This window comes from Streptomyces sp. NBC_01515, assembly GCF_045040345.1.
GTDB lineage: Bacteria > Actinomycetota > Actinomycetes > Streptomycetales > Streptomycetaceae > Streptomyces.
On the sequence record NZ_CP109416.1, the window covers coordinates 8,269,508 to 8,327,178 of the forward strand.

Genomic DNA, 57,671 nt, shown 5'->3' on the forward strand with positions numbered 1-57,671 from the left:
ATGTCCTGCTGTGCCTGACGCTGGCCGCGCTGGAGCGGGGCGAGTCGCAGGTGGCACTCGGACGTCTCGCCGAACAGGTCGTCCTGGCCGCGGCCGATCCCGAACTCGTCGCCGCCGGGATCACGTTCACCCTGGAGCGGCGCGACGAGCGCCTCGACCTCGCGGCCGTCGTACGACTCCTGCTGCGGCTCGGGGTGCTGCGACGGGTGGCCGGCGACGAGGAGGCGTACGTCAGCGGATCGGGCGATGTGCTGTACGACGTGCGGCGGCGCGTGCTGGCCGGGATGCCGACGGCCCGGCGCGGCCCCTCCATGGTCGAGTCCCGGGGCTTCGAGGAACGCCTGGTGGAGATGACGGCGCAGACCGCCCTCGACAGCGACGATCTCAGGTTCCGCGCGATCCGCTGGAAGCTGACCCGCCGTCTCCTCGACGACCCGGTGCTCTACTACGACGACCTGACCGACGACGAACTGGTCTACCTCACCCGGCAACGCGGCTTCATCACCGCACGCATCGGTGAACTCACCGGACTGGTCGCCGAGGTGCGGGCCGAAGGCATCGCCATGGTCGACCCGTTGGACGACCTCACCGACGTACGCATGCCGGAACAGGGCACCCACGGTCACATCACCTTGCTGCTCGCGGGACACCTGGCGCGAGCCGCCCGGCCCGTCGAGTCGGCGGAGTTGGCATCCCGAGTGCGCGAACTGGCCGTAGAACACGGTGGTTTCTGGTCGAAGTCGGCGCGAGAGCCGGGAGCGGAGCCCGAACTCGTGGAGCAGGCGCTGGCCAAGCTGGTGGCGCTGGGGCTCGCCGTGCGCACGGAGCGTGGTGTCCTGCCGCGACCGGCTCTCGCGCGTTACGCGGTCGGTGAGCCCGTCGTCAGGGAACCGGGAGTCGCCCACCACCCGGCCGCGATCGTGACGGACGAAAGGTGAACCACGCCGTGACCGCGCTCCCCACCCCCGCCCCCGGCCGGTGGCGGCCCCTGCGGGTCGGGCTCGTCGACCTGTTCCACTACGACGTCGAGGAGTTCTGGTTCCGCGACGGCCGGTTGCTGCTGCGCGGCAACAACGGCACCGGCAAGTCGAAGGTGCTCGCGCTCACCCTGCCGTTCCTGCTGGACGGGGATCTCTCCGCCCGTCGCGTCGAGCCCGACGGTGACCCTGGCAAACGGATGGAGTGGAATCTGCTCCTGGGCGGTGAACACCCGCATCCGGAACGGCTCGGCTACACCTGGATCGAGTTCGGACGGCTCGACGGGGCCACGGGCGAGCAGCACTTCCGTACGCTGCTCTGCGGGCTGAAGGCGGTCGCCGGACGAGGCATCGCCCGCCACTGGTTCGCGCTGACGGACCAGCGGATCGGCGCCGGACTCGACCTGTTGGACGCCACCGGTACGGCGCTGTCCCGGGACCGTCTCGCGGAGGCGGTCGGTGGCCGCGGCATGGTCTACGACACCGCGAAGACGTATCGCAGAGCCGTTGACGAGGCGCTCTTCGGCCTTGGCGAGCGGCGGTACGCGGCACTCGTCGACCTCCTGATCCAACTGCGCCAGCCGCAGCTGTCCAAGCGCCCCAACGAGGCTGCCCTGTCCAGGGCGTTGACGGAGGCGCTGCCGCCGATGGACCAGGCGGTCATCGCCGACGCGGCGGAGGCGTTCAGGTCACTGGACGAGGAGAAGGAGGAACTGCGCGCGGCGCGCGAGGCCGAGCAGGCGTCATCGGGATTCCTCGACCACTACCGGCGCTACGCCCGCATCGCCTCCCGCCGCAGGGCCCGCCTGCCCCGCAGCGAACACGCCCGCTACGAACACCTCCAGCGTGAACTCCTCACCGCGCAGGGCGACCGGGAACAGGCTGTGGCGGACCGGAAGGAGGCCCAGGAGAGGGCGGTCGCGCTCGATGAGCGGGCCGCGCGACTGAGCGCCCAGGACGCCGCGCTGCGGACCGGGCCGGAGATGCGCGACGCCCGCGAACTCGACCGGGCGGCGGTCGAGGCCTCTCGCACGGCGGGGGAGGCGACGCGTGCCGAGGCGGACCGCCGGACGGCGTCGGAGGCACATACCCGAGCCCTGGGCCGGCTCGCCACCGCGGGCAATCGACTCACGGCCGCGCGGGAGGTGTTGGACATCGGCCGGGGCCGCGTGGCGGAGAGTGCCGCGGCAGCCCGGCTCGACCTTCCCCGGACGCAGGGAGCCCCCGACGCGGTCCTGCGCCGGGAGGCCGACGAGGCGACGGCCCGCAGGCGGCGCGCCGTGGGACATGTGGAGGAACTCGCCACGCGGGCCGAGCGGACGGAGGAGGTGCGCAGGGCCGCCCGGCTGCGCGCCGACGAGGCCGACGAGGAGGTCGTGCACAGCGGGGAGCGGCTGGCCGAGGCCGAGGAGGACGTCGCCGAGGCGGGACGTGCACTGGTCATGGCGGTGAAGGAACACCTGTCCGGCTGCGTGGAGTTGCTGGTGCCCGGGCTGCCGGGGATCCTCGACGCGGTGCAGGACTGGGTGAGCGGTCTCGACGGCCCTCACCCGGCACGGACGGCGGCGGCCGGAACCCATCGCACGCTCGCCTCCCAACTCGCCGACCGGGCAGCCGTTCTGACCCACCGTGAGGTGACGAGGGCGGAACGGCAGCGGCTGGCGGCGGGGGAGTTGACCGCTCTCGAAACGGGCGGGCAGCGAGGCCCGTCGGCTCCGTACACCCGCACCTCCGATGTCCGGGACCGAGGTCTCGGCGCGCCGCTCTGGCGGCTCGTCGACTTCCGCCCCCACGTCACCGAGCCTGAACGAGCCGGACTGGAAGCCGCGTTGGAGGCGTCCGGGCTCCTCGACGCCTGGGTGCGGCCGGACGGTTCCGCGGTGGCGGCGGACGGCCACGACGTGCTGCTCGACCCGGTGGGCCCGCCCGGAAGAGGCGGCCTCGACCGCGCACTGTGTGCGGCCGTCAATCACGCGGACGTAGGGGCCGCCGCCGTGGGGGAGCAGACGGTCGGGCGTCTGCTCGCCGCGATCGGGCTGGCGGGAAAGAACGGTGACACGCCCGAAGACGCTTCCTGGGCGGCCGAGCGCACCGACGACACCTGGGTGTCCACGGACGGGAGTTACCGCGTCGGCGCGCTGACCGGAAGCTGGGCCAAGGACAGCGCCCAGTACGTGGGCGAGGGCGCACGGGAAAAGGCACGCCGTGCCCGAATCAGTGAACTGCGCACCGAACTCGGCGCGTTGGAGGCGGAACGGGAGCAACTGGCCGATGCGTCGCGTGCGGTGGCCGAGCGGCGTGGCGTGCTCGACGCCGAACTCGCCGCGGTACCGGGCGACGACGACCTGCGCCGTGCCCACGCGCGCGTCACCGCCGCGGCCGACGCGGCGCACCGGGCCCGTACCCGGCAGAGCGATCGGATCGCGGAACTGGCCCGGGCAGCCGGGGACGCCGACCGTGCGGCAACCGAACTCGACGAGGCGGCGGCCGACATGAACCTCCCCGCCGACCGGCCCGGACTGGCATCCGTGCGCCAGGCGCTCGCCGACCACACCGCATTCCTCGCGGCGCTGTGGCCGGCCCTGCGTGAGCGCGCGGAGGCCGAGCACGCGGTCACCGGAGAAGAGGCGGAGACCGGCCGGGCCGAACTCCTCGTCGTCGAACTCGCGGAGCGCACGACAGAAGCCGTCCGCCTCGCCGCCGCCGCGGACGAACGCCTCACGACCCTCCGCTCCACCGTGGGAGCGGCCGTCGCCGAACTCCAGCGGCGGCTGGAGGAGACAGCGGCGGCCATAGGCGACTGCAAGGGCGAACAGCAGCACGCCCGAACGGACTTCGGCGACGCGGACCGGCGCGCGAGCCACGCCGAGGGGCGCATCGAGCGACTCGGCGAGGATGTCACCGACGCGACCGCCGCCCGCGAGCGAGCCGTCATGGCTCTCCAGCGGTTCGTCTCGACGGGACTGCTGGCCGTCGCTCTTCCCGATGCTGTCGTACCGGACAACGACGGCGGCACCTGGGCGGCGACCCCCGCCGTGAACCTCGCTCGCGCCATCGAGTCCCGGCTCTCCTCCACCGACGACTCGGACGCGGCCTGGGAACGGGTACAGAAGCGGCTGAGCGAGGAGTTCAGCAGACTCCAGGACGCGCTCTCCCGCCACGGCCACACCGCCACCGCCCGTCCGAGTGAGGACGGCATGCGGGTCGACATCGTCTACCAGGGCCGTGAACGGGCGGTCCCCGAACTCGCCGCGGCCCTCGCCACCGAGGTCGCCGAGCTGACCCGGATCCTGTCCGCACACGAGCGCGAGATCCTTCAGACCCACCTGATCACCGAAGTCGCCGGCACGCTCCAGGAGTTGATCGGAGCCGCCGAACGGCAGGTGCGTGCCATGAACAAGGAGCTGGAGGAGCGTCCGACCTCGACCGGCATGAAACTGCGGCTGGTGTGGCGCGCCTCCCGCCGGGCCCCGCAAGGACTGGCGCAGGCCCGTGACCGGCTGCGGCAGTCCGCCGATGCCTGGTCGCCCGAGGACAGGGCCGCTGTCGGCGCGTTCCTCCAGGAGCAGATCGCGCGCCGACAGGCCGACGACAGTGCCGGCAGCTGGCTGGAGGACCTCACCGCGGCCCTCGACTACCGGGCCTGGCACGAGTTCGGCGTCGAACGGCACCAGCACGGCAAGTGGGTGCCGGCCGCGGGGCCCGCCTCGGGCGGTGAACGGGTACTTGCCGCGTCCGTACCCCTCTTCGCCGCCGCGTCCTCCCACTACGCGAGCGCGGGTGGCGCCTACGCCCCACGCCTGGTCACCCTGGACGAGGCGTTCGCCGGAGTGGACGACGACTCCCGTGCCAAGTGTCTCGGTCTGCTACGGGCGTTCGACCTCGACGTCGTGATGACCAGCGAACGGGAATGGGCCTGCTACCCGCAGGTCCCCGGCATCGCCATCGCGCAGCTCTCCCGCGTCGACGACATCGCCGCCGTCCTGGTGACCCGGTGGGAGTGGGACGGCAGCGACCGACGGCGGGGCACAGAGCCGGGCGGACCCGTGGAAGCGATGACGGTGCCGGGCCGGGGCAACGGCCGTGACGATACGGCCGGTTGGGCCGAGCGTCCGTCCGCCGGGCCGGGGGCCGCTGCCGCCGCGGACGACATCGGCGAACAGGAGTCCCTGTGGACATGAATCCTCCGGTGACTCCGCCCGCGACACCGCGGGCCGGTCAACAGATCGACGCCGAACGCCTCGGCCGGTTGCTCGGTGATCCAGGCCTCGCCTGGCTCGTGGAGCGCGTTCGGCAGCGGATGTCACACGACCGGCTGCTCACCGGTCCGGTCACCCTGGCCACCCCCGACGAATCCCAACGCCGGGCAGCGGAAAGCCTGTTGGGCCGCGCACCGCGTGCGGGTCGCTCCCTCACCGTCCGCCTCGACACGGTGGACGCGATCCTGCGCCGCTCCGGTGTCAGCGGCGAGGGGCTGGCCGCCGCGGTGGTGGCACTCACCGGCCCCGTCACTCTGCGCGCCGAGGCGCGGGACAGCGAGGAGCGTGCGTGGGAGAAGGCGTACGCCCCGCTCGGCACCCTTGACGCCGCGCTGGCCGACTGGGCGGAGCGGATACGCAAGGACGGTCTCGTACGACGACTCGCCCGCACACCGGAAGTCGCCGGACCCATGGTGGACGCCGCCGTACGTGCGCTGCGCTCGCTGCCCGTCGTACCGCCCACGTCACGGGCGACCTTCGCCGCTCGGCAGCTTTCGAACGCCCACGCCCTGGACGAAGGGACACCGCTCGCCGCTCTCGTTCTGTCGGGACTGCGCTGCCTCACGGCGTTCCCCGACGGCGAGGGTGCCGAATGGCGGCGCGAGGCCTGGGCGTCGGCGGGTCTGCTCAAGGACGACGTGTCATCGACCGTCCTGTCCCTCAACCTCCGGGGCACCCCCTCCCTGGACTGGATGGCCGATTCCGGTGAGCCCGCGGTCCTGACGCTGCGCTTCCTCACCCGCCGCACACCGGTTCCCGTCAGCGCGACGAGGGGAACCGTCCACGTATGTGAGAACCCGGCGGTGCTGTCCGCCGCCGCCGACGCCTTCGGCCCGGCCTGTCCGCCCATGGTGTGCCTCCAGGGGCAGCCCTCGGCCGCCGCGCTCACCCTGCTGCGAGGTCTCTCCGGCCAGGGAGCCGACCTGCTCTATCACGGTGACTTCGACTGGGGTGGTGCGCGTATCGCCGTGACGCTGCGGCGAAGCGTCCCGTGGCGGCCGTGGCGCTACACGGCGGCCCACTATCGGGCGGCGGCGGCCGAGATGGCCGAGGCCCCGGAGCTGACGGGCTCGCCCGCCGCGACTCCGTGGGATCCGGACCTGGCCGTCGCTCTCGCCGAACGGGGTGTTCGCGTCGAGGAAGAGGCGGTGCTCGACGACCTGCTTTCGGACTTGGAGACGCAGGCTCGTTGAAGTGCGTCCTTACGTGCCGGGCACCGTTGCCGCTCGGTGCGTGCGGACGGGGTGTGGCGGACGTCCGCGCTTCGGCGGCATCGACGGGCCACTGCGCCGCACCCTCAGCCGCCCGCCCCCGGCTGCTCGCCCCCCGGCCTGGGCCAGCTCTCCAACAACTGCTCGTCCGTCAACGCCGACGTCCCGTCCGCCGTCGCCCCCTCCAGCCCGAACCCCACCATCAACACCTCCGCATACCGCCGCCAGGCATCCGGCGCCACGTCGTGCGTGCGGTCCGCGACCGCGCCGATCATGTTCAGGAAGGCGTACACGTCGGCGCTGGCGAAGTCCTTGCGGACGGCGCCGGCGGCCACCGCTCGTTCGGCGAGGCCGTCGACGAGGCGGCCGAGTTGGTCGCGGGTGCGGGCGACAGGGCCGGTGTCGACGCTCGCGTTGGCCAGGACGACCTCCAGGGCGCGGTCCTCGGAGCGCCACCGGGCCGCCGCCAGCAGGTAGTGCCGTAGGGCCCGGGCCGGGTCCGGGAGTTCCGCGGCCGTGGTCGCCAGGTTCAGGAACAACGTGAAGCGTTCCGTGAACAGGGCGTCCACCAGGGACTGGAGGTCCGGGAAGCGGCGGTAGACCGTGCCTACGCCGATCCCGGCCTCGCGGGCGATCTCGTTGAGGGGGACCGTCGTCCCCCGCCGGGCGAACAGGCGGTCGGCCGTCGTCATGATCAGGCGGCGGTTTCGTTCCGCGTCCGCTCGCAGCGGGCGTTGGTGCGGGGTTTCCGGGCTCACGCCGGGACATTCTCCGGCATCCTCGGCTCGGCGGCCCGGCGCGTCTGCCTGACGAGGATCGACACGCCGGTCACGACGCTCCACAGCAGCCATGAGTAGACACCGCCCCGCTCGAAGATGCCCGCCGTGCTCGTCGAGACGCCCACGCCGGCCTCGCTCAGGAGGCCCAGGGCGCCGACCGCGATGCTGAACACGCGGTACGCGCGCGGCAGTTGGAGGCTCTTCAGCGAGCCCGCCATGATCACGATCGTGTTCGCGCACAGGATGGCGACCGACGCGCCTCCGACGTGCAGGCCCAGGCCGTATCCCGGGCCGTCCGCGGAGCCGTGGAACACGCCGATCAGCAGGAAGCCCACCGCGTGCGCGCCCGCCAGGGCGATGACGACACGGCGCGCGCGGCCCGTGAGCAGGGGCACCGCCAGCAGGATCACCCCGGCGGCGAACAGGATGCCCTGGACGATGAACGACGTGTTCATCAGCGTGTGATCCGGTGAGCAGATGACGCGGTCCTGGAACTTCGTGCCGCAGTCCGTCACGCCCAGGTCGCTGATGTAGTTCGTGGCGTAGCTGTAGGCGGGGTTGGTCCAGGCGGCCGCGGCGACCGCCTCGGACACCACCCACTGCACCGCGTTCAGCACCAGGACGGCGGCTCCCAGCGACAGCCACTTCTTGCGGGACATCTCGGTTCCCATCACCACTCCCATCACCGGTCCTCTCGACAGGTCGTGCTCACCACCCTACATTAAGTGGATAGATTTATCCGGTTAGCGGTCCTGAGTGCTCGCCGGCCGTGTGATCGGCATCACATTGCAAGGTTCGAACTTCGAGGGCCGCCGTGCATCTAGTCGGCGTCCACTCCCATCCACCGAGGAAACAATCAATGTTGGCTTATCTGCCCGGATTCGCCCCCTGGATCGTCGCCGGCGTCCTGTCGTCCTTCGACTGGCGCTGGGGCGCGCTCGGCGGTCTCGTCACGGGGCTGCTGATGATGCTGAACGACCGTCGCCGCGGGGTCGGCTTCGACGCGCTCGTCCTGGAGATCAGCACCCTCGCGTACTTCGTCGTGATCGGCGCCGTCTCCGTCGTCAGGCCGGACTCGTCGCTGTCCGACCACACCGACGTCATCTCCTTCGTCTGGCTGGGTGGCACCGCCTGGGGGAGCCTGGTGGTCTGGAGCCCCTTCACGCTGGGGATCGCCAAGCGGCAGACGCCCCGCGAGTACTGGGACACGCCGGGGTTCCTCCAGGTCAACAACTACATCACCAGCGCCTGGGGAGCCGGCTTCACCTTCATCGCCGTCAGCCTGGCCGTCGCGGGCGCGGTGGACGCTCCGGCCTGGGTGGGCATCACCGCCCATGTCGTCGGGCTCGTCGGCCCCGCGATCTTCACCAAGGTCTACCCCGCCCGGGTCCAGGCCCGGCTCATGGCGCTGGCCCAGCCGCCGGTGACGGCCGTTCCGTAGTCCCGGAGACGGGCAACTCCCGTCCCTGTCGCACGACTTCGAGAACCTTCAGGACCTCTCGGCACCAGAACACTCACCCCACGAAGGAGTTGGCGCATCGTGAGCACCACACCGGAAGCAGGCGCGGCGAAGAACGTCGTCCTCGTACACGGCGGATTCGTCGACGGATCGGGCTGGCGGGGCGTCTACGACGGGCTCCGCGCCGACGGCTACCACGTGAGCGTCGTCCAGAACCCCACGCTGTCGCTCGAAGGTGACGCCGCCACCACCAAACGGGTCCTCGACGCCCAGGACGGCCCGACCGTACTCGTCGGACACTCCTACGGCGGCGCGGTGATCACCGAGGCCGGCACCCACGAGAACGTGTCGGCGCTCGTGTACATCACGGCGTTCGCGCCCGACAAGGGCGAGTCGGTGAACACCCTCATCGCCGACCCGCCACCCGGCGCTCCCGTTCCGCCGATCCTGCCGCCCGTCGACGGGTTCCTCTTCCTCGACCGGGAGAAGTTCGCCGCGTCCTTCGCCGGGGACCTGCCCGCCGACGACGCCGAGTTCCTCGCGGACTCCCAAGTCCCGTGGGGCGTAGAGGCGTTGGCGGGCGCGGTCACCGAGCCCGCCTGGCAGACCAAGGCGAGCTACTACCTCGTCGCCACCGACGACCGCATGATCCCGCCGCCCGCCCAGCGCCTCATGGCCGAGCGGGCCGGCGCGACCGTCGCCGAGACCGGCGGCAGTCACGCCGTGTACGTGTCCAAGCCCGACGAGGTCGCCGCGTTCATCAAGAAGGCGGCGTCGGGCACCACCGCCTGAGCCGCCCGAACCCTCTCCGCCGCCGCGCGGCCAACTCCGGCCCGGACCAAAGGTGTTCGGGGGCACGGAGCCACAGCACCTTTAAGGAAAGCAGCATGACGAACGAGACCGAAACGCCTGCTCCCCTCTACCTCCAGGGCCGCTTCGCGCCGGTCCCCGAGGAGTACACCGCCGCCGAACTGACCGTGCGGGGCACCCTCCCGCCCGACCTGGACGGCCGCTATCTGCGCAACGGCCCCAACCCGCTGCCCGGCGAGGACCGGGGCCACTGGTTCACCGGCCCCGGCATGCTGCACGGCATCCGGCTGCGCGGCGGCCGTGCCGAGTGGTACCGCAACAGGTGGGTCAAGACAAGGGAGTTGGAGGGTCACCCCTTCGTCCGCGAGGACTTCAGCGTCGACCTCGCCGCGGTACCCGCCAACACCCATGTGATCCGGCACGCCGACACCGTCCTCGCCCTGTGCGAGGTCGGCCTGCCCTACTGGGTCACCCCGGAGCTGGAGACCGTCGGCCCGTACGACTTCGGCGGCAAGCTGACCACCGCGATGACCGCGCATCCCAAGGAGGACCCGGTCACCGGTGAACTGCACCTGTTCGGGACCGGGTTCGCGCCGCCGTACCTCACCTACCACCGGGTCACCCCGGAGGGCGAGTTGCTCGACAGCCGGCCGATCGACGTGCCCGGGCCGACGATGATGCACGACTTCGCCATCACCGAGAACCACATCGTGTGGATGGACCTGCCCGTCGTCTTCGACCACACCCTGGCCGGGCGCGGCGGCATGCCCTACCGGTGGGCCGAGGCGTACGGCGCGCGGATCGGGATCATGTCCCGCGAGCACGGCTCCACCGACGTGCGCTGGTTCGACGTCGACCCCTGCTACGTCTTCCATGTGGGCAACGCCTACGAGGACGCCCAGGGCCGTGTGGTGCTGGACGCGGTGCGCTACGACGACGCCGGGTTCCGGAAGGTCTGGGGCGACATCGGCGGACCCGCCGGCCAGGGCACGCCGAGCGTCCCCGGTGCGCCGAACGGCCAGGTCGGGGTGCGGGAACCGGGTCACACCCAGGCCCCCTCCGTCCTGTACCGGTGGACCCTGGACCTGGTGGCCGGCCGGGTCACCGAGACCCAACTGGACGACCGCGAGGCCGAGTTCCCCACCCACAACGAGACCCTCACCGGGCGCCGGAACCGCTACCTCTACACGGTCAACGGCGACGGCATCGCCAAGCACGACCTGGAGCGCCAGACCGGTGACGTCCACAAGACGCCCGGCAGCCGCTACTCCGGCGAGGCCGTCTTCGTACCGGCGTCCGACGGCACCGACGAGGACGCGGGCTGGCTCATGTCACTCGTCTCGGACGACAACGGGGCGGCCGGTGAACTCCTCGTCCTCGACGCCGGCGACCTCTCCGTGCAGGCGGTCGTGGAGCTGCCGTACCCGGTCCCGTCCGGCTTCCACGGCAGCTGGCTGCCGGAGCCCGAGCCCGGGTCGGCCGAACAGGGCTGATACGGGGGCGGGTTGAGCGACGGGTTGACCGATCCGGCCGAGGGGGCCCGGCGAGGAGCCGTAGCGGCGTATCTTCCTCGACAAGGGGCCCCTCGGTCCGACACGTGGGGTCCATCTCCTGTTCATCGGCGGGTGGGAGAAGTGGGGTTCCCGGAGCATGAGCCCAACTCCCCGGAGTGGCCCAGGGCTTGTGATGTGTGCGCATGGAGGCTTCATGGTGCCCCTCGACCACCCCACGGATGAGGAACTCACCCGCAGGGCCCAGGCCGGCGAGTCCGACGCCCTGGGCCTGTTGCTGACACGCCATCAGGCGCCCATGCGCGCCGTCGCGTTGAGCCTGCTCGGCTACGGCCCCGACGCCGAGGACGCCGTACAGGACGCCGCGTTGACCGCGCTGCGGCGCATCGGGGACGTGCGGGAGCCTGCCGCCGTGGGGGCGTGGTTGCGGGCGATCGTGCGGAACGCCGCCCGGATGCGGCTGCGGGCCGTGCGGGAGGTGCCCGGCCTCGACGCGCTGGAGCAGTTGCGGGTGCGGGAGGACGAGCCCTCGCATCCGGAGCGGGTCGTCGAGCAGCACGCGATGCGGGACTGGATCTGGGACGCGGTGGAGGAACTGCCGCAGCAGCAGCGGCTGGTGCTGATGCTGCGGCACTTCAGCGGGATCACCTCGTACCAGGAGATCGCCGAGGTCTGCGAGGTGCCGGTCGGCACCGTGCGCAGCCGGCTCAACCAGGCCCGGGCGAAGATGGCCAAGGTACTGCTGTCCACCGCGGCCGAGGGGCACGACGACGCCTCCGCGCTCACCGAGGACAGCCGGCAAGAGGCCGAGGTCACGCTGGACGGCGCCATGCGCGGCCAACTGCCTCCGGACATCCTGGAGTTGTGGCCCGCGGAGACCGAACTCGTCGGCGTCCTCAACAAGGACGGCGAACGCCGCCACCCCTTCCCGGCGATGCGCAGCACCCGGGACAAGGGCGTGACCCAGCATCTGCGCCATGTCGTGGCCAGCCGGGACATCGCCATCTGGGAGATGGAGGTCGTCAACCCCGCCGGCATCCCCGACCCCTGCCCGCCCACCCTGGCCTGGCTGATGTTCCGCCAGGGCGGGCGGGTGCGGAAACTCCGCGTGGTCTTCCCCGGGGCACGGGCGTGAGCCCTGTGTCAGGCGGACTGCAGCAGCTGCCGTAGAACCGTGGTGTCGATGACGTGGGCCCGGGACGGGAACACCTTCTCGACCAGCACCCGGTGGGTCTCGGCGTCGGGGTCGGCGACGCCGTCGGACAGGACGAGGACGCGGTAGTCGCGGTCGGCCGCGTCGATGACCGTGGACAGGACCACGCCGCTGGTGCTGATCCCGGCGAGGACCAGGGTGTCGATGCCGCGGTCGCTCAGCTGCTCGTGCAGATCAGTGGTCGAACCTGAGCCGTAGCGGATCTTGCGGACGACGATGTCGCCGTCCTCGGGCGTGATCCGCGCGTCGATCCGGGTGGCGTCGTCCTCGTGGTGCAGCATCTTCGCCGCGGCGACCGCGCTGAAGGACTTGTTGGTCTCGGGGACCGCCGACCAGTCGTCCTCGGTGAAGGCGACGCGGACGTAGCCGATGGCGCCGCCGGCCGCGCGGACCTCGGCGATGGTGTCCTTGACCCGCTCGACGAGGGCGTCGGAGTCGGGGGCGATGGGGACGATCCCGTTCTGGAAGTCCATGACGAGCAGGGCGGTGCGCTCGGGGGTGATCGTGGGGAGGGAGGGGGTGCTCACGCGCGGTTCTCCTTGGTGGGGTTCTTACTAGGGCACTAGGGGGCGGTCAGATGGTCTTGGTGCTGCGGCCCATCAGGCGGCGGTCCAGGACGGTCAGCAGGAGGACCGCGAGGCCCGCGCCGACCAGGACGAGGCCGAGGACGTGCAGGCCGTGGTCGGTCACGCCGGAGCGGAAGACGATGCCGCCGATCACGGCGGAGGTGATCGTCCCGAGGTAGCCGAAGGTCCTGAACAGGCCGGAGGCGGTGCCTATTTGGTCCGGCGGCGCCTCCAGATAGAGGGCGGTCTGGTTGCCGACGGTGGTGGTCGCCGAGGCGACGCCGAAGATCAGGGACACCAGCACGATCGTGATCGCCGGGCCGTGCGAGCTGAGCAGCATGATCCCGGCCGAGCCGATCAGCATGGACACCGCCGAGACGATCAGCGGGCCGCGGATCAGATTGCGGCGGGCCAGCGGGCGCGAGAGGAGTGCGGAGACGGCGCCCATCGGCAGCAGCAGGAGTCCCGCCGTCACGGTGGAGAAGCCGTGCGCGGCCTCCATCCACTGCGTCACGCCGTACATCACGGTGTAGGTGCCGAGCAGGGAGAGCGCCTGGCGGAGATAGGTCCGGGTCAGGGCGCCGTTGGCGGCGAGGCCGCGGAAGTCGAAGAACGGTGCCGGCTTGCGCAGCTCCCACCACACCGTGGGCACCGCGGCCAGCACGAAGACGGCGAGCGCGGTCCACCCGAGGCGGGGGAGGCCCATCAGGAAGATGACCAGTGCGGTCATCGACACGGCGAAACCGAGGATGCCGGGCAGGTCGATCCGGTCGGCGACCCTGCGGAAACCGTTGTCCGCGCGGTCCAGCGGCGGGTCCTTGGGCAGCCAGCGCACGGCCATCACCATCGCGGCCAGGGTCACCGGGATGTTGATCAGGAACGCCCAGCGCCAGCCCGCGGCGCCGACCAGCAGTCCGCCGATCGGTGGGCCCACGGCGGCGGTGGCCATGCCCGCGATCGCGATCCCGCCGAGCACCCCGCCCGGCGGGGCGTCGAGACCCGCGTCCTGGGCGCGGCGCCGGATCAGCACCATCGCGCAGGGGAACGCGGCCGAGGTGCCGATGCCGACCAGCACCCGGGCCACGGTCAGCATCGCCAGGTTCTGGCCGAGGCCGCCGACGACCCCGCCGAGCAGCACCAGGACGATCCCGAAGAGGAAGATCCGGCGCGCGCCGAGCACCTCCGCCAGCTTCCCGGCGGTGGGCTGCGCCACGGCGCTGGCCAGGTAGAGCGAGGAGACGAGGACGGCGGTGCTGCCGATCGCGACATGCAGCTCGGTGGCGATCGGCACCAGCGCGGTCGCGATGATGGAGCTGTTGACCGGGTTGAGCCCGGCGCCCACATAGAGCGGGGTCGTGAAGGTCCACGCGAAGGGCTTGCGCACGAGATCGCGCGCCGGTCCGGCGGCCTTACCGGCGTCGGTCCTCATATGCCGGTCCTCGTACGGCCGGTCCCGGTCTTCATAGGGCCGGTCCCGGTCTTCATAGGGCCGGTCCCGGTTTTCACAGGGACGGTCCCGGTCCTCATATGCCGCCTTCGTTCAGCTCGGTCGTGGCGAGGCGCTCCAGCAACTCGATGGCTTTCTCCACGTCCTTGCGCTCCTCCGGGGCGACCAGCCGGTCGATGGCCCGCGCCAGGAAGGAGGCACGGCCCGCGAGCAGCTTCTCGACCAGCTCGGTCGCGGACGGGTCGGCGCTCATCAGCTTCTTGCGGCCGTCCTGCGCGTCGGGCTCGCTGCGGACCAGCCCGGCGGCCTTGAGGACGGCCAGGCTCTGCGCGATGGACTGCGCGCTGACCCGCTCCAGCGCGGCCAGTCGCGCCGCGGTGACAGGCCCCTCCCGTACGACGCTCGCCAGCACGCCGAGCTGCGTGAGGGTCAGGCCGGTCGCATGCTGCCCCGACTCGGTGCGCAGCCGTGCGCGCAGCCGGGTCATCGCGTCGTTGAGCCGCTGCGCGGTCGCGACGGACTGCTGCGGAGGGGGGTTCTTGGTCATGGATCCAAGGTAAAACTACACAAGTAACTTTGCCAAGTTACTTGTGTAGTTTTGGCTGTCTACTGGATCACACGCCTCGCGCTGCTCACCGGTTCACGCGGCCAGGTGTGCGGCGAAGAAGTCGTCCAGCTTCTCCACGGCAGGCGCCACGTACTCGTCCTTGTCGTACAGATCGACGTGCGAAGCGCCCTCGATCCACGCCAACTCCTTTGACCCGTACGCCTTTTGGTACGCCTCCACGCTCATCCAGGACGTCACCGCGGCCCGCCCGACGATCAGCAGCAGCGGTCGCGGGGCGATCAGCGCGACGGACGCGAACGTGTCGAAGGCGGCGATGCGATCCACGCTCGTCCAGGTCAGCGACTTGGCCGAGCGGGGATGCTGGGCGCGCGGAGTGCAGTAGTACTCCCAGCCCTCGTAGGCATGCGGGCCGCCCGCGCGCGCCTCCTCCTCGGTGGCGGGGAAGACCGGGAACCGCTGGACGTCCGCGCCGTGGGCCTCGGCGGTACGGGCCGCGGAGGCGGCGGCCAGCATGCCCTCCACGACGGCCGGGTCCTGGGCACCGTCCGCGCCGAGCCGGAACTGCCGTGACATGTCTACGGCGCTGACCGCGCCCACGGCCCGGATGCGCGGGTCGGTCGCGGTCGCCGCGAGGGCGTAGCCGCCGGAGGCGCAGATACCCAGCGCCCCGATGCGGCCGGGGTCGACCTCGTCGAGGGTGCCGAGGAAGGAGACGGCGGCCTTCAGGTCCTCGACCCGCTGCCCCGGATCCTCCAGACCGCGCGGCTCACCCTCGCTCCCGCCCTGGTGGGCGGCGTCGAAGGCGAGCGTGACGAAACCCTGCTCGGCCAGCAGGCGGGCGTACAGACCGGAGGCCTGTTCCTTCACTCCGGTGCCGGGATGCCCGACCACGATCGCGGGCCGCGGCACCCCCGGCGTCTCCCCGTCCGGGGTGTAGAGATGACCGGCGAGCTTCAGGCCCGCGCTGAGGAAGGTGACATCGGTACGCATGGGATGCACTCCAGTCGGAGGTGAGGAGAGGGGAGGGAAGCCGGTCTACGGCCATGCCCCACCGTCGCCCCGCCCCACCCGGCACCACCAGGGACGGCTCTGCCTATGCGGTTCTGTACCAGGCACGCCCCCGCCGACCCGGGGACACTGGGCTCATGGCAGACCGTGAAACGTCGTCCCCCGCCGCCCCCTCCGGCAATGAACTCGGCGACTTCCTGCGCGCCCGCCGCGCGGACCGCGACCCGCACCAGGCGGGCTTCCCCGACGACGGCAGACTGCGGCGCGTCTCCGGGCTGCGCAGGGAGGAACTGGCGTTTCTCGCGCACGTGAGCGTCGACTACATCGTCCGCCTGGAACAGGGCCGCACCCGCCGGGGTTCCCGCGCCGTCCTGGACGCACTCGCAGACGCGCTGCACTTCGCCCCCGACGAGCGCGCCTACCTCTTCACGCTGGCCGAGGTCGCGCCGGGAGCGTCCACCCGGCTACCCGGACGCTCCGAAGTCGCCCCGCGGCTACGGCAGTTGCTGGACACCATGCACGACGTCCCGGCGATGGTGCTGCACCGCGGCATGGACGTCCTCGCCTGGAACCGCGCGGCCACGGCCCTGCTCACCGACTTCGGCGCCCTGCCCCCGGCCGAGCGCAACCTGATCCGGCTCACCTTCCTCGATGCCGACTTCCGGGCGCTGTACGCCGATTGGCCCCGGGCCGCCCGCGAGTGCGTCGCCGTGCTGCGCATGGAGGCGGGCCGCACCCCGCACGACCCGGCACTTGATACCCTGATCGCCGAACTCGGCGCCCGCGACCCGGACTTCCGCACCTGGTGGGCCGAGCATCAGGTCCGGGGACCGCGACAGCTCACCAAGACATACGTCCATCCGGTCGCCGGTGAACTCACCCTCGACGTGCAGCAGTTCACCGTCGACACGCACCCGGACCAGTTCCTCGTCGCGTACACGGCCCCACCGGACTCGCCCTCGCAGGATGCGCTGCGGTTCCTGTTGCAGTGGGCCGGTCTCAGCAGCACTCAGGCGGGGTGAACTGGCGCGTTCAGCCGCCGACCGGCGTGCCCGCCACCGCCGAACTGCCGGGCAGGGGCGTCCGAGCGGGCCGTTCGGCCAAGACATCGAGGATGTTGTCCACCGCCAGGTCGACCATCGCGGCCCGGGTCGCCTCGGTCGCCGACCCGATGTGCGGCAGCGTGACGATGTTCGGCTCGGCCACCAGCGGGGACAACTCCGTTCCCATCGGCTCCCGTTCGAAGACATCGAGCCCGGCGGAGTGCACGCGCCCCTCACGTACGGCGTCCAACAAGGCCTCTTCATCCACGACTCCGCCGCGTGAGGTGCTGACCAGCGTGGCCGTGGGCTTCATCGCGGCCAGTTCGCGGGCCGAGATCAGATGGCGGGTCTCGTCGGTGAGCGGCACGTGCAACGACACGACGTCGGAGTCGGCCAGCAGCGCGGCCAGGCCGACCGAGGTCGACAGGTCGTCGTCGGGCGCGTACGGGTCGTGATGGATCACGCGCATCCCGAAACCGTGGGCGCGGCGGGCGACCGCGCGGCCGATCTGGCCGTAGCCGACCAGGCCGAGGGTGGCTCCGTGGACGTCCAGGCCGAGATAGTCGTGCATCCGGAACAGTCCCCAGGAGCCGTCCGCGAGGCTCGCGGACGCCGCGCCGAGGCGGCGGCGGGCGGCGAGGATCAGCGCGAAGGTGAGGTCGGCGGTGGTCTCCGCGAGGACGCGGGGCGTGTGCGTGACGACGATGCCCCGTTCGGCGGCGGCAGCGCGGTCGACGTTGTCGAAGCCCATGCTGGCCAGCGCGATGACGCGCAGCGAGGGGCCCGCCGCGTCCATCAGGGCGGCGTCCACGGGATCGTTGCCGAGGGCCAGCACACCGCTCACGCCACGGGCCATCGCGGCGAGGTCGGCGGGACCGGGCTTGTCGGCACCGGGCCAGGCCACCAGCTCCGCGTTCTCGGACAGGCGTCGCAGGCCTTCACCGGGCAGGTTTTCACGGGTGGCGAGGACACGATTCTTCATGTTCTTCTCCAGTGACGAGCCATGTACAGCCACCTACAGCCATGTACAGCCGTGCATTACCGGCCGGGCGGATTATTCGAAAGACGCTAGCCGCGGCGGTCACCGGAGACAAATAGCGGATTCGTGTGACGCTATTGGTCGTCCTTATTCCTGTCGGTGTCGATCAGTTCCAGGAACAGGTCGTGCACGGCCAGCGCGGGTTCCGAGAGCGGCTGATTGTCCGAGGTGACCACGGAGAGTTTGACCGTGATGACGGGTTCCACGATCCGCCGCACGGACAGCTCGCGGACGTCGAGGATGGCCCGCGCCGCCGACCACGGCAGGACCGTCGCGCCGATGCCCGCGTCTACGGCGTTGACGAGGGTCAGCGCGGACTCGACCTCACCCACCACGTTCAGCCGGAGCGAGGCCTGCTGGAAGGCGGCGTCCACGACCTGCCGGATCGTGTGGATACGGCTGGGCAGCAGCAAGGGCAGGCCGGCCAGCTCCGCCAGCTTCACCTCGCCCTGCCCCGGCGGCGCCGTGTCGCCGGGCGCGCCGATCAGGTAGAGGTCCTCGGTGCGGACGGGTTCGAACTGGACACCCCGGAGCGGCCCGGCGCCGTAGATGAAGGCCATGTCCATGCGGCCCGTCATGATCGCCTCGCTGATCACGCCGCCGAAGTTCTCGTTGATGTGCAGCAGGATGTCCGGGTAGCGCTCGCGGACGCTCTTCAGGAGGGGCAGGGCGAGGGCCGCGCCCAGGCTGTACGGGGCGAGGCCGACCGAGACGCTGCCTGCGGGGGCCCGGCCGGAGACGTCGACGGCGGCCTGGGCGAGGTCCACCTGGCGGAGGATGAGCTGGGCGTGCAGGTACAGGGCGCGGCCCGCCTCGGTCGGGGCGACCCCGCGCTTGCTGCGGATCAGCAGCTGCTGCCCGAACTGCGCCTCCAGCGCGGACAGTTGCTGGCTCAGTGCCGGCTGGGCGATGTGCAGGATGTCGGCCGCGCGCGTGATGCTCCCCGCGTCGATGATCTTGATGAACGAGTAGAGACGCCTGGTGTCCATTGCGCGGGGCCTTCCAGATGGAGCGAAGCCTCATCGTAGGGAGCGTTCACCCCGAAGCACAGCCCCGATGGGTGGAGGCTGTGAGGGGAGTCATAGCCGTTCGCGATAACGCCAGACCGAACGCATATTGGCGATCACGCGACCGGCGGAATAAGTTGACCGGAACATCCGGACAGGAACACCCGCCCCGGAACATTCTCCGTTCCCGGTGTCACGAAGACGTGCTGGCATCTGTCATCCAGAATTCCCCGCCCCGGAATTCCCCCTTTCCGGCATTCCCTCCCGGAGGACGTCATGACTCCCATGGTTGATCTCGTCGCCGATCTAGGCGAGGGATTCGGCGCCTACACAATGGGCGACGACGCAGCCCTCCTGGAGTTGCTGACGTCCGCCAATATCGCCTGCGGATTCCACGCCGGTGATCCCCGCATCATGGACGCGACCGTGCGGACGTGCGTGGAGAAGCGGGTCGCCGTGGGCGCCCACCCGAGCTTTCCCGACCTGGTCGGCTTCGGCCGCCGCGCGATGGACCTCACGCCGGAAGAGGTCCGCACGGACGTGCTCTACCAGATCGGCGCCCTCCATGCCTTCGCCGTCGCCCACGGCACCCGCGTCCACCACGTCGCCCCGCACGGCCGCCTCGGCAACCTGGTCGCCGTCCGCGCCGACTACGCCCGTGCCGTCGTGGACGCCGTGGCCGCCCTGGACGAGTCGCTGATCGTCCTCGCGCAGGACGGCGAGCTGGCCGACGCGGCCCGCGCCCGTGGCCTGCGCGTCGGGATCGTGGGCATCGCCGACCGCGCCTACCGCGCCGACGGGACGCTCGTGCCCCGCTCCGAGCCCGGCGCCGTGATCCACGACCCGGACGAGGTCGCCCGGCGCACGCTGCGCATGGTCACCGAGGGCGTCATCCACAGCGTCGACGGCACGGACGTCCAAGTCGCCTGCGACACCGTCCTGTTGCACGGCGACAGCCCCGGCGCCATCGCGCTCGCCGCGCGCATCCGCGAGCAACTCCTCGCCGCCGGCGTCGAGATCACGACCCTCGACAAAGTCCTGAGCGGCAAGGGATGACCGACATGAACAGCCTCCTCGCGGACGGCCCGATCGTGAACGGGCCCACTACAAAAGACAGTTACGGCAACGGCAACGGCAGCAACGCCAATGCCAACGCCAACGTGACCATCGCCGACTGCGGCGACTCCGCCCTGGTCGCCAAGGCCGTGGGCCTCGCCGCCGAACAGGCCTGGCAGCTCGTCCACGCCCTCGCCGACGCCCTGAACGAAGTCCAACTCACCGGTGTCCACGACGTGGTGCCCACCTACGACGCCCTGCTCGTCGAGTTCGACTGCGCCGCCACCGACCACGACACGGTCCGCCGCGTCCTGGCCCACGAGGCGGCCCGCCTCGGCCCGCACCCCGCGCCCACCACACCCCCGCGCCGCTTCGTCGTTCCCGTCGTCTACGGCGGCGAGTACGGCCCCGACCTCCCCGAGGTCGCCGCCCAACTCGGCCTGACCGAGGGCGAGATCATCGCCCTGCACTCCGGTTGCGACCTCACCGTGCGCTGCCTCGGCGCCCCCGCCGGAGCCCCGATGACGGACGGCCCGCCCTTCCCGAAACCGGTACCGCGGCTGGCCTCACCCCGTACCAAGGTCGCCCCCGGCTCGGTAGCCGTAGCCGGCCGCCAGGCGGTCATCTGCCCGATGCCGTCCCCCGGCGGCTGGCCGCTCCTGGGCCGCACCCCGGTGCGCGTCCTCGACCTGCACAGCGACCCGATCACCGCGTACCGCCCCGGCGACACCTTCCGCTTCCGCCCCATCGAGCCCCAACAGTGGGACGACTACGCCGACTTGAGCCTGGCGGACTGTACGGACCCGGTAGACCTGGTGGGCCGGGGAGGCGGCCATGGCTGACATCCTCACCGTCCGCACCGCCGGCATCGTCACCGTCCAGGACCTCGGCCGCGTCGGCCGCTCCCGCTACGGCCTGCCCGCCAACGGAGCCGCCGACCAGCACTCGGCACGCGTCGCCAACGTCCTGTGCGGCAACCACGACCGGGCCCCGCTGCTGGAGATCACCGCCCTGGACTTCGCGTGCGTCCCCTCGGGCGACGTCCTGATCGCGGTGACCGGCGCCCCGGCTGACGTAACCGTGGACGGAGTCGTACGTCCGCAATGGGAACCGATCCCCGTCAGGGCAGGCGAAACCATTCGCGTGACCGGCATCCACAGGGGCCTCCGCGTCTACCTGGCCGTACTCGGCTCGTTCGAGGCCGACTACCTCCAGGGCAGCTGCGCCCCCGACACGATCCTCGGCTTCGGCCCCGCTCTCCGCGCCGGTGACGAACTCACCTTGCGCACGGCCTGCCCGCCGATCGACCACCCCTTCTCGCGCATCCCTTTGTTCCGCCTGAAGGCGCCGGTCCCCCCGTTCCCCACCAGCTGGACCATCGACGTCACCGACGGCCCCGACCGGGCCGAGTTCGGCGACACGGGCCGGCGCCTGTTCGACGCCCCCTTCACGGTCACCCCGCGAAGCAACCACATCGGCCTGCGCCTCCAGGGCGCGGTACCCCGCCGCGTCACCCAGGGCGAGGTCCTCTCCCGCGGCGTCCCCATCGGCGCCGTAGAAGTACCCGCGGGCGACGAACTCCTCGTCCTGCACCGCGGTCGCGGCGTCACGGCCGGCTACCCCGTCCTCGCCGTGGTCACCGCCACCGGCCTCTCCGCCCTGGGCCAGGTCCGCCCCGGCCAGCCCATCCACTTCCGCCACCGCACCCTCGACCAGGCAGTCACCGCCCACCGCACCCAACGCCACGAGATCGACGCCTTGAGAACCAGAGTCCACACGGCTTTCGAGGCCCTACGCATCCGCGCACCCGCGGAGGCCTGACGCCCCTCACCTTTCCAACACAGGCCCGCTAACGAAGGGGCGCGGGGAACTGCGCGACCAGCCCCCACCGGCCCGCACGAAATCAACTCACCCCCGCTCACCCGCACAAAACCCACCCGCACCCACTCACCCGCTCCCCGCCACCCCGCTGGAAGCACCCCGCACGGAGCCGCAACGCCCTTCCCCCAACCCCGCTCCCCAGACAGGAGACGCCATGAGCACCGTGGCCGCTCAGCCAGTCCCCAACACGGTCGACCCCAGAACCGCCCGCAAGGTCACCCTCGCGGGCTGCGTCGGAATCTTCGCCGAGCTGTACGACAACGGCATCTTCGGCTTCATGGCCGGCTCCCTCGCCGCCGTCTTCTTCCCCGGCTCCGACAACGCCGTCCAGCTCGTCTTCCTCGGTTACGCCGTCTCCTTCTTCTTCCGCCCCCTCGGCGCCGTCATCTGCGGCCACCTCGGCGACCGCATCGGCCGCCAGCGCATGCTGGTCTTCGTCATCCTGCTGATCAGCGCCGCCACCGCGGCCATCGGCGTACTGCCCAGCTACGCCAGCATCGGCATCGCCGCACCCGCCCTGCTGATCCTGCTCCGCGTCGCCCAGGGCTTCTCCGTCGGCGGCGAGGCCTCCGGCGCGATGAGCTTCCTCGCCGAGCACGCCCCGGAGGGCAAGCGCGGCCTGTACACCAGCTACGCGCAGATCGCCTCGTTCCTCGCCCTGCTCACCGGCACCCTGGTGGCCGCCGCGATGACCAGCGGCCTCGGCACCGCGCGCATGGAGTCCTGGGGCTGGCGCATCCCGTTCCTGCTCGCCGTGCCGCTCGGCATCGCCGGCATCTACATCCGCAAGCGCATCAGCGACACCCCCAACTTCACCCGCCTGAAAGAAGAGGACGGCCTCTCCAAGAACCCGCTCAAGGAGGCCTTCGCCTCCGCCGAGCACCGCCGCGCCATGCTGCTGGCACTCTTCATCCCCCTGATGAACGGCTCCGGCTACTACGTCCTGTTCAGCTACATGCCCACCTTCATGAGCACCGAGCTGCACTTCGGCAAGGTCCAGGGCCTCCTCGTCACCGCCTCCAGCCTGGTCGCGATCTGTATCGCCATCCCCTACATGGGCCGCCTCTCCGACCGCATCGGCCGCAAGAAGGTCCTCGCCGGATCCGCCGTCGCGATGGCCATCGTCGGCATCCCCTGCTACCTGCTGATCGGCACCGGCAACGTGGCCCTCGCCGTGATCGGCGCCTGCGTCATGGCCGTTGTGTTCGCCGGCCACACAGGTGTCATCCACATACTCCTCGTCGAGCTCTTCCCGACCCGGGTGCGCTACTCCGCCTACGGCCTGGGCTACAACGTCTCCTCCGCCCTCTTCGGCGGCACGGCCCCCCTGCTGATGACCTACCTGATCGACCGCACGGGCAACGTCAACATGCCGGCCTTCTACGCCGTCATCACCGCACTCGGCACGCTCATCGCCGTCTCCCGGGTGACGGACCGGGCGCACCTGCCCCTGCGCGACGCCTGACGCCCCCAAAAAAAGCACCCGCACCCGCACGCCCGCACAAGCCCCACCCGCACAAGCCCCCCACCCCGCACAGCAAGGAGCCCTCAGCATGCCCATCTCCGACTACAGGACGGCCCTCGTCACCGGAGCGTCGACCGGCATCGGAGCCGTGGTCGTCGAACGGCTCGCCAAGCGCGGCCTCGAAGTCCACGCCGTGGCCCGCAACGCCGACCGGCTCAACACCCTTGCCGACGAGACCGGTTGCATCCCGCACGCCGTCGACATCACCGACACCGAGGCGCTCACCGCCGTCCTCGACGGCCTGGAGATCGACGTCCTCGTCAACAACGCGGGCGTCTCCCGCACCGGCAACATCCTCACCGCCGACGAGTTCGCGATCGACGAGCAGATCGCCGTCAACATCCAGGCCGTCCTGCACCTGGTCCGGCTGCTGATGCCCGGCATGGTCGAGCGCGACCGCGGCCACATCGTCAACATCAGCTCCATCGCCGGCGTCTACAACTTCGGCGGCAACACGATCTACCACGCCACCAAGGCCGCCGTGCACACCCTCTCCCGCCAGCTCCGCGTCGACGGCTACGGCCGTCGCGTCCGCGTCAGCGAGATCTGCCCCGGCCGCGTGGAGACCGAGATCTTCGGCCGCCTGCTGGGCGACATGGAGGCCGCCCAGCGCGAGTTCTACGACGGCTACGAGTCCCTGAAGCCCGAGGACATCGCCGACGCCATCGAGTTCGCCGTCGACTCGCCCCGGCACGTCAACATCGGCCACATCGAGATCCTGCCCACCTTCCAGGTGCCCGGCGGCCTCAACTTCGAGCGCAGGGAGGGCTGATCACCGTGAAGACGGCAGAGCGCCTCGGCCGCATCAAGCCCTCGCCGAGCACCGCGGCGGCCCAGCGCGTCCGCGAGCTGAAGAGCCAGGGGCTCACCATCCTCGACCTGACCGTGGGCGAGCCCGACTTCGACACACCGGACCACGTCAAGGCCGCCGCGATCAAGGCCATCGAGGCGGGCGAGACCAAGTACACGCCGGTGAACGGCACTTCGGCCCTGCGCGCCGCGATCACCGGCAGACTCCGCGAGCGCCACGGCCTGGACGTCACCGACGCGCGGATCACCGTCGGCGGCGGCGCGAAGCAGGTCATCTTCCTCGCCCTGATGGCGACTTTGGACGAGGGCGACGAGGTCGTCGTCCCCGCCCCGTACTGGGTGTCGTACCCGGACATGGTCCGCGCCAACGACGGCACCCCGGTCATCGTCGACTGCCCGGAGGCGGAGGGCTTCAAGCTGACCCCGGAGCGGCTGAGTTCGTCCATCACCGAGAACACCCGCTGGGTCGTCCTCAACACCCCGGGAAACCCGACCGGATCGGCCTACACCACCGCCGAACTCCGCGCCCTGGCCGAGGTGTTGCTCGCCCACCCGAACGTCGGCGTCCTCACCGACGAGATCTACGACGAGATCTGGTACGGCGACGAGGACGCCCCGTCCCTCGCGGCGGTCGAACCCCGCCTGGCCGACCGGGTGTTCCTCACCAACGGTGTCTCCAAGACGTACGCGATGACGGGTTGGCGTATCGGATACGGAATGGGCCCGGCCGACCTGGTGACGGCGATCAACACCCTCCAGTCCCAGACCTCTTCGTGCCCCTCCTCGGTGAGCCAGGCCGCCGCTGCCGCCGCGCTCACCGGGCCGCAGGACTTCGTCCAGGACACCGTGCGCGTCTACCGCGCCCGCCGCGACGAGACCGTGAAGCTGATCAACGACGTCCCGCGGCTGAGCTGCACCGTCCCGGACGGCGGCTTCTACCTCCTGGTCAACTGCCAGGCAGCCATAGGCCGGTTCACGCCTGCCAGCGCCCGGATCGGGAACGACGAGGACTTCGCCCGCCACCTCCTCGACAGCCGGCAGGTCGCGGTGATCCACGGAGCCGCGTACGGCGCCCCCGGCTACTTCCGTATCTCGTTCGCCACGTCGACGGACGTGCTCACCGAGGCCTGCGAGCGCATCGCGACGGCCTGCGCCGAACTGACCTCCGCACCCACCGCCTGATCCCTCCGAAAGGTCGTCATGATCCGCGTCAGCACGAAGTTCGACCGGCCGGAGCCTTCCGTCGTCAAGCAGTTGAGCGCCTTCTCCTCGGCCACCGTCCACGAGGCGCAGGGCCGCCTCGGGGCGCTGGACTCGGCCATCAAGCCGGTCGACCGCACCATGTCCCTGTGCGGCCCGGCGTTCACCGTGCAGTGCGCCCCGCGCGACAACCTCATGCTCCAGACCGCCATCGCCTACGCGCGGCCCGGCGACGTCGTGGTCGTGTCCGCCGGCAACTACGAGGAGGCGGGCTCCTTCGGCGACGTCCTCGCCAACGCCTGCCAGTCCAAGGGCCTCGCCGGTCTGATCACCGACACGGGCGTCCGCGACACCGAGGACCTGCGCGCCCTGGGCTTCCCGGTCTTCTCCCGCAGCGTCTCCATCAAGGGCACGGTCAAGGAGACCGTCGGCCCGATGTGCGAGCCGGTCACCGTCGGCGGCGTGCTCGTCCGCCCCGGCGACATCATGCGCGCCGACGCCGACGGCGTGGTCGTCGTCCGCCGCGAGGACGCGGCCGAGGCCGCCGCCCGCTCGCAGGAACGGGTCGACGCCGAGGCCGGGTTCATCGCCGCGTACCGCGCGGGAAAGACGGTCGTCGAGATGTGCGACCTCGCGCCGGTACTCGCCGCGAAGGGCCTCGTCATCGAGGAGTAGGACCGGCCCCGCGGCGACCATCACCGTCACCACCACTGAGCACCGGGCCGGGAAATACCGTACCCACGGCTGAGACCAAGGTTCGGATGCCAGGATGAGGCGCCATGACGGCAGGGTGGTGTGCGCGCACAGTGAGGGCCGCGATGTTCGCGGCCGTCTGTGTCGTGCTCGCCGCCCTGGCCCACGTCCTGATGTCCGGCCACCACGTACCGGCCTGGGCACTGGCCACCGGCCTGGCCGCGACCGGCGCGGCCGGCTGGTCCCTGGCGGGCCGTGAACGCGGCCTCCCCCTGATAGTGACCCTCGTGGTCGCCGCCCAGGCCGCCCTCCACTCGGCGTTCTCCTTGGCGGAACCCACGACAGGACAGCCGGTGTCCATGGACATGGGTTCGGCCGACATGGGCTCCATGCACATGAGCGCCACGGACTCCATGGACATGGGCCATATGTCGGCCACCACCACCGGCACCTCGCCCGGCATGCTCACCGCCCACCTCCTCGCCGCCCTGCTCTGCGGTCTGTGGCTGGCCCACGGCGAGCGCGCCGCGTTCCGCGTCCTGCGGGCCGTGGCCGGACGGCTGATCGCTCCGCTACGACTGCTGCTCGCGCTTCCCGCCCCGCCGCACCGCCCGCGGCTCCGTCCGCGCCGCCCCCGTTCCGAGCGGGCGCCGCGGCTTCTCCTTCTCGTCCACGCGATCACCTCTCGGGGTCCGCCCCCGGGGACCGCTGTCGCCTGACGACAGCCGGTATCCCGGGCCGCGCCTACGCGCCTCGGGCCTGGGCCGTACCCCCGCGCCACGCCTCTTCCGGGCGGCGCGGGACGGCCGATCCCCTTTCACGGTGACCGAGAAGGACCTCAGGTGAGCACTCCCACCCTGCCCGCATCGCCCGACGTGACGGAGTCGAGCGACGAGTCACTGACCAACTGGGCGCTGGCCGCCCGCCACGGCGACTCCGCCGCCGTCGACCACCTCGTGCGCGCCCTGCACCGTGACGTGCTGCGCTACGTCTCCCACCTCTGCGCCGACCCGCAGGCGGTCGACGACCTCGCGCAGGACACGTTCCTACGGGCGCTCGGCAGCCTGCACCGCTTCGAGGGCCGCTCCTCGGCCCGCACCTGGCTGCTGTCCATCGCCCGCCGCGCGGTGATCGACAGCTACCGCCGCGCCGCCGCCCGCCCCCGCCTGTCCGACGTCCAGGACTGGCAACTCGCCGTGGAACTGGCCCAGCCCCGGGGCCTTCCGGGCTTCGACGACGGGGTGGCGCTCCTCGACCTCCTCGCCGTCCTGCCGGACGAACGCCGCGAGGCGTTCCTCCTCACCCAACTCCTGGGCCTGCCCTACGAGGAGGCGGCGGAACTCAGCAACTGCCCTGTGGGTACGGTCCGTTCGAGGGTGGCGCGGGCCCGGGCGACACTCCTGGGCCTGCTGGCGGACGGGGGTGCCCCCAACGCCCTTTAGAGCGGCGTCAGGTGGCGGCGCGATCCGGGAACAGCGCGTTCAGCGCCTCCCGTTGCTCGCGCCCCACGAACTGGGTGAGCCCGCGCCTGACCGTCTCGGCGAGTGACTCGGAGGCCTCGCGCAGGAGTTGGGTCGCCTTGTCGGTGAGGGCGACCTCGATGCCGCGCTTGTCGCCGCAGACGGACTTGCGGGTGACCAGGCCCGCGTGCTGGAGGCAGGCGATCTGATAGGTCAGCCGGGTCTTGGGGCGGCCCAGCAGCTCCGCGATCCGGGTCATCCGCAGCCCTTCCTTGGGCTGCTCTGCCAGCAGGCACAGCACCAGGAACTCGTCGTGCGAGACGTCGAGGTTCCCCTTCACGACCGAGCGCAGCTCCTGCTCCACCGCACCTGTCGCCGCCAGCAGCAGCATCCAGGCGCGCAGCTCGGGCGGGAGCAGCCCGTCGCCCCGCACGGAGGGGCATTGGGGCTGGTCGGCAGGGTGCTCAGCGGGGTCGGCCATGGTGTCGAGTCTACCTGTTGTCCAATTTTGGAGGAGGTGGTTGTCCAGATTTGGATAATGGGCTAGCTTGAGGCTCGTAAGGCTCATTCAAATTTGGACTACTGGAACCAGTGGGAGAGATCATGACCGTCGCCGTCGAGACCGGGGTGTGGCAGCTAGACCAGGCCGCCTCCACCGTGGGCATCAGTCACAAGACGATGTGGGGCCTGGTCAATGTGAAGGGCGTCTTCGGCACCGTCAGCGGTCAGGGCGAGGTCCGGGGCGACGGCTCCGCGATCGGCACGCTGACCCTGGACGCCGCCTCCCTGGACACCAAGAACGCCAAGCGCGACAAGCATCTGCGGTCCGCCGACCTGTTCGACACCGACAAGTTCCCGGAGATCACCTTCGCGGTGCGCAGCGCGGAACTGCGTGACGGCGACACCGTGCACGTCGTCGGTCAGCTGACCGTCCACGGCATCAGCCGCCCGCAGACCTTCACGGCCCGCCTCAAGGACACGACCGGCGAAGCGCTCACGCTGGACGCCGAATTCACCGTGGACCGCGACCAGTTCGGCCTGGGCTGGAACCAGCTGGGCATGCTGCGCGGCCTGACCACCGTCACCACCACGCTCCGCTTCGTGCGTACGGCCGCCTGACGGACCGTCAATCGGCAAGCCGCAGGCGGATGTCCGAGCTGGACAGCGTCTGCGGGGTGGCGGTGAAGGCACGCACCCGGATGCGGACCTTCTTGTGCGGCAGGGTGAACGCCCCGTTGGGCGGCCGGAGTTCGATGGTCTCCGTGCTGTGCGCGGGCAGCGTCGCCGGGCCGCCCACCTGGGACCAGTACCTGCTCATGCCCTGGCCCGTGGTGAGCGTGTAGTGCGGGGTGAGGGCGGTGCCGGACGTGTTGGTCACCTTGAGGGTCAGCCGGGTCACGACGGTGGGCAACGCGCGCCGCACACCGGTGAGTCGCATGTCCATCGGCGGTGCCCCCGTCGCCGCCACGGCGGCGCTCGCCAGCGCGGGCGTGACCAGCAGCACGGCCGCCGCGACCCGGGCCTGCCGGCGGTGCGGGCCGGACAGCAGCCGGGGGCGCGGCTGCCACGCCGTACGGAACTCGGTGATCGGCGCGGTCACCGCCGAGGCCAGCCACAGCGGCGTCATCAGCAGGTAGTAGCCGTCCTGCGAACGGGTCGCCAGATAGAAGGCGCACCAGGGCAGCACGGTCGCCGCCGGCCCCAACCGCCGTACGAACAGCACGAATACGGCGAGCAGGCCCGCCGCCAGCAGCATGCTCGCGTGGGAGTACCAGTCGAGCCGGTCGCTGCCGTTCGTGAAGTACAGCGAGATGTCCACCAGGCCCTGACCGTGCACCACCGCGCCCTGCGTCAGCGGCAGCGCGATGCCCCGCAGCCAGGTGCCCGGCTCGTGCACGATGAAGTACGTGTTGATCAGCAGCCACACGGTGACGGCCACCCCGACGATCCGCAGCAGCACCAACGCGGCCTGCCGGGAACCGAGTTCACCGCGCCGCACCGCGTAGATCCCGGCGAGCAGGAACGGCGTGAGGAACCAGGGGAGTTGCTGTGCCGCGCAGGCCGCCCCCAGGCACATGGCCTGGGCGATCCCGGCCCGGCCGAGCCGACCGCCGCTGCCGATCCGGGGCCAGCGGACCACCACCGGCACCAGCAACGCCATGGCGAGCACGGCGGGATAGCCCTGGCGGCCGTAGGTCGGGAGCATGCCCAGGCCGAGGCAGGCCATGGTGGCCGCCGACCGCCACTGCGTGGGCAGCAGCCGCCACATCAGGACGGCGGCGGCGATGAGCGCGCCGGTCGCGACGGCCGTCGCGGGGGCGCCGCCGTGCCCGATCCACAGCAGGGGCGCCGTCAGCAGCGTCTCCAACGGCGGGTAGCCGTAGGTGTAGTCGTAGCCGCCGGTGACCGTCGGGGTGAGCGCGACGCCCTGGCCGGAATGGAAGAGCCATGGCCAGGGCTGGCCGTAGATCGGGTGGCCGGCGACCAGTTCCTTGGCGGCCTGGGTGGTGAGGACCGCCTCGTCGCCGCCGTTGTGGAACACGGACCACGCGGACAGTGTCAGCAGGACCGCGGTCACCAGGACGACGAGATCGACCCGGGCCAGCGACCGCGACCGGCGCACCACCAGTGCCAGCACCCCGCACACCAGGATCGACGCGTAGCAGAGGCAGACGACCGCCGCCACGACGAGCCGATGGCCGGCCGCCTGCGTCCACACCGAGCGGACGCCGATGAAGAGACTGATGTCGGCCAGCAGGGTGAGGACGCGGTGCCACTGCGCGGGGGGTTCCGGGGCGGACACCGCCGACTGTGTCCGCCGACCGGGTGCCACCTGATGTGTTTCTGCCAAGTGCACGACACAAGACGCTAATCCCGCCTGGTGAGCGAGGTGTCGGCAATCGAGAAGATTCCGGTGTGAGATGGGTAAGAAGGCCTCGTTGTGGCCTAAATGGGGCAAACTCGAACGGCGTTGTTCAACTCGCCGTGGCCATCAGTTCATTCAGTAAACATCGCGCACATACCGCTTCGCCGCCGCCAGTTGCTTCACGTACGCGGCAGCCTCGCCCTCGTCCAGCCCGCCGTGCGCGACCGCGATGTCACGCAGCGCGCGATCCACGTCCTTCGCCATCCGCGAGGCGTCCCCGCACACGTAGAAGTGGGCACCCTCCCGCAACCAGTGCCACAACTCCGGCCCGTGCTCCCGCATCCGGTCCTGTACGTACACTTTGGCGCGCTGGTCCCGGGAGAACGCCGTGTCGAGGCGGGCGAGCGAGCCCTCGCCCAACAACCCCGTCAACTCCTCCTCGTAGTAGAAGTCCGTCCCGCGATGCTGCTCCCCGAAGAACAGCCAGTTCGGCGCGGGATGTCCGAGCGCGCGCCGCTCCTGAAGGAACCCGACGAACGGCGCGACACCGGTACCGGGCCCGACCATCACCATCGGCGTCGCGGGATCGGCGGGCGGCCGGAAGTGCGGCGAGCGCTGCACGAACACCGGGACTTCGGTCCCCGCCTCTGCGTCGGCGTCGGCATCGGCGAGGAACGGCGAGCAAACTCCGCCGCGCGGACGCCCGTTGAGCCCCTCGTACCGCACCACCGACACCGTCAGCGAGACGCTGTGCGGGTCGACGAGCGGACTGGACGAGATCGAATACAGCCGCGGCTGAAGCCTCTTGAGCACCCCGGCCCACTCCTCGGCCCCCGCCTTCACCGGATACTCGGCGAGCACATCGACCGCCTGCCGCCCCCAACTCCACTGCGCCAGCCGGTCCTTGTTGTCGGGCCGGAGCAGCCCGCGCAACTCCCGGTCGTCCCGCGCCCGTTCGGCCACGAAGCGCAGCAGATCCGGGGTGATCCGGGTGATGTCCAACTGCCGATGCAGCGCCTCGGCGAAGGACAGCTCGCCAACACCTTCCAGTGCTACGACCGTTGTGGCGTCGGTGCCGGTGGCGGTGAGCCATTCGTCCACCAGGGAGGGGGAGTTGACCGGCCGGACGCCGAGTGCGTCACCGGTCTCGTACGTCAGGTCGGTGCCGCTGGTGTCGAAGGTGAAGCGGCGGACCTCCTTGCCCGCTCCGGGCCGGCTGAGCAGGCGGTTGCCGACGAGCCGGGCGGCGGCGGGGGCGGGCTTGCTGACCCGGGGCGGTGATGCCGGGGCTTCGGTGTCGGTGCCGAGCGCCGTGATGACCTGGCCCAGCCAGGCGTCCGCCGACGGCTCGAAGTCCGGCTCGCAGTCCGTGCGCGGGGCCAGCCGCACCCCGCCCAACTCGTCGAGCCGGGCGTCCAGTCGGCGCCCGTGCCCGCAGAAGTCGTCGTACGACGAGTCGCCCAGGGCGAGCACCGCGAACCGCACTCCGTCCAGCCGCGGTGCCTGTTCACCGGCGAGCGTGTCCCAGAAGCCGGAGCCGTTGTCGGGGGCGTCGCCGTCGCCGAACGTGCTGGTGATGAAGAGGAGATCGGCGTCGGCGGGGAGCGTGCCGGCGTCGGCCTGGTCCATGCCGAGCAGGGTCGCCCGGTGCCCGGCCGAGCCCAGCCGTTCGGCGGTGGCCGTCGCCAGTTCCTCGGCGTTGCCGGTCTGCGAGGCCCACAGGACGACGATCTGCCGTCCGGGGCGCGGTTGTTGGGGCGGGGGAGTGGGCGTCGACCGTGAATACATCCCGGCCAGCACGCCGTTGACCCACACCGCGTGCTCGGCGCCGAAGGGCGCGTCCGGCGGAAGCGTCGGGACACCCGGGGCGCCGGATTCGATGCCCGCGAGGAAGCCGGTCAGGTAGAGGCGTTCGCGTGCGGTGAGGACGGGCGGCGGGACGGGATCGAGTCCGAAGGGATTCCCGGCCGGGGTGGTGGCGGCCGGCACGACGACCTCCGCCCGTGCCGGTGCGGCACTCGCCACCTTCGCCAGCGACACCGCGCACACCTTGAACTCCGGCTGGAACGACACCGGATCCACCGCGTCGTTCGTCACCGCGTTGACGCTCAGATACTCGCCGAAGAGGTCGTTCCAGTGGAACGGCGCGAAACAGTTCCCCGGCCGCACCCGGTCGGTCACCACGGCCGGCAGCACCGCCCGCCCCCGCCGCGAAGCGACCTCCACCGAGTCGCCCTCCGCGATCCCCAACTCCATTGCGTCCAGCGGATGCAGCTCCACGAACGGCCCGGGGTTCAGCTTGTTGAGCTTGGCGACCTTGCCGGTTTTCGTCAGCGTGTGCCACTGGTGCTGCAACCGCCCGGTGTTCAGCACGAACGGGTAGTCGTCGTCGGGCAGTTCGGCGGCCGGCAGGTGCGGGCGGGCGTGAAAGACGGCTCGGCCACTGGCCGTCGGGAAGCGCAGCTCGCCCCCGCCCACGTACCGGATGGGGTTGCGGTCCGGCCCGGTCTCCTCCGCCGACGGCCACTGCACCGGCGTGGACCGCAACCGCTCGTACGTCACCCCGCGCAGATCCCAGCCGGTCACCGGGTTCCTGAACTGCCGTATCTCCTCGAAGACCTGCTCGGCACTGTCGTAGGAGAAGCCCTTCTCGTAGCCCATCGCGCAGGCGACGGACGCGATGATCCGCCAGTCGGGCATCGCCTCGCCGGGTGGGGCGACTACGGGGCGGGCCAGCGTGAGGGTGCGTTCGCTGTTGACGAGGACGCCCTCGGACTCGGTCCACAGTGCGCCGGGGAGGACGACGTCGGCGTAGGCGTTGGTCTCGGTGTCGGTGAAGACGTCCTGGGTGACGACGAACTCGGCTGTTTCCAGGCCCTCGATGACGGTGCGTCGGTTGGCGACCGAGGCGACCGGGTTGGTGCAGATGATCCAGCAGGCCTTGATGTCGCCGTCGGCCATCTTCCGGAACATCTCCACGGTCCCTCGGCCGACACCGTCCGCGCGGATGCTGTCGGGCGGCAGACCCCACACCTCCTCGGTGAACTCCCGTTCCGCGTCGACGAGTACGGACCGCTGGCCCGGCAACCCCGGTCCCATGTAGCCCATTTCACGGCCGCCCATCGCGTTCGGCTGGCCGGTGAGGGAGAACGGGCCGCTGCCGGGGCGGCAGATGGCGCCGGTCGCGAGATGCAGATTGATCAGGGCGTTGGTGTTCCAAGTCCCGTGCGTGGACTGGTTGAGGCCCATCGTCCAGCAGCTCATCCACTCGCCCGCCTCGCCGATCAGCCGGGCCGCCGTACGGATGTCGTCCTCGGCGAGGCCGGTGAGGGCGGCGACGGTGTCCGGCGCGTAGTCGGCGAGGAACGCGGGCAGCGCCTCCCAGCCCTCGGTGTGCATGGCGATGAACTCCGGGTCGGTGTGGCCGTTCTCGTGCAGCAGCCTCAACAGGCCGTTGAGCAGGGCGAGATCGGTGCCCGGCGCGATCTGGAGGTAGAGGTCCGCCTTCGCCGCCGTGGCCGTCCGGCGCGGGTCGACGACGATCAACTTGGCGCCCGCCTTGACCCGTTCCATCATCCGCAGGAAGAGAATCGGATGGCAGTCGGCCATGTTGGAGCCGATGACCAGGAACACGTCCGCCCGCTCGAAGTCCTCGTACGACCCCGGCGGCCCGTCCGCGCCCAGCGACGACTTGTAACCGGCGCCCGCACTCGCCATGCACAGCCGGGAGTTGGACTCGATCTGGTTCGTCCCGATGAACCCCTTGGCCAGCTTGTTCGCCAAGTACTGCGCCTCCAGGCTCATTTGCCCGGAGACATAGAGGGCGACCGCGTCCGGCCCGTGCTCGTCGACGATCCGCCGAAGCCGTCGCGCGGTCTCGGCGATCGCGTCGGTCACGGGTGCCCGCATCAACTCCTCGCCGCGCTCGCCCCGCACGAGCGCCCCGGTCAGCCGGCCCGGTGCGGCGAGCATCTCGGCCGTGGTGGCGCCCTTGGTGCAGAGCCGCCCGCCGTTCGCCGGGTGCGCCTTGTCGCCGGACACCCTGAGGACCGTAGGACTGCCGTCGGGGCCCGCGCCGACGTCGAGCAGCATGCCGCAGCCCACGCCGCAGTACGAGCAGACCGTCCGTACCTGTCGCGTGGGGGGCTTCGTCATGCCGTAGACCGTACGAATTGCCCGTTACGCCGAGGTCACGCTCCCCGATCATGAGGGGTTACGCCCGGTGCACAACCGGCCGGGGTCCACTGTGAGATGCGGCCCGATCTTGTCGCGGAGTGTGTCGCAGTTGGGCTGAACGGGTGACAGTGCGCAACAATTGGCGGATGCAGACTGCCAGCGCGACCCAGGACGGAGCATGCCGGTGAACAGCCACGATGTCACCGACGAACAGTGGGAAGGGCTCGCCCAGGTAGTGCCGCTGCGGGGGCGCGACGCCTGGCCGTCCGCCGTGGGCCACCGTTCGATACCCGAGGCCCGGACCGAGCCGCGCCGCCGCTTCGTCGTCCTCCGCGTGAATGTGTTCGGGGACGCCCGCGAGGTCGCGGAGACCCTGATGGCGGGCATCCCGGTGCTGCTCGACCTCACCGGCGCGGAGACGGAGGTCGCCAAGCGGGTGCTGGACTTCAGCACGGGCGTCGTCTTCGGCCTGGCCAGCGGCATGACCCGCGTCGACCGGAACGTGTTCCTGCTCACCCCGCCGGGGACCGAGGTGCAGGGACTGATGGAGGGCGCGGGCGTTCCGGGCGTGTGAGACCCCGGGCGACGGGAGAGACAGGGCCGGTCCCTCGATCGTAGGAAGGTCTCCGGGGCGGAACGGTTCGCCTGACGGCGGAGGCCTACGGTCCGGATATGACCGTGTCAGCACAGTCGCCCCAGCCGTCCGGCTCCTCCCGGTTCACCACGCCGCCCGCGTCCTCCCGGTCGGCCGAGTCCGTGCCGCCGCAGGGGCGGTCGCCCGAAGCCACCTCGCACCGGGCCCGGCCCGCACCGGAGCCGTCGGCCGGTGTCGCCCCACCGTCGTCGCGGACGCCCGAGCCGATGGACCCCGGGCGCGTCGAGGCGCACCCCGACCGGCCGCACCTCACCGAGCTGCGCCTGTCGGCGTTCGCCACGCACCGGGGCGCCGGATTCCCGCTCGGGTCGCTCACCCTCTTCACCGGGCCCAGCGGCTGCGGCAAGACGAGTGCGCTGCGGGCGTACGAGGCACTCGCGCGGCTCGGCGGCGGGAGCGAGGTGGGCGAGGTCTTCCCGGACCCGGTCGCCTGCGTCCCGGAGCGGGCCCGGCCCGACGCCCAGCGCCGACGCGGGTTCCGTATCGGGTGCACGGCGGACGGGCCCGAGGGTCCGGTACGGCTCGACGTCGCCGTGCAGGCCGAGCCCGAACTGCGCATCGTGGGCGAGCGGTTGACGTCGGGCGGCCTGGTCCTCCTGGAGACCGCGCTGCGCGACCCGTCCCGCCGTTTCGTGCAGGCCGCCTGGCATACGGCGGGTTCGTCGCCGGTCACCCGCGCACCCCTGCCGGACGACCGGCTCGGCACCGCCCTGCTGCCGTTACGGGTCGCCGGGAAGACCGACGGGCAGCGCCAAGTCCTCGCCGCCGCCGAGCAGATGGTGGTCGCCCTGCGCTCCGTCTTCGCCTGCGATCCGGTACCCGAGCGGATGCGCGATGCCGTGCCGATCGGCGACGGGCGGCTGCTGCGGGACTGCGGCAACCTCGCCGACGTGCTGTGGCGCACCCGGTCCGAGTGCGGGCGTCGGCACGGGCAGCTCGTCACGGCGGTGCGTACGGGGTGTGCCGGGCCGGTGGTGGACGTCCTCGCGGAACCGCTGGCCGACGGCCTGCTCCGCGCGGTGCTCGACCGGGGCGACGGCCTGCGCACCGCCTTCGAGCGGCTCGGTGACGGCGAACTCCGGTACACGGCACTGGCGTTGGTGCTCCTCACCGGCCCCGGCGTCCTGGAGGTCGACCCGCCCGGCGAGGTCCCGGCCGCGATGCAGACCCTGACCGTCCTCGCCGACGGCCTCGACCGGGGAGTGGACGTACGGCAACGGGCCGAACTGCTGCGGCTCGCGGCGCGGATGTGCGAGCGCGGGCACATCCGGCTGGTCGGCGCGGTGAGCGACGCGTCCTGGGCGACTCAGATCGACGGCGTCACAGTGGTAGACCTGGATCCGTGACAGAACATCTCGACGTGGCGAAACTGCAGCGCAGACTGGCCGAGTTCGCGGCCACGCGGAACTGGCAGCCCTACCACACCCCCAAGAACCTCGTCTCCGCGCTCAGTGTGGAGGCCTCCGAACTCGTCGAGATCTTCCAGTGGTTGACCCCCGAGGAGTCGGCGCGGGTGATGGACGACCCGGACAGCGCGCACCGGGTGCGGGACGAAGTCGCCGACGTCCTCGCGTACTTGCTCCAACTGTGCGAGGTGCTCGGCATCGATCCGCTCGCGGCGCTGGACGCGAAGATCGACCGGAACGAGGGCAGGTTTCCGGCGCCGTAGCCGACAACTCGTAGTCGTAGCCGACCGTTTGTTGGAGTCGGAGCGTCCATTTTCACTCTCCGGAGTCATTCATCTGTCCGCAACCGATTTGTTGTCCACAGATTTCCGCCTTCCTCTGGCTTTTCGTCTCAGGGACTCTCACTCTGGGTAGTGGACAGGGGAGTTCGGGCGGACGTGCGAACAGCGCGTCGGGACATGACAGGGGCAGCGCATGGACGCGATGCGGCTCATCGTGACGAGCAGGCGCGCCCTGGCCGGAAGCGGCGACGTGCCGGAGACCCTGACGGAGGTGTGGCAGGCGCAGGCGCTCGCCCAGGCGATAGGCAGCCGCCTCGCGGTCTTCGGGCCACCCGAACTGCGGGGCGAGGCACTGGGGTTGACCGAGCTGGCGGGCCGGGGCTGCGGAGTCCTCGACACCCCGGTGCTCGCCATCGAGGACTTACGCGCGGCCCAGCTCACGGAGTTGGGCGACGCCCGCCTCGCCCTGCTGTGCCTGGGCGGTCTGCTCGGGGAGGTCGGTATCGCCCTCGTCGGCATCGCCTGCGCGGCGGACGACGAGGGGACGTACTGGCAGTGCATGGAGGCGATCGACGCGGCGGACGAGTCCCGGGACCGGGTGCTGGAGATGTTGCGGAGACTGGCGGACCGGGAAGCTGCGGCGATACCGGAACGGGAGGCGGGATGACGGTGCGCGGGAGTTGCGGTTTGTAGGGTCTGCGCGACGCCGTCGTGGCTGGTCGCGCAGTTCCCCGCACCCCTTTAAGGGCGCTTCACGCGATCCGTGGTGTCCATCGACGTCGACTGCAGGTCCGCGTCCAGGGCGGAGAGGTCGGCGTTCAGGGATGCCATCAGCTCTTCCATCTGCTGCAACAACCCCTTCGGTTGCGCAGGTCCACCCTGCTGCGGCACGGCTTCTTCGGACATGACGGCCTCCTCGGCCCGTGGCCTCCCCGGCGAGGAGGAGGCGGGAATCCGGGCGGTCCGGCTCCGCCCGAGCCAACGATCATCAACGGGGCCGGTCACTGGCGCGGGCGCCCCCCGTGCGCACGGTTGACGCAATTTCACCCGACCGGGCACGAGATGGGCCGTAGGGACCGATGGGGTTGACCGGGACCCGGGCGTGCAGGATGGAACCATGGATCTGCGCATCTTCACCGAGCCCCAGCAGGGGGCGACCTACGACACCTTGCTCGCCGTGGCCAAGGCCACCGAAGACCTGGGCTTCGACGCCTTCTTCCGCTCTGATCATTACCTGAGCATGGGCTCGGGTGACGGGCTCCCCGGCCCCACCGACGCCTGGATCACCCTGGCCGGCCTCGCCCGCGAGACCAAGCGCATCCGGCTGGGCACCCTGATGACGGCCGGCACCTTCCGCCTCCCCGGCGTCCTCGCCATCCAGGTCGCGCAGGTCGACCAGATGTCGGGCGGCCGGGTCGAACTCGGCCTGGGCGCGGGCTGGTTCGAGCAGGAGCACACCGCGTACGGCATCCCGTTCCCGAAGGAGAAGTTCGCGCGCCTGGAGGAGCAGCTCGCGATCGTCACCGGCCTGTGGGCGACCGAGCCCGGCGACACCTTCGACTTCCACGGCACGCACTACGACCTCACCGACTCGCCCGCGCTGCCCAAGCCGACGCAGGCGAAGATCCCCGTGCTGATCGGCGGCCACGGCGCGAGCCGCACCCCGAGGCTGACCGCGCGGTTCGCCGACGAGTTCAACATGCCGTTCGCCTCGATCGAGGACAGCGAGCGGCAGTTCGGCCGGGTCCGTGCCGCCGCAGAGGCGGCCGGCCGCAAGGCCGACGACCTCACGTACTCCAACGCCCTCGTGGTCTGCGTCGGCAAGGACGACCAGGAAGTCGCCCGCCGCGCCGCCGTGATCGGCCGCGAGGTCGACGAACTCAAGGAGAACGGCCTGGCGGGCACCCCGTCCGAGGTCGTCGACAAGATCGGCCGCTACGCCGGGATCGGCGCCGAGCGCATCTACCTCCAGGTCCTCGACCTCGCCGACCTGGATCACCTGGAGCTGATCTCGGCCCAGGTGCAGACGCAGTTGTCGTAGCCGACGTACGGGACGCGGGCGGGGTGTGGAGACCCCGTCCGCCGCACCTACCCCTCTCTGGAAAATGTGACACTTTCGGCGAAACTGTCACACTTCTTCAGGACACCTAGCTCCGCGCCCCCGCCCCGGCGGAGGCCGCCGCAGGCACCCCCGCATCCGCCGGGACCCGTCGCCCCGGCAGGAACGCGGCCAGCACCAGGGCCGCGAGCGAGGCCGCCGAACCGATGCCCATGATCACGCGGAAGCCGCTGTGGGAGGGGACGGTGAGGGAGCCGAAGCTCGTCGTCATGTGGGCCAGGACGACTCCGGCGACGGCGCTGGAGGCGGACGTACCGATGGACCGCATCAGACTGTTGAGGCTGTTCGCGGCGGCCGTCTCGGACAGCGGCACGGCGCCCATGATGAGCGCGGGCATCGCGCCGTAGGCGAAACCGACGCCCGCGGAGATCACGCAGCACACCACCACGACCTGCCAGACCGCGGCCATCATGACGACCCCCAGCCCGTAACCGGCGGCCACGATGAGCGCGCCCAGCATCAGGGTGACCTTGGGGCCGGCCGTCGCCGAGATCCGCGCGGAGAGCGGTGCCGTCGCCATCATCACCAGGCCGGACGGGCCGAGCGCGAGCCCCGCCGCGAGCACGGTCTGGCCGAGGCCGTAGCCGGTGGACGTGGGCAGTTGGAGCAGTTGCGGCACGGCGAGCGACATCGCGAACATGGCGAAGCCGAACACCACGGACGCGAGGTTGGTGAGGAGGACCTGGCGGCGCGCGGTGGTGCGCAGATCGACCAGCGGCCGTACGGTACGCAGTTCCCACCAGCCCCACACCAGCAACACCACAACTGCCATGGCGAGCAGGCCCGTTGTCGTGCCGCTGTCCCAACCCCAGTCCGCACCCTTGGAGATGGCCAGCAGCAGACACACCAGACCGATCGACATCCCGACGCCGCCGACCACGTCGAACCGGCCGCCGCTGCGCACCGCCGACTCCGGTACGAGCGTCACGACGAGCGCGGCCACGACGGCGCCGAGCACCGCCGCCGTCCAGAACAGCACGTGCCAGTCCGCCTTCTCGGCGATGAACGCGGCCGTCGGCAGCCCGAGCGCACCGCCCACACCCAGCGACGCACTCATCAACGCCGTTGCCGATCCCAGCCGTTCGGGCGGGAGTTCGTCGCGCATGATGCTGATGCCGAGCGGGATGACGGCCATCGAGACGCCCTGGAAGGTCCGCCCGACGATCATCGGCACGAGCGAGTCGCTGAGCGCGCCGATCACGGACCCGACGATCAGCAGCACCAGGCTGAGCAGCAGCATCCGCCGCTTGCCGTACATGTCCCCGAGCCGTCCCACGACCGGGTTGGCGACGGCACCGGCGAGCAGGGTCGCGGTGATCGTCCAAGTGGCGTCGGACGGCGAGGAGTTCAGCAGCTTGGGGAGTTCGGGCACGATCGGGATGATCAGCGTCTGCATCAGCGAGACGGTGATCCCGCCGAGGGCCAGGACCCAGACGACGGCGCCGGAGCGCGACGGTACGACCCCCTCGACGGGAACGGGTGGGGAGGAGGAGCTGGACGCGGACATGGCGAAGCCTCCGGCTGATGCGTGCTGATGCCTGCTGGTGCGTGCGACACGGGGCTGAACGAAACGAGTCTGGCATGTTTTTCGTATGACGTACGCAAAATAGGCGGAGGCGGGATGGAGAGGCACCGGAGCCCGGATGGAGAGGTACCGGAGCGGTAGCCTTCCCCTGTCCGGGCACGGCTGTCGCGGACGGAGAGGTACAACGGATGACGCAGGTGGCGACGGGTTCCGGCCGCAGGGGCAGGGGGCGCCCGCCCCGGCTGTCGCGGGAGCGGATCGTCGAGGGCGCGGTCGAGGTCCTGCTCGCCGAACCGGCCGTCTCCCTCACCATCAAGCGCGTGGCCGACGTCGTCGGCGCCGCCCCCATGGCCCTCTACCGCTACTTCCCGGACCGCGACGCCCTCCTCCAGGCGACCGCCGACCACGTCCTGGAGGCCATGGAGCGCGCCCCCATCGCCGACGGCCCCTGGCCGGACCGCCTCCGCGCCTGGATGCGGGCGGCCCAGGCCAACCTCCGCCCCTACCCGCAGCTCATGCCGTACATGACGACCACCCGGCACCCCGCCTGGCTCCCCGGCCTGACCCGCCTCCGCGAGATCCTCACCCCGGCCGGCCTCTCCGCCGAGGACCTGGCCCTCGCCGTGGCCCTCATCTCCTCGACGATGCTCGGCCACGCCGTCTACGAGGGCTACCGCAGACCGGACGAGGAGATGACGGCCCTGCTCGACGAACTCCCCGGCCCCGACCCCGCGGCGGACGCCCTGCGCCCTCTCCTCGCCGGGCTGCCCGCCGCCCACGCGCGTCTCTACGACGCGATCCTCGACCAGACGGTCACGACGGTGGAGCGGCTGGCGGGCGGGGCGTCGGTCTGAGATCGGCGGGTCGTTCCGCCGTGCGGGTACGGGGACTTGGGCGGTCGGCGTACCGTACGGTGCGGTTGCAGGACCGGGGCGGGGTGGGGGAGGGCGTGTGAGCGAGCAGTTCGGTGGGCGTGGCGCTGTCGCGGATGCCGGGGCGGCGGCGGGCGGCGCGATGGTGGTGGTCGAGGAGCTGCGCCGCACCTACGGCAGTGGCGACACGGCTGTTCATGCCCTGCGCGGTGTCTCCTTCAGCGTGCCGCGCGGTGAACTCGTCGCGCTCCGGGGGCGATCCGGGTCCGGGAAGACCACCGTGCTCAATCTGGTCGGGGGCCTCGACACTCCGGACGGCGGCCGGATCACCCTGGACGGCACGGACTTGGCCGGGCTCGGTGACGACGAGCTGCTGGCGCTGCGCCGGGACCGGATCGGCTTCGTCTTCCAGTCCTTCGGGCTCATCCCGATCCTGACCGCCGCCGAGAACGTCGGGGTGCCGTTGCGCCTGCGGAAGGTCCCGACCCGTGAACGCGAGGCACGCGTAGACCTGTTGCTGTCCCTGGTCGGCCTCTCCGACCACGCGGACCAGCGCCCCGGCGAGCTGTCCGGCGGCCAGCAGCAGCGGGTCGCGATCGCCCGCGCGCTCGCCAACAACCCGGCCCTGATCATCGCCGACGAACCCACCGGCCAGCTCGACGCGGACACCGGTCTCACCGTGATGGATCTGCTGCGTGCGGTCGTCCGCAGCGAGTCGGTCACCGCGCTCGTCGCCACGCACGACACGCAACTCCTGGCGCTGGCCGACCGGGTGCTCGAACTTCGGGACGGACGGATCGTCGAGGACGACTGACCGCGTCGGCGGTCTTCCGCACTACGCTGGCCGCGGTCCGACATCGTTATCGGCAACCGCGGACTTCATTTCATCTCCTCCCATCTCCTCTCATCTCCTCGGGGGACCGTGTGGCAGTTCACCAACAGCCCACCGGGGCACCGGACTTGGACGAGCTGCGGCGGCGGGCCGCCGAGGCCGCGGTGCCGCGGCGCGAGGAGGGGCTGGTCGTCTGCGAGAACCTGGTGCGGATCTACCAGACCGAGGGCGTCGAGGTGCAGGCCCTCCAGGGGCTCGATCTGGCCGTGGCCCAGGGCGAGATGATCGCGGTGATCGGGGCGTCCGGTTCCGGTAAGTCCACCCTGCTGGGCATCCTCTCCGGCCAGGACGTGCCGACCGCGGGCGCGGCCGAGGTAGCCGGGCACGACCTGCTGGCGATGAAGCGCCGGGAGCGGCTCGACTACCGTCGCGGGACCGTGGGTTTCGTCTGGCAGCAGACCTCCCGGAACCTGCTGCCGTACCTCTCGGCGGCCGAGAACGTGATGCTTCCGATGACGTACACCGGGATCAAGCGTTCCCAACGCCGGGCGCGGGCGGAGGAGTTGCTCGACCTGCTGTCCGTCGGCCACTGCCGGGACCGTACGCCCGACACGCTCTCCGGCGGTGAGCAGCAGCGGGTCGCGGTCGCCGTGGCCAATGCCAACGAGCCCCGGGTGCTGTTCGCCGACGAACCCACCGGTGAACTCGACACCGCCACCAGCGACGAGGTCTTCGCCGCGCTGCGCCGGGCCAACGAGGAGTTGGGCGTCACCGTGATCGTCGTGACCCACGACGCGTTGGTCTCCGAGCAGGTCCAGCGGACGGTACGGATCCGCAACGGCCGTACGTCCACCGAGGTGTTGCGCCGGGTCGCCACCGACGAGGACGGTGTCGAGGTGCTCACCGCGGAGGAGTACGCGGTACTGGATGCCAGCGGGCGGCTGCAACTGCCGAGCGAGTTCACGGAGCGGCTGCATCTGCGCAAGCGGGTACGGCTGGCCCTGGAGAGCGACCACATCGGCGTATGGCCCGACGAGGCGGCTCGGCGGGCGAAGTCCGAGGCGGACGGCACGGAGACTGTGCGGTAACCGGCTTTCCCCCAGGGAGTGTTCAGGTCAGCCGAAGCACGGCTCCCAGGCGGCGCCTGCGGGCGAGGACCGTCTCGGTCGCCGCGGCGGCCAGGATCAGTGCGGTCACGCCGGCGACGAGGGCGAGGGTCAGTGAGTAGTCGGTGTGCAGGGCTGGTTGGGCCGGGCCGCCGGTGAACTGTCGTAGGTCCAACGTCCCGGCGAGCAGCCGGGGTTCGAGCAGGCCGAGCAGCGTTCCGCCGACTGCTGAGGCCAGCGCCAGGGGCAGTAGTTGCAGGAAGTGGATCGCCCCGGCCTCCTTGCCGCCGAGTCCGAGTGTGCGCAGGAACGAGGTGGTTCGGCTGCGTTCGTGCGAGGTCAGGGTCAGTTCCAGGGCGAGCGCGAGCAGACCGGACAGCGCGGCCAGGATCGAACTGGTCGTGTAGACCGTGCCGAGGCCCTGGGTCAGTCCGTCCGCGCGCAGGGTGCTCAGCGCCTCGGTGCGCACGCGGATCTGGGCCAGCGGGCCGAGCGCCTTGGCTGCCGCCGATCGCAGTGCCGCGGGACCGTCGCCCTTGAGGAGCAGGACGGTACTGCCCGAGTCCTGCTGGGGCAGGAGGCGGTCGGCGCCGGCGGTGGTGATCAACAGCGGTGTTCCTGGGGGGAGTTGCGCCGTGACCGGGCCGAGGAGGGGGTCGCGCAGTTCGGCGGTGGTGAGGGTGCCGACCGGCTTGAGGGTCAGGTTCACCGGGGGCTGCCCCTGGGTCACCACGGTGGTGGTGAAGCCACCGGCGCGCTCGCGCGTCCGCAGGTCGGGCGAGAGGAGGGACGGCAGCGGGACACTCGCGTCCACCCGGGTCCCCGACGGGATGGTCAGCCCGGACAGCAGGACAGCGGCCAGCGGTGACTTCGGGGCGACGGCGGCCAGTTGACGAGGATCGACGGTGACCACGGCGACCTGCGAGACCACCGCACCGTCGGCCTGCCCCGCGAGGTCGAGGGTGCGCAGATGCTGGAAGGCGGTCCGGATGCCGGTCGGGGCGATATTGCTGGACCCGGCAGGAGTCGCGGTCCCCGCCACCGTCGCGCTCGCGTCAGCCCCGGTGGTCCACGCCGCCCCCGTCGCCAGCCCATCGTCGACCGTGCGCTGCACCAGGCCCCCGAACACCGCCGTGCCCAGGGTCAACACCAGGACGAACAGGGCCAGTCCGGTCGCCGGGGCGTCGTGCGCGGCCCGGGCCGCACCGACGAAGCCCACTACGCCCCGGCCGCGACGGGTCTGCCGTAGCACCAGGCGGAGTACGAGCGGGTAGACGCGCAGCAGGATCAGTACGACGGACAGTGCCACCAGTACCGGTACCGCGCCCAGGATTCCGTCGGGGCCCTGTGAGCGGAGCGCGGTCACGCCCGCCGCCGTCGCGAGCAGCACCGTCAGTTCCAGGACCACGCGCCTGCCAACGGCGGTCTTCCGGCGCGTGCGGCGCAGTCGGCCGGGTCGGCGTGGCTCGCGGACCGCCAGCCAGGTCATCAGCGGCACCGTCAGGAGCACCACTGCAGTGACGAGGACGGCGGGCAACGGTTGCGGCGAACCGGATGTGCCGGTGGGCGCGAGGGCCCCGCCGGTCGCCCAGCCGAGCAGCGCGGCGACCAGTACCACCGGCCAGGCCACGGCGCAGCGCAGCAGCACCAGCCGGGCGGTGGACGCGCCCCGTGCGCGCTGCAACCGCAGGTGTGGCCGGCGTCGGCGCAGCAGCAGTCGTACCGCTACGGCTACGGTGGCCAGCGCGACCCCGGCGAGTGCGTCGACGGCGTACGTCGCGAGCGCTCGGGCCTGTCGGTCCTGGGCCGTGAACGTGGTGAGGAGCGGGGTCAGGGAGTCGGTCACCAGCAGGGACTGGGTGGACTGGCCGCCGACCTGGCAACTGATGTCACCGGTGACCCAGTCGCTGCCCTGGCACAGCGCGGCGCTCAGGTCCGCGCTGAAGTGGGACAGCGGCCCGGTCAGCGCGCGGGCCCGGTCGAGCGCCGCCCCGGACAGATCGGCGCGCAACTGCCAGGTCACCCGGGGGCCACCCACCCCGGCACCGGCCAACAGGTCGGCGGCGTCGCGGCCGACGAGGCCGCGGACGGCGAGGACCGTGCCGGTGGAGCGTTCCGCCGGGTAACGCGAGGGCTGGTCCAGGGTCTCGCGGCCGGTCCAGAAGCCGTCGGTGCTGGCCGTGGTGCGGTAGACGCCGCTCACCACCAACTCCGCTTGTGGCGCGGAGGTTTGTGCCCCTGGCGTCTTGGCGAACTCCAGGCTCAGTCGGCTGCCGGTCCGGACGCGCAGCGCCTGCGCTGTAGCTTGCGACAGGCTGATCTGGGGCGTGGTGGTCAGCGGTGTGTGGTCGGCGGGCGCGCGACCGCTGACGTAGCGGAGATGGGTCCGCGCGGACGGCAGGTAACTGGCCGTCAGCTGGGTGCTGGTGATCGCCGGGCCCGGCGGGCGGGGTGACAGCAGGGACGCCGGGTCGTAGTCGTAGCTGCCGCCGCCGGTGAAGGACAGGTGCCGCGCGGCTCCGCCGCTGAGCGGGTGGGTGAGGGTGCGGCCGGCGGCGAGCAAAGTGGCCATGTCCACGGTGGGCGGTGAGGTGTTGAAGATCTCCGGCGTGGTGCTCAGGCTGATGAGCGGGGCCTGGGCCTGTGCGGCGTCGACGCGTTGCCGCAACGCCCGGTCCTCCTGGCGCCCCGCGAGGGCGGGGGCCCACGCGCACAACGCCGTCAGCACCAGGACAAGTACCGCCAGGCAGACCAACATCGGCAGGTCACCACGGGTCTCCTTGCGGATCAGACGGCGGGTTACCGCCGGGCCCGGCTTCACGGGTCGTGCCACCGCCGCGTCCGTGTCCATGGTTCGGGTCACCGTCTGCCCATTCCTGTCGTACTCGGTCCCATGGGTCGCGACAACGCCGCTTCCGTGTCTGCGAGTTGGGTCACCGTCCGCGCTCTCCGATCGGGCCCCCGGCTCAACGGTCCTCCCCCGCCCGCAACACCCGCACCAGATCCACCCGGGCCAACAACCGCGCCAGCCCCAGCACAACCACACTGATGGCCAGCGCAGTTGCCACCGCCGTCAACGCCACCGTGCCCCAGGGAATCACCTGCGGCAGCGGCGGATACGGGACCTCTCCGGTGTCGTCCACCGTGACCAGCGGCAGCACCGCCGACGCCAGCGCCATCCCCATCAACGCCCCCGGCACCACCGCGAACAACGCCAACCCCACCTGCTCGGCGCCCAGGAGCGCGGACAGGCTGGTGGCGCGGACGCCGATCGCGCGGAGGAGGGCGAACTCCTTGCGGCGTTGACGGGTGGACACCACCGCGTGGACGGTGAAGGCGATGACCGCGAAACCGGGGGCCAGGTACCGGACCAGTTCCAGCACCCGGCGCAGGCCGGCGCGGAAGGGGTCCGCTTGCAGGGACGCGGCGGTGCGTGCCGTGGTCGCGACGCTGCCCAGCGCGGGCTGCGCCTCGGCGGCAGCGGCCGTACGCTCGCCGTCGGTGCTGTTCAGCCACCAGAACGCGGGGTCCTGCTGATCGGCACCCGCCAGGGTGAGCGCGGTGGCGAGTTGGCGCTGGTCGGCGATCAAGTGGCCCTGTCCGCGGCCCAGTCCGGGCGGTGAGTCGACGCGGCCCACGATCTTGGCGGTGATCCGGCCGCCGCCCAGGTCGAGTGTCGTGGTGCTGCCCAGGTGCAGGCGGGCCGCGCGCAGCGTCGAGGCGTCGGCGCGTACCGGAAGCGGTGCCGGACCGCCCGCCGGGCCCGCCACGAGCCTTACCTGGCTGCCGGGTTGGGTGGCGTAGTCGCTGTCGGCCAGCCCGCCGAAGGCGTCCGAGGTCGCCTGGGAGGGGTGGATGCCGGTGCTGACCGTGGTCCGGAGCACGGCCGAGCCGCCCGGCACGATCGCGCACACCCCGGGCATACCGGGGTTGTAGGTGTCGGTCAACTTCCCTTTGCACGCACTCTCGGTGGAGTCGGCGGCGTGCTCCGTACCGTCGAACCAGGCCTGCCCACCGGGCAGTCGAGAGACCCAGGCGTCCCCGGTGTCCGCAGTGTCCGAACTGCCCACAGTGCCGCGCGCACCGACCCGCATCACGTCCAGGTCCAGCCGCGCAGGACGGACATTCGGCTGCGGCAGCACACTGACCGCGGTCACCGTCAGCGGATACGCCCGCGGATGGCCCCCGCTCAGCGCCACACCCAGCGGGACCACGACCGTACGTCTTGCCCCGTCGGCGGTGGGCAGTCGCGCCGACACGACGCTGACCAGGCCGGACGCGTCCTGCACGGTCAGTTCGAGGCTCGGCGCCACCCGGCTGCCGTCGCTGCGCAGCCGCTCGTCCAGCAGCAGCGCGCTCGGCCGGCCGGGGAGCCGGATGCCGGGGACGACCGGCGACAGTGTGCGGGGCGCGGGTCCGCCGACCGTGCCGACCAGGTCCTCGGTGGCGCCGCCGGGCAGGTTCACCGTCGACCGCGTCACCGGTGTCACGCCGGTCACCCCCGGCAGCGCGCGATAGGCGGAGGCCAGCACCGCGGAGGGGTAACCGTCGTCCGCCGACGAGTCGATCCGCACATCCGCGCCGACGGTGAACGCGGCCTGCGCGGAGGCCAGTCCGCCCAGACAGGCCAGCGCGGTGGTGGCGAAGGCGCTCACCGACACGGCCAGGCACATCAGCACCACCGGCCCCGCGTTGCGCGCGGCCCGCCGACTCAACTGCCAACCGGCCAGGGCGAGTACGAGCCCCCGGCTACGCCGCCCGAACGCGTCCAGCAGCAGCGACGTCAGCGGCAGCAGCCGTAGCAACAACAGTGCGGCGGCGCCCGCCACCAGCGTCGGCACGAGGACCAGCACCGGGTCCGCGGACGCGCTGCCGGTGCCCGCGTCGGCGATCAGCGAGTGGTGCCGCCGCAACTCCAGGTATCCCAGGGTCGCCACGGCCAGCAACGCCAGGTCGGCACCCAGCCGTTGGGCGGCGGCGGCCCGCGCACCGCGCGCCGGCCGCGACCGCGCCGACGGCAGCACGGGCAGCAGCACCGCCGCCGCGTGCACCAGCAGAGTCAGTCCTACGGCCGCCCACGCGTCGGCGCCCCGGGTGCCGGGGTGCAGCAGCCCGGCCAGGAAGGGGGCGGCCACGGCGGCCGGTACGCCGGTCAGTGCCCACTCGGCCGTCGCGCCGCGCAGCAGCCTCAACGTGCCCGCGCCCCGGGCCTGTTGGAGGGCGAGTTCGCCGCGGCGGCGTTCGGTCAGCTGGCGGGCGGCCAGTACCAGGGTGGCCAGGGCGAGGACCGCGAGCAGCGCGCTCGGCAGGTACAGCGAGGAGCGGGCCGCGACCGTCGGGACCGTCAAGTCGTCGATCGCGCCCGGCAGTCCGGAGGCCACGGTCAGGTCGTCCAACGACGGCTGCCGTCCGCCGAACACCGACACCCCGCTCTGGCTGCCGGAGAAGGCGCGCAGCCGGTCGCGCAGCCCGGCGAGGCTGTCCGCGTCGAGCCTGGAGAGGTCGGGCTGCACGCTCCAGTGGGCGGTCAAGTGGCCGTTGAGGACGGCGCTGCCGTTGAGCGCCGACGCCGAGACCACCAGCAGATCCTGGTCGGCGGTCTCGCCCTCGGTCAGGTCACCGGCCATCGCGGGCCAGAACCCGACGGCACCGGTCGCCCGGAAGACCCCGGTGACCCGCATTGTCATGGGGCGGTTGAAGGCGTCCCGCACCCGAAGGCTCGAACCGGGCCTGATACCAAGGCGTTTGGCCAGCGCGTCGGGCACCGCCGTGTCGACCGGCGCGGTGGACCCGGTGGCGACCGGCACATCGGGCAGCGAGGTGAAGGCACCGGCCGGGGCGTCGCCCGTACCGGCGGGCCACCGCCCGGCCACCAACTCCCCGAACCTGCCCCCGTCTTGAACCGCGACGGGGTGCAACCCACTACCCCCAGGACCACGCGGCGGCCCCGCGACCCCGTCGATCCCCGTCACCGAGACCGGCGAGGTACCGAGCAGCCCGACATACGTCCGCTGCGGCACCCCGGCGAACACCCGCTCCGCCGCGGCCCGCACATCCCGGTCGGCGACGGCCATCCCCCCGGCCCGGTAGGCCGCGTTGACGTTCACCTGCGCACCGAGATCCCCGGCCAGCCGCCGTACGGCCCCGGCCTGCACCGAACTCCCCGCCAGCGCCGCGAGCGCGGCCAACGCCGTCGCACACAACAACACGGTCACCGAGACAGCGGCCAGCACCAGCCCGTGCTGCGAGGCTCGCCGGGCAACTGCGGGTATCTGCCGCCTAGTTGGGCCTGGAGCATCCGGCCGACGCCGAGACGAGGACGTGAAGGCCGTGGCGACCACATGAACCCCCGCAGAATCGAACATGTGACGGTGACGGCGCGCCACAGTCCTACCAGCCGTGCCCCGACGCCGCAAGAAAAGCTGATCGTCACGGCTGCCCAGTGGGGGAGTGCGCGGGGAAAATGCCTGAGTACGCCAGGGACGTTCGCTGTACGTTGGGCGGGCGCCCCGAGTTCCGCGGTGGCGCGCTTTCCCAGCTCAGAGGCCCAGTAGACGTTACGAGGCAGGCCCACCGTGTTCCTGACGATCAGCACCACCGGCACCCCCGAACGCCCCGCCACCGACCTCGGTTTCCTGCTGCACAAGCATCCCGACAAGGCGCAGGCGTTCTCCACGTCCTACGGCAAGGCGTACGTCCTCTACCCCGAGGCGGATCCCGGGCGGTGCACGGCGGCGCTGTTGCTGGAGGTCGACGCGGTGGCGCTGGTCCGGCGCGGCAAGGGCAAGGGGCGCGGCGGCGCGCCCGACGCGGCGCTCGCGCAGTACGTCAACGACCGCCCGTACGCGGCCTCTTCACTGCTCGCCGTGGCCCTGAGCGCGGTCTTCTCCAGCGCCATGCGGGGCGTGTGCAACGCCCGCCCCGAGCGCGCCGAACAGCCGCTGCCGCTGCGCATCGAGGTGCCCGCGCTGCCCGCCAGGGGCGGTCCCGATCTCGTCCGGAGCCTCTTCGCGCCGCTCGGCTGGACCGTCACCGTCGAACCGGTCGCGCTGGACGCCGAGTTCCCCGAGTGGGGCGACTCGCGGTACGTGAGCCTCGTACTGGAAGCGGAGACGCTGACTCTCGCCGAGGCGCTGCGGCACCTGTACGTCCTGCTGCCCGTGCTCGACGACGCCAAGCACTACTGGGTGGCGTCCGACGAGGTCGACAAGCTGCTGCGCGCCGGTGAGGGCTGGCTGCCCGCGCACCCGGAGCAGAAGCTCATCACCAGCCGCTACCTGTCCCGCCGTTGGTCCCTCACCCGGGAGGCCATGGAGCGACTGGAACTGGTGCGGCTCGCCGAGGCCGACGACAGCGAGGTCGAGTCGATCGACAACGCCGTCGAGCCGGAGACCGAGGCCGAGGAGAAGCCGACGCCGCTCGCCGTGCGGCGCCGGGACGCGATCATCGGGGCGCTCAAGACGTCCGGTGCCGGCCGCGTGCTCGATCTCGGGTGCGGGCAGGGGCAGTTGGTGCAGGCGCTGCTCAAGGACACCCGGTTCACGGAGATCGTCGGCACCGACGTGTCGATGCGCGCGCTCACCATCGCGAGCCGCCGCCTCAAGGTGGACCGCATGGGGGAGCGGCAGGCCTCGCGCGTCCAGCTCTTCCAGAGCTCGCTCGCCTACACCGACAACCGCCTCAAGGGCTACGACGCCGCCGTGCTCAGCGAGGTCATCGAACACCTCGACCTGCCCCGGCTGCCGGCCCTGGAGTACGCGGTGTTCGGCGCCGCCCGCCCGCGGACGGTCGTCGTCACCACCCCGAACGTCGAGTACAACGTCCGCTGGGAGACCCTCCCCGCCGGACACGTCCGGCACGGCGACCACCGCTTCGAGTGGACGCGCGCCGAGTTCGGGGAGTGGGCCGGGAAGGTCGCCCAACGGCACGGCTACGACGTCGAGTTCGTACCGGTCGGACCCGACGACCCCGAGGTGGGACCACCCACCCAGATGGCCGTGTTCAGCGTAAGCACCGTGAAGGAGGAGAAGGCCGCATGACGAACGAGACCCCCGCGAAGGTACGTACCCTGCCCGTCACCGACCTCTCCCTCGTGGTGCTGATCGGCGCCTCCGGCTCGGGTAAGTCCACCTTCGCGCACCGGCACTTCAAGCCGACCGAGATCATCTCCTCCGACTTCTGCCGGGGCCTGGTCGCGGACGACGAGAACGACCAGAGCGCCAGCCGGGACGCCTTCGACGTCCTGCACTACATCGCCGGCAAGCGCCTCGCCGCCGGCCGTCGCACGGTCGTCGACGCGACCAGCGTGCAGCAGGACAGCCGACGCCAACTGATCGACCTGGCAAAGCAGTTCGACGTGCTGCCCATCGCCATCGTGCTCGACGTACCGGAGGAGGTGTGCGCCCAGCGCAACGCCTCCCGCGTCGACCGCGCCGACATGCCCCGCCGTGTCATCACCCGCCACACCCGCGAACTCCGGCGCTCCCTCAGGGGTTTGGAGCGTGAGGGCTTCCGCAAGGTGCACGTCCTGCGGGGCGTCGAGGAGATCGACCACGCCACGATCGTCACCGAGAAGCGCTACAACGACCTGACCCACCTCACCGGCCCCTTCGACATCATCGGCGACATCCACGGCTGCGCCGCCGAACTGGAGACCCTGCTCGGCAAGTTGGGCTACGACGACGGCGTCCACCCGGCGGGCCGTACGGCCGTCTTCGTCGGCGACCTCGTCGACCGCGGCCCCGACTCGCCCGGCGTGCTGCGCCGCGTGATGTCCATGGTCGGCTCGGGCGACGCACTGTGCGTACCGGGCAACCACGAGAACAAGTACGGCCGTTACCTCAAGGGCCGCAAGGTCCAGCACACCCACGGCCTGGCCGAGACGATCGAGCAGATGGAGGGGGAGAGCGAGGAATTCCACGCCCAGGTACGGCAGTTCATCGACGGACTCGTCAGCCACTACGTCCTCGACGGCGGCAGGCTCGTGGTCTGCCACGCCGGCCTGCCCGAGAAGTACCACGGCCGCACGTCGGGCCGGGTCCGCTCGCACGCGCTCTACGGCGACACCACCGGCGAGACCGACGAGTTCGGCCTGCCGGTGCGCTACCCGTGGGCCGAGGACTACCGGGGGCGGGCGGCCGTCGTCTACGGCCACACCCCGGTCCCCGAGGCCACCTGGCTCAACAACACCATCTGCCTCGACACGGGTGCCGTCTTCGGCGGCAAGCTCACCGCCCTGCGGTGGCCGGAGCGGGAGTTGGTCGACGTACCGGCCGAGCAGGTCTGGTACGAGCCGACCCGCCCGCTGCGCACGGAGGCACCCGGCGGCCACGACGGCCGCCCGCTCGACCTGGCGGACGTGCACGGCCGCCGGGTGGTGGAGACCCGGCACGCCGGCCGGGTGTCGGTCCGCGAGGAGAACGCGGCGGCGGCTCTGGAGGTCATGAGCCGCTTCGCGGTCGACCCGCGCCTGCTGCCGTACCTCCCGCCGACGATGGCCCCGACGGCGACCTCGCACGTCGACGGCTATCTGGAGCACCCGGCGGAGGCGTTCGCGCAGTACGCCGACGACGGGGTCGCGCGGGTCGTGTGCGAGGAGAAGCACATGGGTTCGCGGGCGGTGGCACTGGTGTGCCGGGACGCGGAGGCGGCGGCCAAGCGGTTCGGCGTGGACGGGCCGACCGGTTCGCTCTACACGCGCACCGGCCGTCCGTTCTTCGACGACCAGGCGGTCACCGAGGAGATCCTCGGCCGGCTGCGGACGGCGCTCGACGAGTCGGGCCTGTGGGCGGAGCTGGACACTGACTGGGTGCTGTTGGACGCGGAGTTGATGCCGTGGTCGCTGAAGGCGTCCGGGCTGCTGCGCGGTCAGTACGCGGCGGTCGGCGCCGCGGCCGGTGCGGTGTTCCCGGGGGTGCTGGGCGCGCTGGAAGGTGCCGCGGGGCGGGGTGTCGACGTGGACGCGCTGCTGTCCCGGCAGCGTGAACGCGCCGCCGACGCCTCGGCGTTCACCGACGCGTACCGGCGCTACTGCTGGACCACGTCCGGCCTCGACGGTGTCCGGCTCGCCCCGTTCCAGTTCCTCGCGGTCCAGGGACGCAGCCTCGCCGGACTCCCGCACGACGACCAACTCGCCCTGCTGGACCGGCTGGTGGAGCACGACAGCACGGGCCTGCTGCAGACCACCCGTCGGCTGTACGTCGACACCGGTGACCCGGAGTCGGTACAGGCCGGTGTCGACTGGTGGCTGGAGATGACCGGGCGGGGTGGCGAGGGCATGGTCGTCAAGCCGGTCGGGGCGGTCGTACGCAGCGAGGCGGGCCGACTCGTCCAGCCCGGTATCAAGTGCCGGGGGCGGGAGTACCTGCGGATCATCTACGGTCCGGAGTACACGCGTCCCGACAACCTCGCCCGGCTGCGGGGGCGGTTCCTCAACCACAAGCGGTCCCTGGCGATCCGGGAGTACGCGCTAGGTCTTGAGGCGCTGGACCGGCTGGCCGAGGGGGAGCCGTTGTGGCGGGTGCACGAGGCGGTGTTCGGGGTGCTGGCGTTGGAGTCGGAGCCGGTGGATCCGCGGTTGTGACGGTGCGGGTGGATGGGCTAACGGGTGGGTGGGTGGGGGTGGTCGTCCTGGGACCCCGCCCCCAGCCCCCCCGTTTCCCACCCACTCACCCACCCATTAGCCCACCAACCGCAACCGCTCCCCGCAAACCCCCACCCGCACCCCCTGCCCCCAAGTCAACTCCACCGCATCCCCCTCCATCCCGTCCCCGAACACAACCAACCCCTCCGACTCGACGGTGAGTTGAAGCCCCGCCGATCCGCTCAGCTCACCCGAGACCAGCGACGTCCCGGTGACAGGCGAAGGCCACGCCTCCCGTACGAACCACACCAACCTGTCCTCCGAGGGGTGTGGCAGGGACAGGGAACTGCCCCGTTCCTGCCACACCGACCGGAGCCACCCCGTGGCCCCGGTGCCCGTTCCCACGAGCACCCCGGAGGACGCCTGGGCCTCGACGACACCCCCGTCGCCCTCCAGACCCAGGCGGTATCGGGCCGTCTGATGACCGACGGCTCCCAGATAGATCTCGTTGAGCGCGACCAGTCGCTGTGTGTCGTCGGCGACGGCCTCGACCATGGTCAGTTCGTCCACACCGGTGCCCGCCGCGTGCGCGGAGGGCAGCAACGTGGCCGCGTCCGACGGGCGGTGCCGTACCAGGACCCCCGGGTTGCGGCCGGGGTCGGTGTCGAAGCCCAACACCGGTTGCCCGGAGAGGTACTTGGCGACGTTCGCGACCAGCCCGTCCTGCCCGACGACCAGTACCACGTCCTCCGGCGCGAACAGGAACCGGTCCAAGTCGGCCCGCTCGACCTGGGTCTGACGCCAGGTCAGGGGGATCGCCGAGGACACCTCGGCCAGCGCCCGCCGGGTCCGGCGGTGCCGTTCGGCGACCTCCTCGATGTCCCGCCCCCGCGACCGGAGGAAGTACGCGGCCTGCCCGTGCGTCCCGTGCCGGGCGACCAACTCCTCGTACTCCGTGGTCCGGTGGACGAGGACGGCCCGCGGCGCGAGACTCACGCGCCGACCTCGCCGCCACCGGCACCGGCACCGGCATCGCCACCGGCACCGAGCCTGCTGAGCAGCCCCGTCAGCACGTCCGGCGAGATCGTCACGCTGTCGATGTTCGGCAGGTTCTCCGCGAGCCGCGTCCCGGTGAGCGCGTGCAGGGTCGCGACGTCGACGTCCGCGTGCACCCGCAGCCACGCCGCCTGGGCGTGGGCCCGCGCGTCACCGACCTCGCGCGCACCCTCGGCCTCGGCACGAGCGAGCCGTACGGAACGTGCCGCCTCGGCGTCGGCGAGCCGTACCGTACGGGTCGCCTCCGCCTCGGCCCGTACGCCGTCCGCGGCCGCGTGCTCCTCGGCCTCGCGGCGGGTGTTCGTGCCGCGCTGGTCGACCAACTGCTCCTCGCGGCGGGCGAGTTCGATCTGGCTGTCGAGTTCGTTCTCGGCGATCGCGCGCTCGCGCTCGACGGCGACGGCCCGGCGTTCGTAGGTGGCCTTGTCCGCCTCCTGCTGGATCTGTTCGCGGGCCGGGGTGCGCAGTGCCCGTTCCACCTCGGGCTCGGGGCGGATGGCCATCACGCGGACGGCGACCACCTCGATGCCGGTGGCCGGGAGGCGCGGTTCGGCGCCGAGGCCGGCCGCGATCCGCTCCCGTACCGCCGTCACGCCGTCGACCAGCGCGGATGCGAGAGGTGTCCGGGCGAGCACGGCCAGCGCGTGCTGCTGGGCCGTCTCCGTGAGCAGGGTGCCGAGTTGTTCGAGCGGCGATCCCCGCCACACGCCTGTGTCCGGGTCGACCGAGAAGTCGAGGCGGGCGGAGGCCAGGGCCGGGTCGCTGATGCGGTAGGTGACGGTCGCCTGGACCGCCACGTCCTGGAAGTCGGACGTACGGGCGTGGAAGGTCATGGCCAACTCCCGGTCGTCGACCGGCACTTCGGAGAGCGCGGCGGTCAACGCACGGAACCAGAAGCTGAGTCCGGGCCCGTCGTGCAGCAGCTTGCCCGAGCGGTGGTGCCGGATGTGCGCCGTAGGAGCCCCGCGCAGGTGGCGCCAGCCCAGGCGCCGGGTGATGTCGGCCATCAGAGTCCCTCAGATCCCGTCAATTCCCGTGGGATCCGGTCAGATCCCGCATCGATCTCGTCAGTAAGACGATAATCGTGCGGCCCACTTGTCGTCAAGGGGACGAAAACAAGTGGCGGTACGGGAAGCGGTGGCGGTATGTGAAGTAAGGGGGTGAACCCGGCCCCGGATGGTCAGGATGGAGACATGGCACTCCATGTCGACTCCGAGACCGGGCGGCTCCGCCGCGTCATCCTGCACCGGCCGGATCTGGAGCTCAAAAGGCTCACCCCCAGCAACAAGGACGCCCTCCTCTTCGACGACGTGCTCTGGGTGCGCCGGGCGCGCGCCGAGCACGACGGCTTCGCGGACGTGCTGCGCGACCGGGGCGTCGCCGTCCACCTCTTCGGCGACCTGCTCGCCGAGTCCCTGGCGATCCCGGCGGCCCGCGCGCTCGTCCTGGACCGCGTCTTCGACGAGAAGGAGTACGGCCCCCTCGCCACCGACCACCTCCGCGCCGCCTTCGAGGCCCTGCCCGCACCCGAACTGGCCGAGGCGCTCGTCGGCGGCATGACCAAGCGGGAGTTCCTGGAAGCCCACGCGGAGCCGACCTCCGTCCGCTTCCACGTCATGGACCTCGACGACTTCCTCCTCGCCCCCCTCCCCAACCACCTCTTCACCCGCGACACCTCCGCCTGGATCTACGACGGCGTCTCCGTCAACGCCATGCGCTGGCCGGCCCGGCAGCGCGAGACCGTCCACTTCGAGGCGATCTACCGGCACCACCCGCTGTTCCGCAGCGAGAAGTTCCACGTCTGGTCCGAGGGGCAGGCCGACTACCCGTCCACCATCGAGGGCGGCGACGTACTCGTCATCGGAAACGGCGCGGTGCTCATCGGCATGAGCGAGCGCACCACCCCGCAGGCCGTCGAGATGCTCGCGCACAAGCTGTTCGCCGAGGGCTCCGCGCAGACGATCGTGGCGCTCGACATCCCCAAGCAGCGCGCCTTCATGCACCTCGACACGGTGATGACGATGGTCGACGGCGACACCTTCACCCAGTACGCGGGGCTCGGCATGCTCCGGTCGTACACGATCGAACCGGGCGTCGGCGACAAGGAGTTGAAGGTCACCGACCATCCGCCGGAGCACATGCACCGCGCGATCGCCGCCGCCCTCGGTCTGGACGGGATCCGCGTCCTGACCGCCACGCAGGACGTGCACGCCGCCGCGCGCGAGCAGTGGGACGACGGCTGCAACGTCCTCGCCGTGGAGCCCGGCGTCGTCGTCGCCTACGAGCGGAACGCCACCACCAACACGTATCTGCGCAAGCAGGGCATCGAGGTGATCGAGATCCCCGGCAGCGAACTGGGCCGGGGCCGGGGCGGCCCGCGCTGCATGAGCTGCCCGGTCGAGCGGGAGGCCGTGTAGGCGTCCAGGGATCGGACTACCGTATAGAAATGCTAGGAGTCGTATAGAATTCCAAAAGACCTTGTACCCGTACCTGTATCCGTACCTGTACCCGCACCGATGGAGCGCCCCCATGGCGACAGTCCCGACCGCCCTCGCCGGCCGCCACTTCCTCAAGGAGCTGGACTTCTCCGAGGAGGAGTTCCGCGGTCTGATCGAGCTGGCCGCCGAGCTGAAGGCCGCCAAGAAGGCCGGGGACGAGACGCGGTACCTGTCG

General features: G+C 71.4%; 47 protein-coding genes (2 of these 47 running past the window's edge). 30 read left to right on the forward strand and 17 right to left on the reverse strand.

The window, feature by feature from the left end; genetic code table 11:
• The 3 genes in view from OG407_RS37415 to OG407_RS37425 are tightly spaced (at most 8 nt apart) and all read left to right on the forward strand, a layout consistent with a single transcriptional unit that may run on beyond the window.
• Positions 1-938, forward strand: the 3' portion of a protein-coding gene (locus tag OG407_RS37415) for a TIGR02678 family protein (RefSeq protein ID WP_405864095.1). It extends 298 nt beyond the left edge of the window; only the last 938 of its 1,236 coding nucleotides appear in the window; its start codon lies beyond the left edge, outside the window; the stop codon is at positions 936-938.
• Positions 939-946: 8 nt separating this feature from the next.
• Complete coding sequence (locus OG407_RS37420) at positions 947-5,158, forward strand: TIGR02680 family protein (protein WP_405864097.1); 4,212 nt, start codon at positions 947-949, stop codon at positions 5,156-5,158.
• Positions 5,155-6,429 carry a TIGR02679 family protein gene (locus OG407_RS37425; protein WP_405864099.1) on the forward strand — a complete coding sequence of 425 codons (1,275 nt, stop codon included), beginning with the start codon at positions 5,155-5,157 and terminating at the stop codon, positions 6,427-6,429. The genes OG407_RS37420 and OG407_RS37425 overlap by 4 nt, the downstream gene beginning before the upstream one ends.
• Positions 6,430-6,533: 104 nt before the next feature.
• Here OG407_RS37425 and OG407_RS37430 read toward each other — a convergent pair whose 3' ends face one another.
• Complete coding sequence (locus OG407_RS37430; RefSeq protein WP_405864101.1) at positions 6,534-7,205, reverse strand: TetR/AcrR family transcriptional regulator; 672 nt, start codon at positions 7,203-7,205, stop codon at positions 6,534-6,536.
• Positions 7,202-7,897: a DUF998 domain-containing protein gene (locus OG407_RS37435; protein WP_405864103.1), complete on the reverse strand. Its 696-nt coding sequence runs from the start codon at positions 7,895-7,897 to the stop codon at positions 7,202-7,204. Before OG407_RS37435 ends, OG407_RS37430 begins: the two co-directional genes overlap by 4 nt.
• 188 nt (positions 7,898-8,085) lie before the next feature.
• Between OG407_RS37435 and OG407_RS37440 the strand changes: the two genes are divergently transcribed.
• From OG407_RS37440 to OG407_RS37455, 4 genes are all read left to right on the forward strand, one after another.
• On the forward strand, positions 8,086-8,667 hold the full coding sequence (locus tag OG407_RS37440) for a hypothetical protein (RefSeq protein ID WP_405864105.1): 582 nt from the start codon (positions 8,086-8,088) through the stop codon (positions 8,665-8,667).
• Positions 8,668-8,766: 99 nt separating this feature from the next.
• Entirely contained in the window at positions 8,767-9,477 is a 711-nt protein-coding gene (locus OG407_RS37445) for an alpha/beta fold hydrolase (RefSeq protein WP_405864107.1), read from the forward strand.
• 95 nt (positions 9,478-9,572) lie between these two features.
• On the forward strand, positions 9,573-10,988 hold the full coding sequence (locus OG407_RS37450; protein WP_405864109.1) for a carotenoid oxygenase family protein: 1,416 nt from the start codon (positions 9,573-9,575) through the stop codon (positions 10,986-10,988).
• 214 nt (positions 10,989-11,202) lie between these two features.
• Entirely contained in the window at positions 11,203-12,141 is a 939-nt protein-coding gene (locus OG407_RS37455; protein WP_405864111.1) for an RNA polymerase sigma factor, read from the forward strand.
• A gap of 8 nt (positions 12,142-12,149) precedes the next feature.
• Here the strand turns inward: OG407_RS37455 and OG407_RS37460 are convergent, their stop codons facing one another.
• The 4 genes from OG407_RS37460 to OG407_RS37475 form a co-directional block, all read right to left on the reverse strand.
• Entirely contained in the window at positions 12,150-12,746 is a 597-nt protein-coding gene (locus OG407_RS37460; RefSeq protein ID WP_405864113.1) for a cysteine hydrolase family protein, read from the reverse strand.
• Positions 12,747-12,792: 46 nt separating this feature from the next.
• Positions 12,793-14,214: an MFS transporter gene (locus OG407_RS37465; RefSeq protein WP_405864115.1), complete on the reverse strand. Its 1,422-nt coding sequence runs from the start codon at positions 14,212-14,214 to the stop codon at positions 12,793-12,795.
• Between the two features lie 94 nt (positions 14,215-14,308).
• Entirely contained in the window at positions 14,309-14,779 is a 471-nt protein-coding gene (locus OG407_RS37470) for a MarR family winged helix-turn-helix transcriptional regulator (RefSeq protein WP_405864117.1), read from the reverse strand.
• Between the two features lie 93 nt (positions 14,780-14,872).
• Entirely contained in the window at positions 14,873-15,790 is a 918-nt protein-coding gene (locus OG407_RS37475; RefSeq protein WP_405864119.1) for an alpha/beta hydrolase, read from the reverse strand.
• Between the two features lie 155 nt (positions 15,791-15,945).
• Between OG407_RS37475 and OG407_RS37480 the strand changes: the two genes are divergently transcribed.
• Entirely contained in the window at positions 15,946-16,830 is an 885-nt protein-coding gene (locus OG407_RS37480; RefSeq protein WP_405864121.1) for a helix-turn-helix transcriptional regulator, read from the forward strand.
• 10 nt (positions 16,831-16,840) lie between these two features.
• On the opposite strand, the gene OG407_RS37485 is transcribed toward OG407_RS37480, so the two are convergent.
• Together OG407_RS37485 and nac are read right to left on the reverse strand one after the other, a co-directional pair.
• Positions 16,841-17,833, reverse strand: coding sequence for a 2-hydroxyacid dehydrogenase (locus OG407_RS37485; RefSeq protein ID WP_405864123.1), 993 nt, complete (start codon positions 17,831-17,833; stop codon positions 16,841-16,843).
• A gap of 131 nt (positions 17,834-17,964) precedes the next feature.
• Positions 17,965-18,879 (reverse strand): nitrogen assimilation transcriptional regulator NAC, encoded by a 915-nt coding sequence (gene nac, locus OG407_RS37490; RefSeq protein WP_328677671.1) that lies wholly within the window; start codon positions 18,877-18,879, stop codon positions 17,965-17,967.
• Positions 18,880-19,173: 294 nt separating this feature from the next.
• Here nac and OG407_RS37495 point away from each other — a divergent pair, with 294 nt between their 5' ends.
• The 9 genes from OG407_RS37495 to OG407_RS37535 all read left to right on the forward strand — a co-directional run bounded on the left by OG407_RS37495 (position 19,174) and on the right by OG407_RS37535 (position 27,504).
• Complete coding sequence (locus OG407_RS37495) at positions 19,174-19,953, forward strand: LamB/YcsF family protein (protein WP_405864125.1); 780 nt, start codon at positions 19,174-19,176, stop codon at positions 19,951-19,953.
• A 5-nt stretch (positions 19,954-19,958) separates the two neighbouring features.
• Positions 19,959-20,795 carry an allophanate hydrolase subunit 1 gene (locus OG407_RS37500; RefSeq protein ID WP_405864127.1) on the forward strand — a complete coding sequence of 279 codons (837 nt, stop codon included), beginning with the start codon at positions 19,959-19,961 and terminating at the stop codon, positions 20,793-20,795.
• On the forward strand, positions 20,788-21,774 hold the full coding sequence (locus OG407_RS37505) for a biotin-dependent carboxyltransferase family protein (RefSeq protein WP_405864129.1): 987 nt from the start codon (positions 20,788-20,790) through the stop codon (positions 21,772-21,774). The genes OG407_RS37500 and OG407_RS37505 overlap by 8 nt, the downstream gene beginning before the upstream one ends.
• A 214-nt stretch (positions 21,775-21,988) precedes the next feature.
• Positions 21,989-23,299 (forward strand): MFS transporter, encoded by a 1,311-nt coding sequence (locus tag OG407_RS37510; RefSeq protein ID WP_405864131.1) that lies wholly within the window; start codon positions 21,989-21,991, stop codon positions 23,297-23,299.
• An 88-nt stretch (positions 23,300-23,387) separates the two neighbouring features.
• Positions 23,388-24,131, forward strand: a complete 744-nt coding sequence (locus OG407_RS37515; RefSeq protein WP_033283926.1) for an SDR family oxidoreductase — start codon at positions 23,388-23,390, stop codon at positions 24,129-24,131.
• A 5-nt stretch (positions 24,132-24,136) separates the two neighbouring features.
• Positions 24,137-25,351 carry an aspartate transaminase gene (locus OG407_RS37520; protein WP_405864133.1) on the forward strand — a complete coding sequence of 405 codons (1,215 nt, stop codon included), beginning with the start codon at positions 24,137-24,139 and terminating at the stop codon, positions 25,349-25,351.
• Positions 25,352-25,369: 18 nt separating this feature from the next.
• Positions 25,370-26,044 carry a 4-carboxy-4-hydroxy-2-oxoadipate aldolase/oxaloacetate decarboxylase gene (locus OG407_RS37525; RefSeq protein ID WP_405864135.1) on the forward strand — a complete coding sequence of 225 codons (675 nt, stop codon included), beginning with the start codon at positions 25,370-25,372 and terminating at the stop codon, positions 26,042-26,044.
• 143 nt (positions 26,045-26,187) lie between these two features.
• Positions 26,188-26,781: a hypothetical protein gene (locus tag OG407_RS37530; protein ID WP_405864137.1), complete on the forward strand. Its 594-nt coding sequence runs from the start codon at positions 26,188-26,190 to the stop codon at positions 26,779-26,781.
• Between the two features lie 123 nt (positions 26,782-26,904).
• Positions 26,905-27,504, forward strand: a complete 600-nt coding sequence (locus OG407_RS37535; protein WP_405864139.1) for a sigma-70 family RNA polymerase sigma factor — start codon at positions 26,905-26,907, stop codon at positions 27,502-27,504.
• 7 nt (positions 27,505-27,511) lie between these two features.
• Here OG407_RS37535 and OG407_RS37540 read toward each other — a convergent pair whose 3' ends face one another.
• Positions 27,512-28,003 carry a MarR family winged helix-turn-helix transcriptional regulator gene (locus OG407_RS37540; RefSeq protein ID WP_403584364.1) on the reverse strand — a complete coding sequence of 164 codons (492 nt, stop codon included), beginning with the start codon at positions 28,001-28,003 and terminating at the stop codon, positions 27,512-27,514.
• A 122-nt stretch (positions 28,004-28,125) separates the two neighbouring features.
• On the opposite strand from OG407_RS37540, the gene OG407_RS37545 reads away from it, so the two are divergent.
• Positions 28,126-28,641, forward strand: a complete 516-nt coding sequence (locus tag OG407_RS37545; RefSeq protein ID WP_405864141.1) for a YceI family protein — start codon at positions 28,126-28,128, stop codon at positions 28,639-28,641.
• A 7-nt stretch (positions 28,642-28,648) separates the two neighbouring features.
• Here the strand turns inward: OG407_RS37545 and OG407_RS37550 are convergent, their stop codons facing one another.
• On the reverse strand, positions 28,649-30,325 hold the full coding sequence (locus OG407_RS37550; RefSeq protein WP_405864143.1) for a hypothetical protein: 1,677 nt from the start codon (positions 30,323-30,325) through the stop codon (positions 28,649-28,651).
• 198 nt (positions 30,326-30,523) lie between these two features.
• A complete protein-coding gene (locus OG407_RS37555) occupies positions 30,524-34,543 on the reverse strand; it encodes a molybdopterin-dependent oxidoreductase (protein WP_405864145.1) in 4,020 nt (1,339 codons plus the stop codon).
• A 199-nt stretch (positions 34,544-34,742) separates the two neighbouring features.
• Between OG407_RS37555 and OG407_RS37560 the strand changes: the two genes are divergently transcribed.
• The 4 genes from OG407_RS37560 to OG407_RS37575 all read left to right on the forward strand — a co-directional run bounded on the left by OG407_RS37560 (position 34,743) and on the right by OG407_RS37575 (position 37,573).
• Entirely contained in the window at positions 34,743-35,138 is a 396-nt protein-coding gene (locus OG407_RS37560) for a cell division protein SepF (RefSeq protein WP_328677648.1), read from the forward strand.
• 287 nt (positions 35,139-35,425) lie between these two features.
• Complete coding sequence (locus OG407_RS37565) at positions 35,426-36,565, forward strand: ATP-binding protein (protein ID WP_405868822.1); 1,140 nt, start codon at positions 35,426-35,428, stop codon at positions 36,563-36,565.
• Positions 36,562-36,888 carry a nucleotide pyrophosphohydrolase gene (locus tag OG407_RS37570; protein WP_403584378.1) on the forward strand — a complete coding sequence of 109 codons (327 nt, stop codon included), beginning with the start codon at positions 36,562-36,564 and terminating at the stop codon, positions 36,886-36,888. Before OG407_RS37565 ends, OG407_RS37570 begins: the two co-directional genes overlap by 4 nt.
• Positions 36,889-37,099: 211 nt before the next feature.
• A complete protein-coding gene (locus OG407_RS37575) occupies positions 37,100-37,573 on the forward strand; it encodes a DUF6099 family protein (RefSeq protein WP_327400701.1) in 474 nt (157 codons plus the stop codon).
• Between the two features lie 74 nt (positions 37,574-37,647).
• Here the strand turns inward: OG407_RS37575 and OG407_RS37580 are convergent, their stop codons facing one another.
• Entirely contained in the window at positions 37,648-37,812 is a 165-nt protein-coding gene (locus OG407_RS37580; RefSeq protein WP_403584382.1) for a hypothetical protein, read from the reverse strand.
• Between the two features lie 211 nt (positions 37,813-38,023).
• Here OG407_RS37580 and OG407_RS37585 point away from each other — a divergent pair, with 211 nt between their 5' ends.
• On the forward strand, positions 38,024-38,947 hold the full coding sequence (locus OG407_RS37585; RefSeq protein WP_405864148.1) for an LLM class F420-dependent oxidoreductase: 924 nt from the start codon (positions 38,024-38,026) through the stop codon (positions 38,945-38,947).
• Positions 38,948-39,053: 106 nt separating this feature from the next.
• On the opposite strand, the gene OG407_RS37590 is transcribed toward OG407_RS37585, so the two are convergent.
• Complete coding sequence (locus OG407_RS37590) at positions 39,054-40,532, reverse strand: MFS transporter (RefSeq protein ID WP_405864150.1); 1,479 nt, start codon at positions 40,530-40,532, stop codon at positions 39,054-39,056.
• 206 nt (positions 40,533-40,738) lie between these two features.
• Between OG407_RS37590 and OG407_RS37595 the strand changes: the two genes are divergently transcribed.
• The 3 genes from OG407_RS37595 (at position 40,739) to OG407_RS37605 (ending at position 43,342) form a co-directional block, all read left to right on the forward strand.
• Complete coding sequence (locus tag OG407_RS37595; RefSeq protein ID WP_405864152.1) at positions 40,739-41,404, forward strand: TetR/AcrR family transcriptional regulator; 666 nt, start codon at positions 40,739-40,741, stop codon at positions 41,402-41,404.
• 160 nt (positions 41,405-41,564) lie between these two features.
• Entirely contained in the window at positions 41,565-42,236 is a 672-nt protein-coding gene (locus tag OG407_RS37600) for an ABC transporter ATP-binding protein (RefSeq protein WP_403585258.1), read from the forward strand.
• A gap of 146 nt (positions 42,237-42,382) precedes the next feature.
• Positions 42,383-43,342 carry an ABC transporter ATP-binding protein gene (locus OG407_RS37605; protein ID WP_405868824.1) on the forward strand — a complete coding sequence of 320 codons (960 nt, stop codon included), beginning with the start codon at positions 42,383-42,385 and terminating at the stop codon, positions 43,340-43,342.
• A 22-nt stretch (positions 43,343-43,364) separates the two neighbouring features.
• Here OG407_RS37605 and OG407_RS37610 read toward each other — a convergent pair whose 3' ends face one another.
• Together OG407_RS37610 and OG407_RS37615 are read right to left on the reverse strand one after the other, a co-directional pair.
• The gene (locus OG407_RS37610) at positions 43,365-46,223 is read right to left on the reverse strand and encodes a hypothetical protein (RefSeq protein ID WP_405864154.1); all 2,859 of its coding nucleotides are present in this window, start codon (positions 46,221-46,223) and stop codon (positions 43,365-43,367) included.
• A 103-nt stretch (positions 46,224-46,326) separates the two neighbouring features.
• Positions 46,327-49,593, reverse strand: coding sequence for an FtsX-like permease family protein (locus OG407_RS37615; protein WP_405864156.1), 3,267 nt, complete (start codon positions 49,591-49,593; stop codon positions 46,327-46,329).
• 342 nt (positions 49,594-49,935) lie between these two features.
• Between OG407_RS37615 and OG407_RS37620 the strand changes: the two genes are divergently transcribed.
• Both OG407_RS37620 and OG407_RS37625 read left to right on the forward strand, forming a co-directional pair.
• Entirely contained in the window at positions 49,936-51,399 is a 1,464-nt protein-coding gene (locus tag OG407_RS37620) for a 3' terminal RNA ribose 2'-O-methyltransferase Hen1 (protein ID WP_405864158.1), read from the forward strand.
• Complete coding sequence (locus tag OG407_RS37625) at positions 51,396-53,942, forward strand: polynucleotide kinase-phosphatase (RefSeq protein WP_405864160.1); 2,547 nt, start codon at positions 51,396-51,398, stop codon at positions 53,940-53,942. Before OG407_RS37620 ends, OG407_RS37625 begins: the two co-directional genes overlap by 4 nt.
• Before the next feature lie 96 nt (positions 53,943-54,038).
• Here the strand turns inward: OG407_RS37625 and OG407_RS37630 are convergent, their stop codons facing one another.
• Together OG407_RS37630 and OG407_RS37635 are read right to left on the reverse strand one after the other, a co-directional pair.
• Entirely contained in the window at positions 54,039-54,938 is a 900-nt protein-coding gene (locus OG407_RS37630; protein WP_405864162.1) for a hypothetical protein, read from the reverse strand.
• On the reverse strand, positions 54,935-56,005 hold the full coding sequence (locus tag OG407_RS37635; RefSeq protein ID WP_405864164.1) for an SPFH domain-containing protein: 1,071 nt from the start codon (positions 56,003-56,005) through the stop codon (positions 54,935-54,937). The genes OG407_RS37630 and OG407_RS37635 overlap by 4 nt, the downstream gene beginning before the upstream one ends.
• Before the next feature lie 186 nt (positions 56,006-56,191).
• Between OG407_RS37635 and OG407_RS37640 the strand changes: the two genes are divergently transcribed.
• On the forward strand, positions 56,192-57,415 hold the full coding sequence (locus OG407_RS37640) for an arginine deiminase (protein ID WP_405864166.1): 1,224 nt from the start codon (positions 56,192-56,194) through the stop codon (positions 57,413-57,415).
• Positions 57,416-57,527: 112 nt separating this feature from the next.
• Positions 57,528-57,671, forward strand: partial view of an ornithine carbamoyltransferase gene (argF, locus tag OG407_RS37645; protein ID WP_405864168.1) — the 5' end (the start) only. It continues 864 nt past the right edge of the window; 144 of the gene's 1,008 nt are visible here — the first part of the coding sequence; it begins with the start codon at positions 57,528-57,530; its stop codon lies beyond the right edge, outside the window.

Bases quoted from the DNA above. Each gene is read 5' to 3' on its own strand.
- OG407_RS37425 (WP_405864099.1), top strand. From the start codon at position 5,155: ATGAATCCTCCGGTGACTCCGCCCGCGACACCGCGGGCCGGTCAACAG.
- OG407_RS37435 (WP_405864103.1), bottom strand. From the start codon at position 7,897: ATGGGAACCGAGATGTCCCGCAAGAAGTGGCTGTCGCTGGGAGCCGCC.
- OG407_RS37440 (WP_405864105.1), top strand. From the start codon at position 8,086: ATGTTGGCTTATCTGCCCGGATTCGCCCCCTGGATCGTCGCCGGCGTC.
- OG407_RS37450 (WP_405864109.1), top strand. From the start codon at position 9,573: ATGACGAACGAGACCGAAACGCCTGCTCCCCTCTACCTCCAGGGCCGC.
- OG407_RS37455 (WP_405864111.1), top strand. From the start codon at position 11,203: ATGGTGCCCCTCGACCACCCCACGGATGAGGAACTCACCCGCAGGGCC.
- OG407_RS37465 (WP_405864115.1), bottom strand. From the start codon at position 14,214: ATGAGGACCGACGCCGGTAAGGCCGCCGGACCGGCGCGCGATCTCGTG.
- OG407_RS37470 (WP_405864117.1), bottom strand. From the start codon at position 14,779: ATGACCAAGAACCCCCCTCCGCAGCAGTCCGTCGCGACCGCGCAGCGG.
- OG407_RS37475 (WP_405864119.1), bottom strand. From the start codon at position 15,790: ATGCGTACCGATGTCACCTTCCTCAGCGCGGGCCTGAAGCTCGCCGGT.
- OG407_RS37480 (WP_405864121.1), top strand. From the start codon at position 15,946: ATGGCAGACCGTGAAACGTCGTCCCCCGCCGCCCCCTCCGGCAATGAA.
- OG407_RS37485 (WP_405864123.1), bottom strand. From the start codon at position 17,833: ATGAAGAATCGTGTCCTCGCCACCCGTGAAAACCTGCCCGGTGAAGGC.
- nac (WP_328677671.1), bottom strand. From the start codon at position 18,879: ATGGACACCAGGCGTCTCTACTCGTTCATCAAGATCATCGACGCGGGG.
- OG407_RS37495 (WP_405864125.1), top strand. From the start codon at position 19,174: ATGACTCCCATGGTTGATCTCGTCGCCGATCTAGGCGAGGGATTCGGC.
- OG407_RS37500 (WP_405864127.1), top strand. From the start codon at position 19,959: ATGAACAGCCTCCTCGCGGACGGCCCGATCGTGAACGGGCCCACTACA.
- OG407_RS37505 (WP_405864129.1), top strand. From the start codon at position 20,788: ATGGCTGACATCCTCACCGTCCGCACCGCCGGCATCGTCACCGTCCAG.
- OG407_RS37510 (WP_405864131.1), top strand. From the start codon at position 21,989: ATGAGCACCGTGGCCGCTCAGCCAGTCCCCAACACGGTCGACCCCAGA.
- OG407_RS37515 (WP_033283926.1), top strand. From the start codon at position 23,388: ATGCCCATCTCCGACTACAGGACGGCCCTCGTCACCGGAGCGTCGACC.
- OG407_RS37525 (WP_405864135.1), top strand. From the start codon at position 25,370: ATGATCCGCGTCAGCACGAAGTTCGACCGGCCGGAGCCTTCCGTCGTC.
- OG407_RS37530 (WP_405864137.1), top strand. From the start codon at position 26,188: ATGTTCGCGGCCGTCTGTGTCGTGCTCGCCGCCCTGGCCCACGTCCTG.
- OG407_RS37540 (WP_403584364.1), bottom strand. From the start codon at position 28,003: ATGGCCGACCCCGCTGAGCACCCTGCCGACCAGCCCCAATGCCCCTCC.
- OG407_RS37545 (WP_405864141.1), top strand. From the start codon at position 28,126: ATGACCGTCGCCGTCGAGACCGGGGTGTGGCAGCTAGACCAGGCCGCC.
- OG407_RS37555 (WP_405864145.1), bottom strand. From the start codon at position 34,543: ATGACGAAGCCCCCCACGCGACAGGTACGGACGGTCTGCTCGTACTGC.
- OG407_RS37560 (WP_328677648.1), top strand. From the start codon at position 34,743: ATGCCGGTGAACAGCCACGATGTCACCGACGAACAGTGGGAAGGGCTC.
- OG407_RS37565 (WP_405868822.1), top strand. From the start codon at position 35,426: ATGGACCCCGGGCGCGTCGAGGCGCACCCCGACCGGCCGCACCTCACC.
- OG407_RS37575 (WP_327400701.1), top strand. From the start codon at position 37,100: ATGGACGCGATGCGGCTCATCGTGACGAGCAGGCGCGCCCTGGCCGGA.
- OG407_RS37580 (WP_403584382.1), bottom strand. From the start codon at position 37,812: ATGTCCGAAGAAGCCGTGCCGCAGCAGGGTGGACCTGCGCAACCGAAG.
- OG407_RS37585 (WP_405864148.1), top strand. From the start codon at position 38,024: ATGGATCTGCGCATCTTCACCGAGCCCCAGCAGGGGGCGACCTACGAC.
- OG407_RS37590 (WP_405864150.1), bottom strand. From the start codon at position 40,532: ATGTCCGCGTCCAGCTCCTCCTCCCCACCCGTTCCCGTCGAGGGGGTC.
- OG407_RS37595 (WP_405864152.1), top strand. From the start codon at position 40,739: ATGACGCAGGTGGCGACGGGTTCCGGCCGCAGGGGCAGGGGGCGCCCG.
- OG407_RS37600 (WP_403585258.1), top strand. From the start codon at position 41,565: ATGGTGGTGGTCGAGGAGCTGCGCCGCACCTACGGCAGTGGCGACACG.
- OG407_RS37625 (WP_405864160.1), top strand. From the start codon at position 51,396: ATGACGAACGAGACCCCCGCGAAGGTACGTACCCTGCCCGTCACCGAC.
- OG407_RS37635 (WP_405864164.1), bottom strand. From the start codon at position 56,005: ATGGCCGACATCACCCGGCGCCTGGGCTGGCGCCACCTGCGCGGGGCT.
- OG407_RS37640 (WP_405864166.1), top strand. From the start codon at position 56,192: ATGGCACTCCATGTCGACTCCGAGACCGGGCGGCTCCGCCGCGTCATC.